Origin of the sequence: Corynebacterium sp. HMSC072A02 (assembly GCF_001810085.1) — a bacterium.
GTDB lineage: Bacteria > Actinomycetota > Actinomycetes > Mycobacteriales > Mycobacteriaceae > Corynebacterium > Corynebacterium hesseae.
Window position 1 is genome coordinate 1 of record NZ_KV799821.1, and the last position, 55527, is coordinate 55527.

56 protein-coding genes (1 of these 56 only partly in view) are annotated in these 55527 nt (G+C 61.4%); 25 read left to right on the forward strand and 31 right to left on the reverse strand.

Annotation, left to right across the window (positions count from 1 at the left end; translation table 11 throughout):
- Nucleotides 1–409: 409 nt before the first annotated feature.
- The 3 genes from HMPREF2698_RS02255 to HMPREF2698_RS02265 are packed head-to-tail and all read right to left on the reverse strand — an operon-like array spanning nt 410 to nt 2567.
- Complete coding sequence (locus HMPREF2698_RS02255; protein ID WP_070561786.1) at nt 410–1396, reverse strand: hypothetical protein; 987 nt, start codon at nt 1394–1396, stop codon at nt 410–412.
- Nucleotides 1396–2196, reverse strand: coding sequence for an ATP-binding cassette domain-containing protein (locus tag HMPREF2698_RS02260; protein WP_070561788.1), 801 nt, complete (start codon nt 2194–2196; stop codon nt 1396–1398). Before HMPREF2698_RS02260 ends, HMPREF2698_RS02255 begins: the two co-directional genes overlap by 1 nt.
- The gene (locus tag HMPREF2698_RS02265) at nt 2193–2567 is read right to left on the reverse strand and encodes a GntR family transcriptional regulator (RefSeq protein WP_010187877.1); all 375 of its coding nucleotides are present in this window, start codon (nt 2565–2567) and stop codon (nt 2193–2195) included. The genes HMPREF2698_RS02260 and HMPREF2698_RS02265 overlap by 4 nt, the downstream gene beginning before the upstream one ends.
- Before the next feature lie 226 nt (nt 2568–2793).
- Here HMPREF2698_RS02265 and HMPREF2698_RS02270 point away from each other — a divergent pair, with 226 nt between their 5' ends.
- Nucleotides 2794–4032 (forward strand): NYN domain-containing protein, encoded by a 1239-nt coding sequence (locus tag HMPREF2698_RS02270; RefSeq protein WP_070561790.1) that lies wholly within the window; start codon nt 2794–2796, stop codon nt 4030–4032.
- A gap of 113 nt (nt 4033–4145) precedes the next feature.
- Here HMPREF2698_RS02270 and HMPREF2698_RS02275 read toward each other — a convergent pair whose 3' ends face one another.
- Entirely contained in the window at nt 4146–4940 is a 795-nt protein-coding gene (locus HMPREF2698_RS02275; RefSeq protein ID WP_070561793.1) for a PspA/IM30 family protein, read from the reverse strand.
- Between the two features lie 156 nt (nt 4941–5096).
- On the reverse strand, nt 5097–5459 hold the full coding sequence (gene trxA / locus HMPREF2698_RS02280) for a thioredoxin (protein WP_070524226.1): 363 nt from the start codon (nt 5457–5459) through the stop codon (nt 5097–5099).
- A gap of 147 nt (nt 5460–5606) precedes the next feature.
- Here trxA and HMPREF2698_RS02285 point away from each other — a divergent pair, with 147 nt between their 5' ends.
- The 4 genes from HMPREF2698_RS02285 to HMPREF2698_RS02300 are packed head-to-tail and all read left to right on the forward strand — an operon-like array spanning nt 5607 to nt 9823.
- A complete protein-coding gene (locus tag HMPREF2698_RS02285; protein ID WP_070524224.1) occupies nt 5607–5807 on the forward strand; it encodes a heavy-metal-associated domain-containing protein in 201 nt (66 codons plus the stop codon).
- 5 nt (nt 5808–5812) lie between these two features.
- Entirely contained in the window at nt 5813–7990 is a 2178-nt protein-coding gene (locus HMPREF2698_RS02290; protein WP_070561795.1) for a heavy metal translocating P-type ATPase, read from the forward strand.
- Nucleotides 7991–7995: 5 nt separating this feature from the next.
- Nucleotides 7996–9330 (forward strand): MFS transporter, encoded by a 1335-nt coding sequence (locus tag HMPREF2698_RS02295; RefSeq protein ID WP_070524220.1) that lies wholly within the window; start codon nt 7996–7998, stop codon nt 9328–9330.
- 28 nt (nt 9331–9358) lie between these two features.
- Nucleotides 9359–9823, forward strand: a complete 465-nt coding sequence (locus HMPREF2698_RS02300; RefSeq protein ID WP_070561887.1) for a VanZ family protein — start codon at nt 9359–9361, stop codon at nt 9821–9823.
- 1 nt (nt 9824) lies between these two features.
- Here HMPREF2698_RS02300 and dnaB read toward each other — a convergent pair whose 3' ends face one another.
- From dnaB to HMPREF2698_RS12850, 8 genes are all read right to left on the reverse strand, one after another.
- Entirely contained in the window at nt 9825–11249 is a 1425-nt protein-coding gene (gene dnaB / locus HMPREF2698_RS02305; protein WP_070561797.1) for a replicative DNA helicase, read from the reverse strand.
- A 640-nt stretch (nt 11250–11889) separates the two neighbouring features.
- Nucleotides 11890–12342 (reverse strand): 50S ribosomal protein L9, encoded by a 453-nt coding sequence (rplI, locus tag HMPREF2698_RS02310; protein WP_070524218.1) that lies wholly within the window; start codon nt 12340–12342, stop codon nt 11890–11892.
- 46 nt (nt 12343–12388) lie between these two features.
- Nucleotides 12389–12979, reverse strand: a complete 591-nt coding sequence (locus HMPREF2698_RS02315) for a single-stranded DNA-binding protein (RefSeq protein WP_070561799.1) — start codon at nt 12977–12979, stop codon at nt 12389–12391.
- Nucleotides 12980–13030: 51 nt separating this feature from the next.
- On the reverse strand, nt 13031–13321 hold the full coding sequence (rpsF, locus tag HMPREF2698_RS02320) for a 30S ribosomal protein S6 (RefSeq protein WP_180952128.1): 291 nt from the start codon (nt 13319–13321) through the stop codon (nt 13031–13033).
- Between the two features lie 148 nt (nt 13322–13469).
- The gene (locus tag HMPREF2698_RS02325; RefSeq protein ID WP_070524214.1) at nt 13470–13652 is read right to left on the reverse strand and encodes a hypothetical protein; all 183 of its coding nucleotides are present in this window, start codon (nt 13650–13652) and stop codon (nt 13470–13472) included.
- Nucleotides 13649–15004, reverse strand: coding sequence for a glycosyltransferase family 87 protein (locus tag HMPREF2698_RS02330; RefSeq protein ID WP_070561801.1), 1356 nt, complete (start codon nt 15002–15004; stop codon nt 13649–13651). The genes HMPREF2698_RS02325 and HMPREF2698_RS02330 overlap by 4 nt, the downstream gene beginning before the upstream one ends.
- Nucleotides 15005–15066: 62 nt before the next feature.
- The gene (locus HMPREF2698_RS02335) at nt 15067–17292 is read right to left on the reverse strand and encodes a transglycosylase domain-containing protein (protein ID WP_070561803.1); all 2226 of its coding nucleotides are present in this window, start codon (nt 17290–17292) and stop codon (nt 15067–15069) included.
- Between the two features lie 76 nt (nt 17293–17368).
- Nucleotides 17369–17728, reverse strand: a complete 360-nt coding sequence (locus tag HMPREF2698_RS12850) for a DUF5318 family protein (protein WP_083303768.1) — start codon at nt 17726–17728, stop codon at nt 17369–17371.
- A gap of 170 nt (nt 17729–17898) precedes the next feature.
- Between HMPREF2698_RS12850 and HMPREF2698_RS02340 the strand changes: the two genes are divergently transcribed.
- The 3 genes from HMPREF2698_RS02340 (at nt 17899) to HMPREF2698_RS02350 (ending at nt 19940) form a co-directional block, all read left to right on the forward strand.
- Nucleotides 17899–18378, forward strand: coding sequence for a MarR family winged helix-turn-helix transcriptional regulator (locus tag HMPREF2698_RS02340; protein ID WP_070524207.1), 480 nt, complete (start codon nt 17899–17901; stop codon nt 18376–18378).
- Between the two features lie 84 nt (nt 18379–18462).
- On the forward strand, nt 18463–19446 hold the full coding sequence (locus HMPREF2698_RS02345; protein ID WP_070561805.1) for a universal stress protein: 984 nt from the start codon (nt 18463–18465) through the stop codon (nt 19444–19446).
- Between the two features lie 11 nt (nt 19447–19457).
- On the forward strand, nt 19458–19940 hold the full coding sequence (locus HMPREF2698_RS02350) for a hypothetical protein (protein ID WP_070561807.1): 483 nt from the start codon (nt 19458–19460) through the stop codon (nt 19938–19940).
- Here the strand turns inward: HMPREF2698_RS02350 and HMPREF2698_RS02355 are convergent.
- Nucleotides 19937–20866, reverse strand: a complete 930-nt coding sequence (locus HMPREF2698_RS02355; protein WP_070533722.1) for an oxygen-dependent tRNA uridine(34) hydroxylase TrhO — start codon at nt 20864–20866, stop codon at nt 19937–19939. The genes HMPREF2698_RS02350 and HMPREF2698_RS02355 overlap by 4 nt on opposite strands.
- Nucleotides 20867–20919: 53 nt before the next feature.
- Entirely contained in the window at nt 20920–22416 is a 1497-nt protein-coding gene (locus HMPREF2698_RS02360) for a DUF1846 domain-containing protein (protein WP_070524200.1), read from the reverse strand.
- A gap of 77 nt (nt 22417–22493) precedes the next feature.
- Here HMPREF2698_RS02360 and HMPREF2698_RS02365 point away from each other — a divergent pair, with 77 nt between their 5' ends.
- The gene (locus tag HMPREF2698_RS02365) at nt 22494–23309 is read left to right on the forward strand and encodes an Fpg/Nei family DNA glycosylase (RefSeq protein WP_070561809.1); all 816 of its coding nucleotides are present in this window, start codon (nt 22494–22496) and stop codon (nt 23307–23309) included.
- Between the two features lie 10 nt (nt 23310–23319).
- Nucleotides 23320–24933, forward strand: coding sequence for an NAD(P)H-hydrate epimerase (locus tag HMPREF2698_RS02370; protein ID WP_070561811.1), 1614 nt, complete (start codon nt 23320–23322; stop codon nt 24931–24933).
- Between the two features lie 161 nt (nt 24934–25094).
- Here the strand turns inward: HMPREF2698_RS02370 and HMPREF2698_RS02375 are convergent, their stop codons facing one another.
- The 3 genes from HMPREF2698_RS02375 to HMPREF2698_RS02385 are packed head-to-tail and all read right to left on the reverse strand — an operon-like array spanning nt 25095 to nt 27615.
- Nucleotides 25095–25919 carry a YwaF family protein gene (locus HMPREF2698_RS02375; RefSeq protein ID WP_070561813.1) on the reverse strand — a complete coding sequence of 275 codons (825 nt, stop codon included), beginning with the start codon at nt 25917–25919 and terminating at the stop codon, nt 25095–25097.
- 53 nt (nt 25920–25972) lie between these two features.
- Nucleotides 25973–26620 (reverse strand): ABC transporter ATP-binding protein, encoded by a 648-nt coding sequence (locus HMPREF2698_RS02380; protein ID WP_070561815.1) that lies wholly within the window; start codon nt 26618–26620, stop codon nt 25973–25975.
- The gene (locus HMPREF2698_RS02385) at nt 26620–27615 is read right to left on the reverse strand and encodes an ABC transporter permease (RefSeq protein WP_070561816.1); all 996 of its coding nucleotides are present in this window, start codon (nt 27613–27615) and stop codon (nt 26620–26622) included. The genes HMPREF2698_RS02380 and HMPREF2698_RS02385 overlap by 1 nt, the downstream gene beginning before the upstream one ends.
- A 115-nt stretch (nt 27616–27730) precedes the next feature.
- On the opposite strand from HMPREF2698_RS02385, the gene HMPREF2698_RS02390 reads away from it, so the two are divergent.
- The 3 genes from HMPREF2698_RS02390 to HMPREF2698_RS02400 are packed head-to-tail and all read left to right on the forward strand — an operon-like array spanning nt 27731 to nt 30503.
- On the forward strand, nt 27731–28897 hold the full coding sequence (locus HMPREF2698_RS02390) for a sensor histidine kinase (protein ID WP_070561818.1): 1167 nt from the start codon (nt 27731–27733) through the stop codon (nt 28895–28897).
- Nucleotides 28872–29492, forward strand: coding sequence for a response regulator (locus tag HMPREF2698_RS02395; protein ID WP_070561820.1), 621 nt, complete (start codon nt 28872–28874; stop codon nt 29490–29492). Before HMPREF2698_RS02390 ends, HMPREF2698_RS02395 begins: the two co-directional genes overlap by 26 nt.
- Complete coding sequence (locus tag HMPREF2698_RS02400; RefSeq protein WP_070561822.1) at nt 29493–30503, forward strand: NAD(P)-binding domain-containing protein; 1011 nt, start codon at nt 29493–29495, stop codon at nt 30501–30503. It abuts the gene before it with no gap.
- A 3-nt stretch (nt 30504–30506) separates the two neighbouring features.
- On the opposite strand, the gene HMPREF2698_RS02405 is transcribed toward HMPREF2698_RS02400, so the two are convergent.
- Nucleotides 30507–31079: a VanZ family protein gene (locus tag HMPREF2698_RS02405; RefSeq protein WP_168164015.1), complete on the reverse strand. Its 573-nt coding sequence runs from the start codon at nt 31077–31079 to the stop codon at nt 30507–30509.
- Between the two features lie 86 nt (nt 31080–31165).
- Here HMPREF2698_RS02405 and HMPREF2698_RS02410 point away from each other — a divergent pair, with 86 nt between their 5' ends.
- A complete protein-coding gene (locus HMPREF2698_RS02410) occupies nt 31166–32131 on the forward strand; it encodes an MDR family oxidoreductase (RefSeq protein WP_070561824.1) in 966 nt (321 codons plus the stop codon).
- A 47-nt stretch (nt 32132–32178) separates the two neighbouring features.
- On the opposite strand, the gene metS is transcribed toward HMPREF2698_RS02410, so the two are convergent.
- The 5 genes from metS to HMPREF2698_RS02435 form a co-directional block, all read right to left on the reverse strand.
- Nucleotides 32179–32343, reverse strand: a complete 165-nt coding sequence (metS, locus tag HMPREF2698_RS02415) for a methionine/alanine import NSS transporter subunit MetS (protein WP_070561826.1) — start codon at nt 32341–32343, stop codon at nt 32179–32181.
- Nucleotides 32344–32368: 25 nt separating this feature from the next.
- Entirely contained in the window at nt 32369–33988 is a 1620-nt protein-coding gene (locus HMPREF2698_RS02420; RefSeq protein ID WP_070561828.1) for a sodium-dependent transporter, read from the reverse strand.
- Between the two features lie 275 nt (nt 33989–34263).
- On the reverse strand, nt 34264–35589 hold the full coding sequence (locus HMPREF2698_RS02425; protein ID WP_070561830.1) for an MFS transporter: 1326 nt from the start codon (nt 35587–35589) through the stop codon (nt 34264–34266).
- Nucleotides 35590–35695: 106 nt separating this feature from the next.
- The gene (locus HMPREF2698_RS02430) at nt 35696–36961 is read right to left on the reverse strand and encodes an AMP-binding protein (RefSeq protein WP_154736235.1); all 1266 of its coding nucleotides are present in this window, start codon (nt 36959–36961) and stop codon (nt 35696–35698) included.
- Between the two features lie 336 nt (nt 36962–37297).
- Nucleotides 37298–37927 carry a TetR/AcrR family transcriptional regulator gene (locus HMPREF2698_RS02435; RefSeq protein WP_070561834.1) on the reverse strand — a complete coding sequence of 210 codons (630 nt, stop codon included), beginning with the start codon at nt 37925–37927 and terminating at the stop codon, nt 37298–37300.
- A 103-nt stretch (nt 37928–38030) separates the two neighbouring features.
- Here HMPREF2698_RS02435 and HMPREF2698_RS02440 point away from each other — a divergent pair, with 103 nt between their 5' ends.
- The 10 genes from HMPREF2698_RS02440 to HMPREF2698_RS02485 all read left to right on the forward strand — a co-directional run bounded on the left by HMPREF2698_RS02440 (nt 38031) and on the right by HMPREF2698_RS02485 (nt 46211).
- Nucleotides 38031–38489: a hotdog fold thioesterase gene (locus HMPREF2698_RS02440; protein ID WP_070561836.1), complete on the forward strand. Its 459-nt coding sequence runs from the start codon at nt 38031–38033 to the stop codon at nt 38487–38489.
- 151 nt (nt 38490–38640) lie between these two features.
- Entirely contained in the window at nt 38641–39627 is a 987-nt protein-coding gene (gene paaA, locus HMPREF2698_RS02445; protein WP_070561838.1) for a 1,2-phenylacetyl-CoA epoxidase subunit PaaA, read from the forward strand.
- A 47-nt stretch (nt 39628–39674) separates the two neighbouring features.
- Entirely contained in the window at nt 39675–39962 is a 288-nt protein-coding gene (gene paaB / locus HMPREF2698_RS02450; protein ID WP_039672784.1) for a 1,2-phenylacetyl-CoA epoxidase subunit PaaB, read from the forward strand.
- Complete coding sequence (gene paaC, locus HMPREF2698_RS02455; protein WP_070561840.1) at nt 39959–40795, forward strand: 1,2-phenylacetyl-CoA epoxidase subunit PaaC; 837 nt, start codon at nt 39959–39961, stop codon at nt 40793–40795. Before paaB ends, paaC begins: the two co-directional genes overlap by 4 nt.
- A 27-nt stretch (nt 40796–40822) precedes the next feature.
- Nucleotides 40823–41362, forward strand: coding sequence for a 1,2-phenylacetyl-CoA epoxidase subunit PaaD (gene paaD, locus HMPREF2698_RS02460; RefSeq protein WP_070561842.1), 540 nt, complete (start codon nt 40823–40825; stop codon nt 41360–41362).
- Entirely contained in the window at nt 41362–42522 is a 1161-nt protein-coding gene (gene paaE / locus HMPREF2698_RS02465) for a 1,2-phenylacetyl-CoA epoxidase subunit PaaE (protein ID WP_070561844.1), read from the forward strand. Before paaD ends, paaE begins: the two co-directional genes overlap by 1 nt.
- 11 nt (nt 42523–42533) lie before the next feature.
- Nucleotides 42534–43310 (forward strand): enoyl-CoA hydratase/isomerase family protein, encoded by a 777-nt coding sequence (locus HMPREF2698_RS02470; RefSeq protein ID WP_070561846.1) that lies wholly within the window; start codon nt 42534–42536, stop codon nt 43308–43310.
- Between the two features lie 56 nt (nt 43311–43366).
- Nucleotides 43367–44563 (forward strand): thiolase family protein, encoded by a 1197-nt coding sequence (locus HMPREF2698_RS02475; RefSeq protein WP_070561848.1) that lies wholly within the window; start codon nt 43367–43369, stop codon nt 44561–44563.
- A complete protein-coding gene (locus HMPREF2698_RS02480) occupies nt 44564–45331 on the forward strand; it encodes an enoyl-CoA hydratase/isomerase family protein (RefSeq protein ID WP_070561850.1) in 768 nt (255 codons plus the stop codon).
- Nucleotides 45332–45359: 28 nt separating this feature from the next.
- Nucleotides 45360–46211 carry a 3-hydroxyacyl-CoA dehydrogenase family protein gene (locus HMPREF2698_RS02485; RefSeq protein WP_070561852.1) on the forward strand — a complete coding sequence of 284 codons (852 nt, stop codon included), beginning with the start codon at nt 45360–45362 and terminating at the stop codon, nt 46209–46211.
- On the opposite strand, the gene HMPREF2698_RS02490 is transcribed toward HMPREF2698_RS02485, so the two are convergent.
- From HMPREF2698_RS02490 to HMPREF2698_RS02520, 7 genes are all read right to left on the reverse strand, one after another.
- Nucleotides 46199–46936 (reverse strand): response regulator, encoded by a 738-nt coding sequence (locus HMPREF2698_RS02490; RefSeq protein WP_070561854.1) that lies wholly within the window; start codon nt 46934–46936, stop codon nt 46199–46201. The two genes, HMPREF2698_RS02485 and HMPREF2698_RS02490, sit on opposite strands and share 13 nt — an antisense overlap.
- Nucleotides 46933–49530 (reverse strand): ATP-binding protein, encoded by a 2598-nt coding sequence (locus HMPREF2698_RS02495; RefSeq protein WP_070561855.1) that lies wholly within the window; start codon nt 49528–49530, stop codon nt 46933–46935. Before HMPREF2698_RS02495 ends, HMPREF2698_RS02490 begins: the two co-directional genes overlap by 4 nt.
- A gap of 23 nt (nt 49531–49553) precedes the next feature.
- A complete protein-coding gene (locus tag HMPREF2698_RS02500) occupies nt 49554–50105 on the reverse strand; it encodes a potassium-transporting ATPase subunit C (RefSeq protein ID WP_070561857.1) in 552 nt (183 codons plus the stop codon).
- A 29-nt stretch (nt 50106–50134) separates the two neighbouring features.
- On the reverse strand, nt 50135–52204 hold the full coding sequence (kdpB, locus tag HMPREF2698_RS02505) for a potassium-transporting ATPase subunit KdpB (protein ID WP_070561859.1): 2070 nt from the start codon (nt 52202–52204) through the stop codon (nt 50135–50137).
- Entirely contained in the window at nt 52201–53913 is a 1713-nt protein-coding gene (kdpA, locus tag HMPREF2698_RS02510) for a potassium-transporting ATPase subunit KdpA (protein WP_371325925.1), read from the reverse strand. The genes kdpB and kdpA overlap by 4 nt, the downstream gene beginning before the upstream one ends.
- On the reverse strand, nt 53913–54008 hold the full coding sequence (gene kdpF / locus HMPREF2698_RS02515; RefSeq protein ID WP_039672809.1) for a K(+)-transporting ATPase subunit F: 96 nt from the start codon (nt 54006–54008) through the stop codon (nt 53913–53915). The genes kdpA and kdpF overlap by 1 nt, the downstream gene beginning before the upstream one ends.
- A 276-nt stretch (nt 54009–54284) precedes the next feature.
- Complete coding sequence (locus HMPREF2698_RS02520) at nt 54285–54695, reverse strand: PaaI family thioesterase (protein WP_070510093.1); 411 nt, start codon at nt 54693–54695, stop codon at nt 54285–54287.
- Between the two features lie 102 nt (nt 54696–54797).
- On the opposite strand from HMPREF2698_RS02520, the gene paaZ reads away from it, so the two are divergent.
- Nucleotides 54798–55527: the beginning of a phenylacetic acid degradation bifunctional protein PaaZ gene (paaZ, locus tag HMPREF2698_RS02525; RefSeq protein WP_070561863.1), read on the forward strand. The gene runs 1331 nt beyond the window's last position; 730 of the gene's 2061 nt are visible here — the first part of the coding sequence; its start codon is at nt 54798–54800; the stop codon falls past the right edge of the window.

A 55527-nucleotide genomic window follows, 5' to 3' on the forward strand; every position in this document is an offset into this window, starting at 1 on the left:
CCAAACAACTTATGTTATTTACAATGACGCCGCTTGAAAGAAAAGCGCCATCCGGCATACACCAACCGTGCCATACATATGGCATAACACGGCCACAATGAATAAAATCAACCAACACAAAAAGTACATTGGCACACTATTGAGTTCTCAAACATCGTCACCACACAGCCATACGGAACGCCTTTGGCGGTACGCAGTACTGCGAGTAAAGAAAATATTTGTTGTCAGGGCCTGTTTTCCTACCGCCTCTCTCCAAGAATCTCAGTTCCTGTGGGGCGCTGTCGGTCGCGCTGACTCACATAAAGTTACACACGGCCTTGAAAAAACACAAATGTGCACTTCAATGAAGGTTTTTACCCCTTCTTGAAGTGCACAAAGACAACCTTTTAACGCAGACATTGGATGGCGCTCAGCGTGCCCCAAACCAGCCCATGAGGCCCGGGCTAAACACGTTGGTCTTTGTTGCCATCCGGGGATACGCGGCAACCCACACGACGTAGATGATTGCCATCCCTGTGAGCGTCCACCCCATCGCAACGCTGGGATTGATAAGCCACGCTATGAACAGTACGGCGATTGCTCCCGCTAGCGCAGTTGTGTAGAGCCACGTCAGTTTGTCGGTAATCGCGAAAGTTAAAAGTAGTGACGTCGTTGCAAGACACACGATGGTGAATCCGGCTGGATTGCCGGTCCACATCATGGATACAAGATCGGCCAAGACCGACAGGACCACGGGGATTGCCGTGCACAGCAAAGTGACCTTGGCCCACACACCGCGCGGCAGTCCAAAGGCCACTGCATCTTTGAGTGAGCTGCGGATTGAATCAGCCACTAGCGGTAGGACAATCAACGTAACAATGACACCCACGATGCCCACGCCAGTATCCCACAGCTTGATCAACACGAGATTCACCGCGATCGCGAGGGCGATGCCGATCGCCATCCACATCCAGGCGCGCACCTGGGGGCGCACCACAATTTGCGAAACCGGGGACGCTGAGAACCAGCCCGTCGAAGAATCACCATCGCTGCCTACGATGAGGGAGCTCGCGGTCATGCGCGATGGCTCGACGCGCTTGGCCATGCAGAATATCCACGCTGCCGTTGGCGCTATGAGGACCCACCACGGGAAAGCCCAGGGTGCGCTGACAAGCATGAGCAGCAGCGCCAGGGAGGCATTGATTCGCCGGTGCCCGTTCCAGACGCGCGTACTGAGACCAAAGGTGAGGTAGCGCGAGAAGTCAGGTTGGACCAGGTAGAGCTGGAGCGCCATAAGGAGTGAATACCCGATGGCCCACCCTTGCCCGCGGTCCATTCCCAGCACCGGAAGGATGACAATCCACAAGGCGTAGAAGAAGCTGTTCCAGCTCAGCGCCATATGCCTATAAAGCTTCATCACGCCTCCCCCAATGCCAGAACTGCCTGTTCGAGGGATACCTCGGTGGCGCGAAGCCCCATTTTCTGAGCCATGGCAAAGACGTTGGCGGTGTGGTTGGGGCGGGCGTCGACAAGCGCGCGGTCTGCTACGGCTGAGGTTTCGCGCTCAAGCACTGGGAGCTGCAGGCGCCCCAGCGCGCGATCGAGGGTTTCGGCAGAGCCAGTGAGCTGGACGACGCCCTCAATGAACTCATCGATGGGACCGGACAGCGGGTTCTCCCCCATCAGCGCCACGGTATCGAGCAAACCAGACAGCTCGTTAAGGTGATGGGTGGAGACGATAATGGTGCGGCCGTGCTCTTCACGCAAGACGTCGTAGAATACCTCCCGCTTGGCGGCGTCGAGGCCGAGATAGGGTTCGTCGAGAAGCATGTATGGCACCCCCGAGGCCACCGCAACAATGAAGCTCGCTGCGGACTTCTGCCCGCGGGAAAGGCCCGAGTAATTCTTCATTGGAAGCTCGAAGCGCTCGACCAGCTCCTCAGCGCGCGCTGTGCTCCACGTGGGCCAGCGCAGGCTTGCCACGGTGAAGATCTTCTTCACGTTCCAACCTTCAGGCAGTGGGTTATCTATGCCCATGAGGACAACCTTGTTGAGGACTTTTTCATTGTCGTAGGGCTTGTCGCCGTCGACTTTGATGCCGGAGCCGCCGAGCTGGCCAGCAATCTTGCGCAGCAAGGTGGTCTTGCCAATGCCGTTGGGGCCGACGAGGCCGTGCGTGAGGCCGTCGTCGAAGGTGAAGTGCGGGGTAGAAATCATGAGTAGAGTCCTCGACTTTCTGCGACAAGGTCGATGAGGTCATGGAGTTGCTGGCGGGTGTAGCCCAGGTGCACGGCTTCGTCGATGAGCGGTGCGGCGTATTCAGCCGCAAAGTCTTGGCGACGCCGCGCCCGGATAAGGTCTGCGGCACCAGAGGTGACGAACATGCCGATACCTCGGCGTTTTTCGAGGATTCCGAGATCCACGAGGAGGGTCAGGCCCTTGCGGGCAGTGGCGGGGTTGATGCTGTGGAAAGCGGCGAGCTCATTCGTGGACGGTGCCTGGGCGCCCTCGGCGAGAGTGCCCTCAATGATGGCGTCCTCGATGAGTACCGCTATCTGACGAAAGAGTGGCTGCGCGGAGTTATCCATGCAGTCTCCCTAGTTGGTTGGTTACTCATGTAACTAACCATATAACCTGCCCTGCAACCTCCGCAAGACTTGCGGCAAACACGTTTATTACCTGGGAATTTCCCCAAGGTTATCGACGTTTTGTGACTAATGGGGCACACTGGATGACACCAGCCTTAAGCTGGAGACCTCACGAAAGTGATCATAGAAAAATTAGTTAGAAACGATAGAACGGAATTTAGGAGCCATGCTTGAACGAACACTTGTCTTCGTTGACACGTCATACCTACTGGCCAGCTTTTATAACTCTTGGGAGACGGGGGCCCGCGCCCAGCTAGAGATTGATTTACCCGAAGTAGTCAGCTCCCTCGGTTCCATGATTGAGAACCAAGTAGGCAACCCCATCCACCGCCAATACTGGTACGACGGAATCCCCGATACCGGCCCCCACCGTTACCAGCGAGCACTGCGGGTCTGCGATGGCGTCCAATTGCGCACCGGTCAGCTCATCGAATGGGGCGAACGGCGAACCCAGAAAGCCGTGGACACCCGCCTCGTCGCCGATATGATCGTTTCCGCTATGAAGGGCCAAGTCACGGATTTCGTCTTGGTCTCCGGCGACGCAGACATGATTCCCGGGGTCCAGGAGGCCGTCAACAATGGTGTGCGCGTGCACCTTTATGGCTTCGGATGGGACTCCATGTCTTCAGCTCTGCGCCATGCCTGCGACTCCACCACGATCCTCGATCCGCGGGAGGACTTCGCCGATGCGATGGAGCTTGAGGTCCTTGAAGGCCCGCTGCCGCCGACCATCCGCGAGCCCCAGAGCACCGGAGAAGGAAGCGAAGACGCTAGCGATTCCGCCACCGAGGACGCCCCAGAGTGCGACGAACCTACCGAAGCACAAGCTGCCTTCCCCTCTGCGCCAAAGCCTGGGCCGGCAACACCTTCCGCCGCGGCGCAAGACGTGGCTGCCACCGCCTCGCACCCAGAGTCGGCAGCACCGAGCGCCCCCGCCGACGAAGAGGAGCCCGCCCCCTGCGGCGAACAAGCCACAAAGCCCAGCGCCGCGGATCAGAAGCCCGCGGACGCAGAAGAGGAAACGGGCTCCGAAGCCCCGAAGCCTGCCCCCAAACCGGCCGCGCCCAAGCCGTCGATGATGGCGCCGCGCCGCAAGCTGCGCTCGAAGTATGTTCCCCTCCCCGAGGAAGTGTGGAGCTCCGCCGGCTTCCAGTCCCCCTTTGACGTGGGGCAGCAATATGCCTCGTGGTGGTTCGACAACGCCGCGAGCGCCGATCAGCGCGACCAAGCCCATCTCCTTTCCGGCGGCGGTCTGCCGCCGGAGATCGACCGTCCGCTGCTACAGTTCGCCTGCGAGACTCTGCACGAGTACACGCTCACCGAAACCCAGCGCGTGAACCTCCGCGATGGCTTCCACTCCGGCATCCGCGGCGTGCTTATCAATATCCGCCGCCAGGGCAGCTAGACCGTCGAGGCGCACAGGGACCTTAATAAAGGGACCTTCTGGAGCGCGGGGTGGTGAAATCCCCTGGCCGCAGAATGCGGCCTGCTCCAGAAGGCCCCTTTTCGCGCTGGCTACTACTTATCCTCAGCGTCCTTGGCTTCGGCGCCGGCCTCGAGCTCCTCTATGGTCTTGGAGGATGAGCCTTCCAGCTCCTTGTTCTTGGCCATCTCAGCGCGGATCTCATCCAAGCGGGACATAGCGGCCATATCGTGTCCCGCCGCCGAAATCTCCTGAATCCGGCTACCACCAGCTGCCTGGTGCAGCTCCTGGGCGCCGAGCGCATCAGCGTAGCGCTTCTCAATCTTGGCGCGTACCGAATCCATCGTAGGCGTCGAGTCATCCGGCTTGAGCTCATTCATGGAGTCCAGAGCCTCAGCGTTCTTCTCCTGCATCGCCGCCTGATCGGCCTGGGACAGCAACTGGTCCACCTGCGCGAGCTGCTCCTTCAGTCGGGCCTCCGACTGCTGTTGCTGGGCCTTTGCCTGCTCCGCCGCTTGCGCGGCAGCCTCGTGCTGGGACTTCAGATTCGCCAGCTCATTTTCTACGGCAACCAGCTGGCTCGCCACAACCTCCGCTGCCTGGTTGTACTCGGCGGCCTTCTGCGGATCCTCGGAAGCGTCCGCCAACTCCAAGGCCCGGCGCGTCTGATCCTGGTAGTCCTTCTGAGTTGTCACTAGGCGGTTGAGCTGCATTTCCAGCTGGGTTTTGCGGCCAATAATCTCCGCTGCGTGCTCGGAAATCTGGCGGTGCTGTTCCTTTGCACCTTCCACGGCCTGCTGGATTTGAACCTTGGGATCAGCGTTCTCATCGATCTTCTGATCGAAAGAAGCCATCACATACTTCCAACCTTTGCTGAATGGGTTTGCCATTGCGCTCACTCCTTAGTGGTTCCTGCAGCAGTAATCAATGCAGCGCTCGTTAGTGCTTTATATGTAAAGACGCTTTCCTGCGAGTGTAGCGATACTCACAGGAAAGCGCGCAGCGGTCCATCTCGACCGCCTTTTCAGAAGAACTATCCGGAATTATTAGGCCTGCTGGCTCTCCACCTGGGCGCGGACCTCATCCATATCGAGAGCCTTGACCTGGCTAATGAGATCTTCCAGGGCTGCCGGCGGCAATGCACCCGACTCGCGGAAAACCAAGATGCCGTCACGGAAAACCATCAACGTCGGGATGGAGTTAATTTGCAGCTTCGCAGCCAGCTCCTCGTTTGCCTCGGTATCCAACTTGGCAAAGGTGGCATCAGGGTGCTCCTCGGATGCCTTCTCAAAGACCGGGCCGAAGCGCTTGCACGGACCGCACCATTCCGCCCAGGCATCCACGAGGGTGATGCCATCGCCGGAGATGGTCTCCTGGAACGTCTCTTCAGTGATGTCAATCGTTGCCATGTCTCTTCCTATCTGTTTCGGGGAACTTTGTAGGTTCTTTCAACTCTCAACGGTACACAAGGCTCAATTATTCCTTGCACCTATACCCCTAGGGGGTATACGCTCAACGGTGTATCTACCCACTACTTAAGGAGTCTGATCACGACCATGAGCACCACCACCTACACCGTTAACGGCATGACCTGCGGCCACTGCGAACTCTCCGTGAAGGAAGAGATCTCGGAGATCAAGGGCGTCACCGACGTCACCGCTGACCACACCACCGGCGCCGTCACCGTGACTGGTGAGGGCTTTAGCGATGACCAGGTCGCCGCCGCCATCACCGAAGCCGGCTACGAGTTGGCCTAAGCATCATGACCACCAGCCTCACTCTCGGTATCACCGGGATGACCTGCACCTCCTGCTCATCCCGGGTGGAACGCAAGCTCAACAAGCTCGACAACGTCGAAGCCACGGTCAACTTCGCCACGGAATCTGCCTCTGTAAGCTATGACCCAGCGACGACGACCCCCGCCGATCTCATCGACGTCGTCGAAGGCGCGGGCTACGGGGCTTTTGCGGTGGACGATGAGGGGGAGGCGTCGGCAAGCACGGCGGACACCGCCCGCGAGGGTGAGGCTTCCGACATCCTGCAGCGCACGCTCGTCTCTGCGACGCTCTCGCTGCCCGTGATGCTCCTCTCCATGGTCCCGGCCCTCCAATTCCAGAACTGGCAATGGGCCTGCCTGGTACTCACAACGCTCGTCTACGTCATCGGCGGCGCGCCCTTCCACCGCGCCACGTGGGCCAACCTGAAGCACGGCGCCGCCACGATGGACACGCTCATCACGCTGGGCACCACCGCCGCCTTTGGCTGGTCGCTCTACGCGCTCTTCTTCGGCAACGCCGGCATGCCCGGCATGACCATGCATATGACGCTGCGCTCCAATGACGCGCAGATGGACCACATTTACCTCGAATCAGTGGGAATGGTCATTACGTTCCTGCTGCTTGGGCGCTGGTTTGAGCTCAAGGCTAAAGGGCGCTCTTCCGAGGCTCTCACCACGCTGCTCACCATGGGCGCTAAAGAGGCCACGGTGCTGCGCGGCGATACTGAAACCCGCATACCCATCGGTGACCTTCACGAGGGCGATATTTTTGTGGTTCGCCCCGGCGAGAAGATCGCCACCGATGGTGTGGTCCTCAACGGCCATTCAGCCGTGGACGAATCCCTGCTCACCGGCGAATCGTTACCGGTTGAGGTTTCAGCCGGCAGCACGGTGACGGGCGCAACCATCAACGCCTCCGGGCGGCTTGAGGTGCGCGCCACCCGCGTCGGCTCCGACACCGTCCTTGCTCAGATGGGCGCGCTCGTCACCGCAGCCCAGACCTCGAAGGCCCCAGTGCAGCGTCTCGCCGACCGCATCGCCGCTGTCTTCGTTCCCATCGTCATCGGTATCTCTATCCTCGCGCTCGTGGCTCACCTGTGGGTCGGCGGAGTTGCCCCGGCCTTCGTGGCCGCCGTCTCCGTCCTCATCATTGCGTGCCCTTGCGCCATGGGCTTGGCGACGCCCACCGCAATCCTCGTGGGCACCGGGCGCGGCGCCGAACTGGGAATACTCATCAAGGGCCCGGAGATCCTCGAATCGACCCGCCAGATCGACACCATCGTTCTGGACAAGACGGGCACGATCACCGAAGGCCAAATGTCAGTAGCGGCGGTTCAGACCTCAGCAGGTCACTCAGAGCAAGAGGTTCTCCGTCTTGCTGCCGCCGCGGAGCAGGGCTCCGAGCACCCCATCGCGCGGGCCATCCGCGCAGCTTACGACGGCGACATCCCTGCAACCGAGGACTACCACGAGCTGCCGGGCCAAGGGATCGAAGCAACCGTCGATGGCGCACGCGTGCGGGTAGGACGCCCGCCTGCGGGCTACGACGGCACCGGGACGCAGGTCGGCGTCTACGTGGCGGATGACGTGGTGGGGACCATCGAGCTACAGGACCGCGTTAAGGAGTCCGCAGCCGCTGCTATCTCCGCACTCCAGGAACTAGGCCTTACACCCCATCTGCTCACAGGGGACAATGCCAGTGCAGCCCACGCGGTGGCGCGGGCGGTAGGCATTGATGAAGCCAACGTGACAGCAGAGGTGATGCCCTCTGACAAGGTGGACGCTGTAGCCCAGCTTCAGCAGCAAGGAAAGACCGTGGCCATGGTGGGCGATGGCGTGAACGACGCCGCGGCACTCGCGCAGGCGGACCTGGGAATCGCGATGGGTGCTGGGGCCGATGTCGCCATCGAGGCCTCCGATATCACGGTGATGAACAACGACCTGCGCTCCGTCGCCGATGCCGTACGCCTGGCGCGGGCCACCCTGCGCATTATCAAGGGCAACCTATTTTGGGCCTTCGCCTATAATATTATTCTTCTACCAGTCGCGGCCTTTGGCCTGCTCAACCCCCTTTTCGCGGGTATAGCCATGGCGTTGAGTTCGGTTTTTGTAGTCAGTAATTCTTTGCGCCTGAAAAGCTTTCACTCCGCAGAGTATGCTTAGCCTGCATGAATCGTCTTGATCATCGCTCTATCTCTCGCACGGAGAGGCTCGACCGCCTTCCCGTCACTGGAAAACACAAACGTCTCCTCTTCGGCTCCGGCATCGGCTGGGCGCTCGACGCCATGGACGTGGGCCTCATCTCCTTCATCATGGCCGCTTTGGCCGTGCACTGGGGAATCACGCCGACCCAATCCTCATGGCTGGCATCCGTGGGCTTCATCGGCATGGCCTTGGGTGCTACCTTCGGCGGCCTTTTGGCCGATAAGTTCGGCCGCCGCCACGTCTTTGCGCTGACGCTGCTGGTCTATGGCCTCGCCACGGGTGCCTCCGCCCTGGCGACGGGCCTTACGCTTCTCATCGTCCTGCGCTTCTTCATCGGACTCGGCCTGGGCGCCGAGCTGCCGGTGGCCTCCACGCTGATCTCCGAGTTCGCCCCGCTCAAGGTCCGCGGGCGCATGGTGGTCTTGCTGGAGGCCTTCTGGGCGGTGGGCTGGATCCTGGCAGCGGTAGTTGGAACGTTTGTTGTGGGGGCGTCGGAAAGCGGCTGGCGCTGGGCGCTCGCGCTCGGCATGGTCCCCGCCCTTTATGCACTTTTCGTACGGCTCCACCTGCCGGAATCGGTGCGCTTCCTAGAGTCGAAAGGCCGCCACGAGGAGGCAGAGGAGATCGTCGCCTCCTTTGAGGCCGAGGTGGACTCGACGGACATCGACCGCACGACCCCAGCACCGACCTACTCCGAGGAAGACGTCACCGCCGCCAGTATCTGGTCGCCGTCCCTGCGCGGGCGCACTCTCGCGTTGTGGACCATCTGGTTCTGCGTCAACCTGTCCTACTATGGCGCCTTCATCTGGATTCCTTCGCTGCTGGTCGCCGACGGATTCTCCCTGGTGAAGTCCTTCAGCTTCACGCTCATTATCACCCTGGCCCAGCTGCCCGGCTACGCCGCCGCGGCCTGGCTCATCGAAGTATGGGGGCGCCGCACCACGCTGGCTGCCTTCCTCGTGGGCTCCGCGCTTTCCGCAGGTCTCTATGGCTTTGCCAGCACTGAGGCCACGATCATCCTGGCCGGTTGTTTGCTGTCCTTCTTCAACTTGGGCGCGTGGGGTGCTTTGTACGCCATCGGTCCCGAGCTCTATCCCACCGCGCTGCGCGGGCGCGGTACGGGTGCTGCCGCCGGCTTCGGCAGGCTCGCATCCATCCTGGCGCCGCTCATCGTTCCGCCGCTCATCGCGGTGGCAGGAACGGGCTGGCTCTTCGTCCTCTTCGCGGCCGCCTTCGGCACCGCTGCTGTCGCGGCGCTGACCCTGCCAGAATTCAAGGGTAAGACCCTTGCTCAATAGGGTCGCCCTTGGCGCGTGGGTCGCGGTCATGGTTGCGCTGACTACGCTGAAGTCCTTCTTTCAGATTGGCTACCTCTGGAAGCCGGAGAACCAGCGTGTCCGCGATCTGCGCTTGGTGCCGCTCGATGAATTTTCCGGTGGCACGTGGTTTGGCCCGCTCTTTGAGTACGCGGGCAATACCGCTTTCTTCATTCCCTTCGGAATGCTCGTCTTCAGCATGTGCCGTTCACTCAAGGCCACGGCCGCGTGGGGCTTCGCGCTGAGCCTGGCGCTGGAGACAGCACAGTACGCCTTCGCCCTGGGACGCACCGATATCGATGACCTCATCTTCAATACGCTCGGCGCGCTGATCGGCGCGGCATTCGCCCGGCTGTGTGGCGAACGCTTCTTCCCCGTGTGGCGGTGGCTCGCACTCGCCGCAGCAGCCGTCTTCCTAGTCTTAGTCATTCTCGGCCCACGGTTGGGTGACCCCAACGTCGTGGTGGACCTGTGATTTAACCGTGCGCCATGTTGACGAACTTGGAGTAGTGCAGCTGGTGCGCCACCTTCACCGTGTCGATCGGGCCGCCACGGTGCTTGGCCAAGATGATGTCCGCCTCACCGGCGCGGGGATCATCGCGGTCCTGTGAGTCCGGGCGATACAGGAGCATAACCATGTCGGCGTCCTGCTCGAGCGAGCCGGATTCACGCAGATCCGCCAGCTGCGGCTTCTTGTCGGTACGGGACTCCGGGCCACGGTTCAGCTGGGAAATCGCGATGAGCGGGACCTCGAGCTCCTTGGCCAACAGCTTGAGCTGGCGGGAAAACTCCGAAACCTCTTGCTGGCGGGACTCCACCTTCTTGCCCGAGGACATCAGCTGCATATAGTCCAGCACGATGAGGTCGAGCCCGTGCTGCTGCTTGAGGCGGCGGGCTTTCGAGCGAATCTCCATCATGGTGAGGTTCGGGGAATCATCAATGAACAGGGGCGCATCCTGGATGCGGTTGAGGGTGTCATCGATCTTTGCCCAGTCCTCAGTCGATACGCGCCCACCGCGCATATCCGACAGCTTCACTTCCGCCTCCGCCGACAGCAAGCGCATGACGATCTCCGAGGCGGACATCTCCAAAGAGAACACCACGGAGGTCTTGTTGTACTGGAGAGATGCCGAGCGCATGAAGTCCATGGCCAGCGTTGACTTACCCACGCCGGGGCGGGCGGCGACGATAATCATCTGGCCAGCACGCAAGCCATTGGTTAGGTTGTCCAGGTCGATGAACCCTGTGGGTACGCCGGACTCCACGCCGTTTTGCTGCAGGGCGGCGAGTTCGTCGATAGTGGGATCGATAAGATCGCTCAATGCCCGGTAGTCCTCGGTGGTCTTCTTCTGTGCCACCGCGAAGACTTCCTGCTGGGCGCGGTCCAGAACCGATTCGATCTCCATGTCCTCGGAGCCTTGGAAGCCGAGCTGGACAACTCTGGTTCCGGCGTCGACCAGCTTGCGCAGCACCGCCTTTTCCGCCACGATCTCCGCATAGTAGCGAGCGTTAGCGGCAGTCGGCACCGTGGCCAGCAGGGTGTGCAGATAGGGCGCGCCGCCGACCCGCTCGAGGTTGTTGTAGCGATCGAGCCGGGCCGCCACGATCACCGCATCAATATCGGTGCCCGCGGCATAGAGGTCAATCATGGCCTGATAAATGAGCGTGTGCGCAGGATAGTAGAAGTCCTCCGGCTCCAGCTCTTCAATGACCTCCATCACCGTGTTCGGGCTCAAGAGCATAGCGCCAAGAACGCCCTGCTCTGCTTCCCGGTCCGCGGGTGGCTGGCGGAATTCGCCGTAACGCTTCGGCTCCTCCTGGCGGTAAGAGCGGCGGGGTTCCTCCTCTACCGGTTCAGGCGGCGGTGGAACCTGATCGTCGTCAAAACTGGCATTAGTCATTGTCCATCAATCCCACCGTTCATCGATCCCACCCTGACCGCCCCTGAAAATCTCAGCTTCTATCCGCGCCGGACGGCCAGGCTTTAAGGCAGTGCCAAGCGGCAACCGCGCGTAGTACACAACAGTGTAGCCGAGGCAATGGACACTGCCCCTTGGGTATAACTTCCGCAGTTATCCACAGATGCCTGTGGAATTACCAGCTCAGCGGACGAAGACTCCGCAAAGCACGAGGTCAGTCCTGTGGATAACTCTGCAAGCTTGTGACCAGCACAGATAATTACCGCAGGTCAGAGCCTGTTTTTCGAGGTGTGAATATACGCACAAAACCCGTGAAAAAGTAGGGTCTTCAACCCGAAATCGGCGCTACCTGCGGGTTAACAAAAGGCGGCGTGAGTAAACTCACTGTAAACTGCACGCAGGTTTATCCACAGGTTCCGCGAGTTATCCACATGCCGTGCTTGGCGACGATTCCCCACCCCGCATGCCTAAAACGGCTAAAGGCCGTACACCTTCCACCACCTCACATAGTGGGAGGAGCACGGCCTTAAACCTTGCTGTTGTCTGAGGGTCACTTACTGGCGTACCATCGCCGCGCCTCACACGCGGCTGGACGGAGGGTGACCGTCGTGCGCCTTAGTTCTTAGGCAGCGACGACCGAGAAGTTCACCTTGCCGATAACGTCAGCGTGCAGCTTCAGCTCGACTTGGTAGTTGCCGGTCTTCTTGACCAGGCCCTTGGGAAGCACAACGATGCGCTTGTCCAGCTTCGGGCCGCCAGCGGCGGCAACGGCCTTCACGATGTCCTCTGCGGACACGGAGCCGAAGAGCTTGCCGGACTCGGAGGTCTTCACGGGGACGTTGACGTCCTTGAGCTCCTCCAGCTGGGTACGGATCTCGCGTGCATGGTCCAGGTCGCGGATTGCGCGAGCTTCCTGGGCACGCTTGATGCCCTCGATCTGCTTCTCAGCACCGCGGGTGGCAACGATTGCCAGGCCGCGCGGAAGCAGGTAGTTACGTCCGTAGCCGTCCTTAACCTCTACAATTTCGCCGGGGGCGCCGAGGTTCTCAACGGCAGCGGTGAGGATCAGCTTCATGATCCCTGCCTTTCAATTGAGTTAAATGAATACTTGCGTGACAGTCTTAGAACGGGGGTTCTGCATCCGCACCACCGAAGCTTCCCGCTTGGGGTGCCGAATTCCACGGATCGTTGCTCGGAGCCGACTGCTGGGACTGCTGCGGGGCAGAAGACTGGGACTGGTTTCCAGAGAAACCACCCTGGTTTCCGGAGAAACCGCATTGGTTGCCGCCGCCGTAGTTAGCGCCACCCTGCTGCTGGCCGCCGCCATAGTTTCCGCCACCGTTACCGGACTTGCGGTTTACCTGAGCGGTTGCATAACGCAGGGACGGGCCGACCTCATCGACCTCGATCTCAAAGACAGTACGGTTCTCGCCCTCACGAGTCTGGTAAGAGCGCTGACGCAAACGGCCAGTAACAATAACGCGCATGCCCTTGGACAGGGTCTCCGCAACGTTTTCTGCGGCTTGGCGCCACACGTTGCAGGTGAGGAACATGGCCTCGCCATCCTCCCACTGGGAAGTCTGCTGATTATAGCGACGCGGGGTGGAGGCAACACGGAAATTTGCCACTGCGGCACCCGCCGGGGTGAAGCGCAGTTCCGGGTCGGCGACAATGTTGCCAACAACCGTGATATTGGTATCTCCCTGAGCCATGTCTTTACTCCTTAATATCGGTTACGTGGATTGCTCGAAACCCAGTATCCGCTATTTGCTGTCGGTGCGCAGAACCTTGGTACGCAGAATGGAGTCGTTCAGGTTCAGACGGCGATCGAGCTCGAGAACGGAGTGGGATTCGCACTCCAGATCCACGACTGCGTAGATGCCCTCTTCCTTCTTGTTGATCGGGTATGCAAGACGGCGCTTGCCCCACACGTCAACCTTTTCGACTTTGCCGCCATCCTTGCGGATTGCTTCGAGGAACTTGTCTAGGGACGGGGTTACGGTGCGCTCATCCTGATTGGGATCCAGAATGATCATGACTTCGTAGTGACGCACGGACCTCATCACCTCCTATGGTCTAGTAATTGGTATCGGCCATATCACCTTTGCGGATATGGCAGGAGGGTCTGTTGCGTCAAGCAACCCTCACACAGTACCGCACTGACCGGCGGAAAAGGAAATCCCTTGTCTCCTCGGCCGTCCCCTAGTGAGTCGCGGCGACGAAGATTGCCGAACTCGCCGGTATCACCGTAAGGAAAAGCAGAGCCAACAACCCCAGCATGATGGGCCAGGTTCGGTCTTCAGAACGCTGAAACAGGTAATAGGCACCCAATACGCACAAGAAACCTATCGTGATGGAGATGATGCCCACGATTGTTATGGTCATCGCGCAAAGTCCCCCGCCAGCGGATCCCTGCCACCGTGCGCGGCACGGACCTTGTCTTCCGACTTGCCCCACATCTGACGGATGATGAGCACGCCGATGGCGATGATGAAACCATCGCGCGTAATCACCGCGATGTCCAGCATCTCGTGCGGCAGGCCCTTGTTCTCCGACCCGAGCATGTGCCAGGTGAGGATGGGCCAGAGGAGGGCGTCGGCAAGCGCCCAGCTAAAAATCAGGCGCCACCGTGGCAGCGCCAAGAGCGCCGGGACAATGAGCCACAGCGAGTACTGCGGCGACCACACCTTGTTGAAGATTAGGAAGGCCATGATGATGAGGTAAATCATCTCAGCCACCCGCGGCGCACGCGGGGTTTTGAGCCCCATGATGGCGATTACCGCGCAGCACGCCAGGAAGGCCACGAGGGAGAAGGTATTAACGAATTCGTTTTCAAGGTCGACTCCCCCAATTCGGCTCAGGAGCGCATAGATCGTGGTCCAATCCAACCCACGCTCTTGGTTGAGCCGGAAGAATTCGCGCCAGGCTTCGGGGTAGGCCACCGCCACGGGAAGGTTCACCACGAGCCACGTCACAACAGTTGCCACGAACATCTTGATGAAAGGTGCCCAGCGCTTGTTGCGGATGGCCAGCACCAGAAAGGAACCCAGAATAAACAGGGGCCACAGCTTAAAGGCCGTGCCAAGCCCAATGAGAATGCCGGCGAGCCAGTTCTTGCCCTTGGTCACCGCAAGCAGAGCGCCGACCATGAACGCCACCGACGGGATGTCCCAATTGGTAAAGGCATGCATGACCACGAGGGGGCTAGCTGCCATGAGGACGGTGTCCCACGCCCGGTTACCCGTGAGCTGGAAAACCATAACCACGGTACCTACCCACACGAGAGACATGATGAGCGCGGTCAACCCGAAGTACCAACTGACATCGGCAATCCCAATCCACTCGACGGCCGGGTAGGTGGTGCGCGCCAGCCAAGCGACGGCGCCCTGGAACATGCCAGCCAACACGGGGTACTCCATGTAGCGCGTGATATCCCCTTCAACCCAGGAATAGGCGTAGGGGAAGCCCGGCTGGTCTAGTCCACGACCCCCATAGAGCGGGATGATGTCGTTGTAACAGAAGGACGCGTACTGGCGGTTGCCAGCCCAGTTCAGGCTGATGAGGCCATCCTCGCCCCGGGTGCTAGCCGCGCAGTTGGCCTTACTCAAGAACCCAAACGCCAGGAATGTCCACGCCAGCGTGATGATCACTCGCAGTGGAGTCCACCACCCGGAGTGGGCCGAGCGAGCAAAACGCCCCGTCGGCCCGCCCAGGGCGTCGACGGCGCCGCGGGCCATCGACTCAGAAGAGAGAGGGACTAGCTGAGAAGTCGTGTGTTGGCTCACCAGGGATCAGTCTCCTATTGGCCAAGTAGTTGGTCGAGGCCATCTCCATTGAGAATCTCATCCAGCGAGGGGACCTCAGGATCGGCGGGCTGAGCCGGTTGCTCAGGCTGGGCCGGCTGCGCCGGGGCATCACCATGCCCCTCGTCATGGTGTTGGCCTTCCTCTGGTTTTGCCTCGCCCTCGCCCTCAGCGGCTTCGCCCTCCGGGCTTGCCGGGGTCTGGTCCCACGTCGTGGTCTGGCTCGGGTCATAGACATAGCCCGAACCCCAACTGCCGACGCCGTAGTTGATCGGATAGGCCTGCGGGAAGGTCTGCTGCTCGACGTTAGCCAGAGAAGTGTCCAAGATGGACTTCCAGATCTTCGTCGGTGCGTCCGAGCCGTACATGATGCCGCCCCACTGATTGAAAATCGCGGAGGTGTTGTCGGCCGTGCCTACCCACACTGCTGTAGCCAGCTGGGGCGTGGAACCGACCATCCACGCATCTTTGTTCTGACCGGTGTCACCCAGCTGCGTGGTACCAGTCTTAGACGCAGACGGGCGCCCGCCAGCTAGCGCGCCATTCGACCATGCGGCAATTGGCTGCATCGCAGAAATAACGTTGTTAGCCACGTTGGCGGAGACACGGCGCTCACCGCCGTCGGTCGGGTTCTCATAAAGAACCTCGCCGTTGGCGTTTTCAACCTTCTGCACGAAGTGCGGTTGGTGCCACACACCCTGGTTGGTCAAGGTAGCCATTGCCGTCGCCATGTCGAGCGGGCGCGATTGATACTGGCCCAACACGATGCCTTCGTACGGCGTACCTCCCTTCTCCGTCAGGGTCTTTTCAATCCCCGGCAGGCTGCGCGCAACGCCCAATGCGTGTGCCATGTCCGCGGTGTCCTGCATCTTGTTTTCCAGGTCATCCTGGAGGCGCAAGAAGGAGGTGTTATAGGAATTCTTCAGCGCTTCGGCGATGCTGCAGCTGCCGCAACCGCCGCCCACGTTGGTCACGATCTGCGATCCTGGCAGCTGGTAGGGCGCCGAGGAGTAATAAGTATTGAGATCGATGCCCTGCTGGAGGGCCGCTGCCAACGCCATGATCTTGAAGACCGAACCGGTCTGCAGCGGGGAGTTGGCGTAATCCCAACCATTGGCATCATCCCCGCCGAAGTAACCGCGCACTGCACCCGTAGCTGGGTCGATGGTCACGGCTGCAGCACGGGCGTCCTCCTGCAGCACCGCAAGCTGCTCGTGGGCCGCGTCTGTCGACGCGTTTTGCACAGTCATGTCAATGGTGGTGGTCACCTTGAGGCCACCGGTGGCCAGCTGGTCCTCGGTAATTCCCACGCGTGCCAACTCGCCGGTGACTTGGTTCTTGATGTGCCCATAAGCACCGGGTGCCTCGGTGTAGGCGGAGTATTCGCTGGGATCACGGGTCTCCGGGAAAGCCATCTGGGACCGCTCAGCCGCATCCAGATCGCCCATCTCAACCAGGCCATCCATGACGTAGTTCCAGCGGTTCTGCGAGCGTTCCTCATCCACCCACGGATCCAAAACCGATGGGGACTGGATGAGGCCGGCGAGCATGGCGCCTTCCTCCACGGTGAGGTCCTTGGCGTCCTTGTTGAAGTAGGCATTGGAGGCAGCCTCGATGCCGTAGGCATTGCGGCCGAAGTACACGGTGTTGAGGTAGGCGTTCAGGATGTCCTCTTTGGCCCACTCATTGGTCATCTTCACCGAGTAGATGAGCTCACGGATCTTGCGGACGTAGGAGTATTCGTCACCCACCAGGGTGTTCTTCACGTATTGCTGGGTGATGGTGGAACCACCACCGGCGGTGCTATCACCCGTGAGCTTGCCCAAGACGGCGCGGCCCAGACCAGTGAAGGAAAAGCCCGAGTTGGTCCAAAACTCACGGTCCTCGGCGGCGAGGACCGAGTCCTCTACGTAATCCGGGATCTCATCCAACGTCACCTGACGGCGGTTACCTTCCGGCGGAACGAGCTTGGCCAACTGAGTTTCACCATCGCCGGCGACGATGGTGGAGATCTGGCTCGGCTGCAGCTCCTTGGGGCCGGGGACGTCGTATTGCGTATACGCGTAGCCGAAGAGCAGGGCGGGAATGCCCACTAGTACAAACAAAACAGCCAGCACGATCCACGGCCAGCGGCGCTTGCGGCCGGACGAACGCTGAGCGCTCTGTGAGGTGCTCTTCCTGCGATTACCTGACTTTCGCCCGGAGGTTTCCTTGTCGGTCACTGATCCGTGTCCTCATCAATCCTGTACAGAAACTGTAAATACATGCAGCTTACCGGCGTGAACTGGGAAGCCAAAACTACCCTAGAGCATAGACCGTGGCAGCTCGAAGCAGATGATTCCAGCGGCACGCCGGACACACTTCCACAAAATGCACGGTAAATTCCAGCCCTTCTGCGGCCATGTCCGCAATTTCCGCAGCGCTCCGCGCACTTCCCGCCCGGCGTTTTAAAGCATCTCCATAAACCCAACGGGTCAGCCGCATTTCTGAACCGCACACTGGGCACGGCTTGCGCATGTCGACGCCATGGTGTTCCGCCGCCGCGCGAAGGAGAAAGTCGGCATCACATAGCTCTTCCCGCGTCACCTTTCCCGCGCGAAGCTCGCGCAGATGCTGTGCACGCTCCCATTCATAAGAGACTTCGTTGCGGTAGGCCACTGCGGACCTTGTCTTTGCAGACTCTGCCTTTGACGGAGAATTCACGCCGGACAGTGTAGTGCCGGCGGCGTCAACAATCTAGGCCCTTTCATAGTGCTTCGCAGTGAGAAACCAAATTTTTTAATCGGCTAACTACCGCTCCGCGAAATTACTAGCTACACTTATTTTCCATGAGTGAAGAAACTATCGAATCCCCCATCCCTTACGAGGATGCCCTGGAAGTCGCCCGCCAGATCCAGCCCGCGCTCAACAAACTCATGCTCATTTTCCAGCGCACGACAGAGGGCACATCCCTCACCACGTCGCAGGTCTCCATCATGAACCAGCTGCGCATGCGCGGCCCTTCGCGCGTGAGCACCATCGCCCAGGCAGAGCTCATCCGGATGCCTACCGCCTCCAATGCGCTGTACCAATTGGAACGCCAAGGTTTCGTGGAACGCCACCGCGACGAGAAGGACCGCCGCGGTGTCCTCGTCGCCCTTACCCAGCTCGGTGAATCCGAGCTGACCATCGTCTCTCGCCAGCGTGCGGCGGCTTTGGCAGAGATCCTGCGTTGGCTCGATCCGGACGACATCAAGGATGCCAACTCCCTGGTTAACCTGATCTCCAAACTGGCCGATGTCTACCGGCCAATCATGGAAGGAAAATAGACCAAAAAGCGCCGGTAGAGCGGATTTTTATTTTAAGGCGTGAAGGGCCGATAATGAATAAAACGACCCCGAACCTTTTGATGAATGGCTAAGAATTCTTCACACCCCGCGGAAGGACAGTGCTCCCCAGACGCCACGGTCCCTCCGCTCCGCGTCCTTGTTTCGTGGAGCCCCAGCTCCACCGGCACGGAAGCTATCGAGTTTGCCGCGTGGATCGCGCGTTCCTCGCCCGTTCAGATCCGCGTGGTATCTACTATTTCGCAACCACTCACCGTGACGTCGCTCAGCAAGCTCACCGGTTCTTATAAAAAGTGGTTCAAGAAGGAGCGCGCCGCCTGCGAGCGGGCCGTCAAACAGGCGTTGAACGCGGCAGGGGTAGACAAGTCCCAGCTCGATAAGAACGTCTCCGTTCTCATCGCAGGGCCCTCGCGCCCGCAGCTCTTGGAGGAGGCGGCCAAGGAATTCAACGCAAGCGTCATCCTCCTCGGCGCAAACCAATCCGCACCCAAGGGCCGTTTCTTCTCCGGCTCTACCGCCGATGCGCTTTTGCACTATGCGCCGCTTCCGGTGGGCTTGACTCCGCGCGGCATCAAGCTGTCCAAGCACGGCATCACCCGCATTAACTTTGCTTTCACCGATCTCGGCAGCGCCGATGATCCCGCTCTCATGCACGCGGCCTGCATTGCGCAGCGCGGCGGTATCCCCCTGCGAATCCTGGCGTTTTCAGCCAAAGGGCTTGTCGACGTCCCCCTCGAATACTCCCCCACCTTTCCTTCCGATGCCCCCAATTGGCGCGAGCACTCGCTTTCGTTGTTGGACCGGGCCCACGATTTCATCGCGGATGCCTACCCCGAGCTTTCGGTCACGACGGCCATCGGCAGCGGCCATGGCTGGTCCGGCGCGGTGGACTCGCTGAAGTGGAAGAAGGGCGACCTCCTCTGCTTAGGCTCCGACCCCATGGGCCCCATCGAGCGCGTCTTCATCGGCAGCACCGCCACCGAGCTGCTCCCGCATCTGGGCGTGCCCGTGCTGGTCTGCCCCAGCACCTACACCGCCGAAGCGCGTTAGACTGGCAGACCATGGCAGCCGAGCACCCCGAAAACGATCTCACGTCCGACGCGGACTATACGAACCTGCCTCGCCCCGAGCCCCGCACATTTGACGAGCTTGCCGACGAACCCGATCCCCTCGCCGTCGCCGAAGCCAACCGCCGCTCCTCGCGCCAAGCTCTGTGGTTTATGATTGCCATCCTTATCGGCTCAGCGCTCTATGCGCTTCTCCTCGCGGGCATCTTTAAGGTCGCCGGAACCACGACCGACTGCCTCCGCGCCGAGTATGCCGCCTGGCTCTGCACGAGGACCCAGCGCACCGTGTTCGCCACGACGACGCTAATCATCCCTTTCATCGGCATGATCGGCTGCGCCGTCATCATGGTGCGCAAGCTCAAGGCCTATGTGCGCTGGCGCGGTTGGATGGCCATCTTCTGGGTCATGGCCGGCAACTTCATGATCTGGTGCATCAACGATATCCAGATCCTGCTCGCCCCGGTTATCGAAAACTAGCCCTGCGCCTGGGCAGCTGCCACCTCGGCGCAATCCGGCCGCCCACAGTGCTGTGTTTCCACATGCTGAATGCAGTCATCGCAGATGAGCACCTGCTTACGGCACGTGTCCTCGTTGATGCAGTTATGGAACGTGTTGGTTCCCGCCCCGCAATGCACACAGTGGCCGAGCTGAATGAAGCCCGGATCCTCTAGGCCCTGGCCAAACTCGTGGTGCATGCGCTTGTCAAAGACGTACATCGAGCCTTCCCACAGGCCATCGTTGCCGTACTTTTCGCCGTAGCGCACAATGCCGCCGTCGATTTGATAGACCTCGTTGAAGCCTCTGTTCTTCATCAGCGCTGAGAGGATTTCGCAACGGATGCCGCCCGTGCAGTAGGAGACCACGGGCTTGTCCTTCATCCAGTCATATTTTCCGGACTCGATTTCGGCGATGAAGTCATGCGTCGTGCGCACGTCCGGCACCACGGCATTCTTAAACTTGCCGATTTCCGCCTCCATGGCATTGCGTCCGTCGAAGAAGACGACCTCCTCGCCGCGCTCTTCTACTAGCTTGTTGACCTCTTCGGGTTTGAGGTGAACGCCGCCGCCGATGACGCCATTCTCATCCACCTTGAGCTCACCCGGCGCGCCGAAGGCCACGATCTCATCGCGCACCTTAACCGAGAGGCGCGGGAAATCCTCCGCACCGCCTTCGGACCACTTGAACTCCATCTTCTTGAAGCCCGGGTACTCGCGGGTTTCGCGCACGTAGCGCTTGCAGGCCTCCATGTCCCCGCCCACGGTGCCGTTGATGCCGTGCTCCGAAATGAGGATGCGGCCCTTCAGCCCGAGCTTCTCGCAGAGGTTACGCTGCCACAGCATGATCGCGGTGGGGTCCTCAATGGGAGTAAAGCAGTAGTAGAGGAGAATCTTGCCAATAGTCACGCCCGCAAGTCTAGGCCTGCTAATGGCAAGATCCCCAATTTTTCGGTGGAGTCTTAGCGCTTCTGGTACAGCGCGCTCTTGCGGGCAAAGACCGGATCGGAGGTCACCAGGACACCTAGGTTGCGGAAGATGCCCTCATCCACGGAACCCAAGATGGTGGTGGTGTGGACATCGCAGCCCTCGAGTTCCTTCAGTGCGTCGAGCGCGCGGCGGGCGTTCTCGTCCTTGGCCGCGGAGACAGAGAGTGCGATGAGCACCTCGTCGGTGTGCAGGCGCGGGTTCTGCGAACCCAGATGCTTGGTCTTCAGCGTCTGGATCGGCTCGATGGATTCCGGCGAGAGCAGGTGCAGGTCATCGTCGATGCCCGCCAGGTGCTTGAGCGCATTGAGCAAGGTGGCCGCCGAGCAGCCCAGAAGTGGGGAGGTGCGGCCGGTGATGATGGTGCCGTCGTGAAGCTGCAGCGCGGACGCCGGGCCGTCGGTCTCCTCCGCCTTCTGACGCGCCGGGAGCACCACCGGGCGGTCGGTGGACTTGATGCCGGCCTTCGCCATGACCACGGCGGCACGCTCGGACTGCGTGGAGTCGAGGCCGTTGCGGGCCTCCTCCACCAAAGTCTTGAAATAGCGGCGGATGATTTCCTGCCGGGAGGCCTCGCGGCAGACCTCGTCGTCGGTGATGCAGAAGCCCACCATGTTCACGCCCATGTCCGTCGGGGACTGGTAGGGAACGGTGCCGGTCAGGCGCTCAAGCAGGGACTTCAGCAGCGGGAAGGCCTCGACGTCGCGGTTGTAGTTCACCGTGGACTCGCCGTGCGCGGAGAGGTGGAAGTGGTCGATGACGTTGGCGTCGTTAAGGTCCACCGTGGCTGCCTCGTATGCCAGGTTCACCGGGTGGTCGAGCGGCAGGTTCCAGATGGGGAAGGTCTCAAACTTGGCGTAGCCCGCCTGCACGCCGCGCACGTTCTCGTGGTAGACCTGCGATAGTGCGGTAGCCAACTTACCGGAGCCCGGCCCCGGCGCGGTGACCACCACGAGGTCACGGGTGGTCTCCACGTAGTCGTTCTTGCCCAACCCCTCCTCGGAGACGATGAGGTCGATGTTGGCGGGGTAGCCCGGGATGACGCGGTGGCGCGCCACCGTCAGCCCCAGGCGCTCGAGGCGCTCGATGAAGGCCTCCGCCTGGCTGTTGCCGTCCTCGAGCTGCGTCATGACGATGTTATTGACAAGGAAGCCGCGGCCCCGGAAGACGTCGACAAGCCGCAGCACATCGTCTTCGTAGAGGATCCCCAGGTCACCGCGCATCTTTTGGCGCTCGATGTCCTTGGCGTTGATGCAGACGAGGATTTCTACGTCATCTTTGATGCGCTCGAGCATCGCAATCTTGTTATCCGGGGTGAAACCGGGCAGCACGCGGGAGGCATGCATGTCATCGAAAAGCTTGCCACCCATTTCCAGGTAAAGCTTCCCACCGATTTCTTTGCGTCGAGCGTTGATGTGCTCCGACTGCAGCTCAATGTATTTTTCACGGTCAAAACCGATTGCGCGCCCCATAGTATTTAGGCCCTTCCGTTCAACGGGTAGTACCCGGAAAGTCTACAGCAGCACTGCCCCCGCGTAGACTTCCTGACATGCCTGAGGGACACGTTATTCACCGCCTTGCTCGGACACTCAATGCGGACTTTCGCGGCGCGCCGCTGGCTGTGAGCAGCCCCCAGGGCAGGTTTGCTGCGGAGGCCGCGCTTGTCGACGCCTCACCCCTCTCCCTCGCCGAAGCCTTTGGCAAGCACCTCTTCCTCCACTTCGATGCGGATAACCCGCGCCACGTGATTTACATCCATTTGGGGCTCATTGGGTCCCTGCGCTTTGAGCCTTCCGCTGATGTGTGGGGGCAAATCCGGCTGCGCATCGATAACGGAACGATGGCCGCGAACCTGCGCGGCCCGCAGTTCTGCACGCTCATTACGGAGGAGGAATACCAGGCCAAGGTGGCGAAGGTGGGCCAGGATCCGCTCCGCACAGATGCCGACTCTGATGCGCTGTGGGCCCGCGTGCATGCCTCGCGGCGCAGCATCGGCGCGATGCTCATGGACCAAGGCCTCTTTGCTGGTGTGGGCAATATCTACCGCGCGGAGGTGCTGTTCCGCCAAGGGCTCTCCCCCTTCATCCCGGGCACGCAGCTCGACCACGCGGAGTTCGATGCCATCTGGTCGGACCTGGTGGAGCTCATGGACTATGGCGTCGAGCACGGCCGCATCGACACGGTCCGTCCCGCGCACACACCGGAGGCCATGGGCCGCGAGCCGCGCAAGGATGACCACGGCGGCGAGGTCTACGTCTACCGCCGCGCCGGGCTGCCGTGCCATGTGTGCGGCACCGAGATCCGGGAGCAGGTCATGCAGGGCCGCAACCTCTTTTGGTGCCCTACCTGCCAACCCGCGCGCTAGGGTGTGGGTTATGCGCCCCGCTTATACCGTTGCCACTGTCCGTGCCGCTGAAAAGCACCTGCTGGAACAGCAATCTCATGAGGATCAGCTCATGAAGCTGGCCGCCGCGGCGGTGGCAGACGCTGCTTCAGTGATGCTGGAGGCTCGCCCCGGCGCGGTGCTCATACTCGCTGGTTCCGGCGGCAACGGCGGGGACGGGCTTTTTGCCGGGGCGGAGCTGGCCTCACGCGGGGTTACGGTCCACGCTCTGGTGCCGGACCGCTGCCACGAGGAGGCCCTCGCCGCGTTCCGTGCCGCCGGTGGCACGGTCCTTCCTTCCGACGCGCTGCCTAACGGCAGCGCGCCCTTAGGAAGCGCGCTGCTTATCGACGCAATCGCCGGCCTCGGATCCGCACGGGGTTTAACCGGCACCGCGCTTTCGCTCTACCGCGAAGCCACCGCTGCCGGGGCTGCTGTCTTAGCCGTCGATATTCCTACCGGCGTCGATCCCGACACGGGAGTGTGCGCCGCGGATGCCGTCCACGCCGACGTCACCGTCACCTTTGGCTCGCCACGCCTCGGCCACGCGCTGGCCGCCGAATGCGGGCAGGTTGTGGTCTCCGATCTCTTCTTGCCCGGCGCACCTTCTTTCGCTGAGACCCTCGCCGAACTCGATGAACCAGCGGCATTCATCGCCCACGAGCCCTCCGTGCCGACGCCCTTTGCGTGGCAATCGGGCGAACTCGATCTGCCGGGCGGGCGCGCTTCCCGCCCCTGGCCAGTTGGCTGCACTGGCCCCATCGTTGATCCCACACCGAGCGCGCGCTCCGATAAGTACTCCGGCGGCGTCGTTGCCCTGGCCGCCGGCAGCAACACGTACCCGGGCGCGGGAATCCTCTGCGCCACCGCGGCGGTGCGCGCCACGCCCTCGATGGTGCGCTTCATCGGCGATAACTCGATTACCTCCCTGCTTCCGGAGCTGGTCTGCCATCCCGATGCGTCCTCCGCCGGTCAGGCCCAGGCCTGGGTCGTGGGCCCCGGCCGCGGTACCGATGCAGCGGCGGCCACCGAACTGCGAAAGGTGCTAGCGCAGGGCCTGCCCACCATTCTCGATGCCGACGCCCTGACACTTTTGGCGCGCAACACCTCCCTGCGCCAGAAAGTTACCGAGCACCCGATGAGCATCCTCACCCCGCATGAAGGCGAGTTCATCCGCCTCTATGAGGCCACCTTCGGCTCTGCTCCCGATGCGTCTGCTGGGTGGGGCGCTGCCCTCCACGAGCTAGCCGAGGAGCTGGACAGCATCATCCTGCTCAAAGGCCGCTTGACCCGCGTTACCGCTCCGGGCCAGCCGATCTATTCCTTCAACGCCGGTCACTCTTTTGCCGCGACCCCGGGCTCCGGGGACGTGCTTTCCGGCATCCTCGGCGCGGTGATGGCCCAGCACTTCGCCAACGCTCCCGCCGCTTCCTCTACCGAGTCCTCGAGCAAGATCATCACCGAGGTCCTCCACGCCGGCGCCATCCACGCGCATGCGGCGGCCATCGCGGCCGAGACCCCCGAGGGCTTCGCGCCCTGTTCGGCCTCCCAGATCGCGGCAGCCATCCCGCGGGCCATTGCCCGGCTCCTCAATGCCGAGCGCTAGCTCCGTGGCCCGGCATTAGCTCCGCCGCTAAGTACGTTTCGATCAAATAGCACCCCAGAAATTCGAAGATCTGGGGCCTTATTTGATCGATCCGTACCTAGCCACCACCGTGTGGGTACGTTTTCGCAACCAAGCCCTAAAATTCCGCGGTTCGCGGGCCACTATTTACGAAAACGTACCGTGGCGCGGCGCAGGATCCCGGACGCGGTACCGACGGACTTGCGCATGAGCCCGCGTGGCCCCACCACCACCGTGCCGCGGCGCAGCGAGGTGTTCTCCCACGGCCACGTCATCCCGGCCCATGCTGCTGCGACGGCAAGAGTCTCTGCCGCGATGTAGCCGGGCCAGGCTCCCAGCAGGTTGATGATGGAGGGACTTCCCGGCGCGTGGTTGAGGAAGCCGTAGTTGCCGTCGGTCTTCGCATTGACCGCCATGGCGGTAGCCATCCACACAGGTGTGACCTTCACGGCGAAGCGATAACCCTTCCACGTCGGCCGGTAACCCAAGCCAAAGGTCAGCGCTAGCGGCACAGCGAGGGCCACGATGTGGAAGAACCAATATGTACCGAACCGCAGCCAGCGCGGGGAGAAGTAGTAGATGACATCCGGGGTGATGATGGCCTGCGGGTTGAGGATGATGCCCCAGAAGTAGGTCAAGGTCAGGGCATGTTCGTTGCCGGTAATGAGCCCCAGCGCCAAGATGGGGCGCAGCACATCGCACAGGTGCAAAGGCAAAGACTCGCGGATATCGAATTGCTTCGGGTCCAGGGAGATAACCGTCCACGCAGTGCCCGCCACCAGCAAGGCCCAGCCCACCATCCGGCGGATGAAGGTCTCGCGGGAGGTTCCCTTGATTCTGCGGGCGGCGACGATAAAGACCCCGCAGGCCACCACGGTGATGCTCAACATGAGCGCATGCAGCGCGGTCCACTGCTGCATGCGCGGGTAGTCAGTCGGGCTTACTCGGGGTTTGCGGGGTCGAATCATAACGGGGTATTAATTTACCCCTTTGTATGAACATGTGAGAGATGAGCGGGTTCCTACGCGGCTAGCTCGGAATATTCGGAGAGCTTTCCATCCTTGACCTCGACCACGGTATCGGCATAGTCCAGCAGGCTGCGGTCGTGTGTGATGAACAGTGTGGCGGTGTCGAAGTCATCGGTGACACCGCGCAGGAGCTTGGCAATCTCGCGGGAGAGCTTGGAGTCGAGGGCAGAGGTGGGTTCGTCGGCAAGCAGCACGGAAGGCTGGCCCATGAGCGCGCGGGCAATGTTGACGCGCTGGCGCTGGCCACCGGAGAGCTGGTTCATGCGGCGGTTGCCAAAGCCTTCCAAGCCCACGAAGCTGAGCAGCTCGTCAGCGCGGTCACCGCGGGGCTTGCGGCCTTCCATGTGGTCAATGATGAGCAGCTGTTCGCGCGCAGTCAGGGCTGCCAACAGGTTGGCCTGCTGGAAGATGAGCCCGCGGGTGCCGTGCATCTCAACGGATCCGGAGTCCGGCTCGATAAGTCCAGCGGCCACGGAGAGCAGGGTGGATTTACCGGAACCGGATTCGCCGATCACGGCGGTGAGCCCGCCGGGCTTAACGTCTAGGCTCACGCCGTCGAGTGCAGTTGTGCGGGACTGGCCGTCGGGGTAGGTCACCACGATGTCGCGCAGTGACAGGGCGGGAGTAACGGTGGTAGTCATTAGGCGTTGCCTCCTAGGGCGTCGAGCGGGTTGATCTTGGAAACGCGGCGGGTGGCCAGGAAGGCACCGGCGATGCCGAGCAGCCAGATGCCGAGCGCGGGGACGATGACGGTCATGGCGGAGACCTCGAAGGGCACAGCACCTTGGGCGGCAAGGCCCAGCAGCCAGCCGACGAGCGCGCCCACCCCAACGCCAATCGCCAAGATGATGGCTGCCTGAGCGATAGCATCCTTGAGCAGGTACTTCACGCTGGCGCCAAGGGCACGCAGGATGGACAGGTCACGGGTGCGCTGAATGGTCCAGATGCTCAGGAAGGCGATGGTGACCAGCGCGGAGATACCGTAGAGGAAGGCTTGCATGGTCAGCAGGGAACCGCGCTCCGAGCTATAAGCCGGCAGGCCGGACAGGGCCTTGCCCATGGACACGGAGGTGTCGGTCGGCTCCTGGGAAAGCACGGCCACGCCCACCATGTCCTCGGGGGAATGGGAGACCTTCTGCCAAGTTTCGGTGGAGACCCACACCACCGGGGAGTGCGAGTAGTACTCATCCTCAACCACTGCATTCACGCCCAAGTCCACGCCGCCGAGAGTGCCCCGGGAGGGCGCATTCATGTCTTCATCGATGGATCGGCTCAAGACCATGCCTTCTTCCGGAATCACGGTGCTGGAGCCGGGGATCTGGGTGCCGGCGGGCAGGCCGATAACCGCCACGCCGCCGTGGCCTTCCAGCTTGGTTTGGGAGGTGCCCAGCGGAATACCAGAAGCGGGGACATCCTCGGCGAATATCTCCGACTCGGTGAAGGAGGGATCTTCCGTCGAGAAGGTCACATAAGGATTCTGCTCCCCGAGTGCCTCAAGTGCGGAGGTATTTTGCTTGGACAGGCCTTGGGTCAGGCCGGACAACATAACGAGCAACAACGTAATTAGAGCCACGACGCCGCCGATCAGGAAGAACCGACCGCGGGCGGTGACTATCTCTCTCAATGCCAGGAACATACTATTTATCCTGCGTGTGCGGGCGCTGAAAGTAATCGGGTAGCCAGTTGAACCTCTACTCAACCGGTTGGTTGATTCGCGCTCCCCCACCTAGGCGATAGGCTGGTGCCTCGTGATGATGAGCAACAAACTGTGGACCGTAGGCCTGCATGCCATGTTCGGCTTCCTCCTCGTGTTCGGAGTGCTCCGCGCCTGGGCAGATGAGCGCCTCGATGCCCGCGTCCTCGGCCTCTCCATCGCACTCGCAGTGGTCTACACGTGTTTCGTCATCTTCGGTTCCCGCACCATTACCCGCCCCGTCCCCACCACGCTGTGGCTCGCCGCTTTGTGCTTGTTGTGGATCGGCCTCATGGTGCACGCCCAAGACTTCATGTGGCTCGAGTTCCCGCTGGTCTTCGTCTTCATCCATGCACTGCCCTTCTGGCCGGGCATTCTCGCCAGCGTGGTCCTGTGGGCCGTGGCCGCCTTCGTCCCCGCGTGGATCCACCCGCAATTCTGGACCGCGGCCGCGGCCATCGGGCCCTTCATTGGCACCTGTTTCGCCGTGGCCGTCTACCACGCCGCCCGCCGGGTTCAGGCGGAGGCGGCGCACCACGAGGCCGTCGCCAAGCAGCTGCGTGAGACCCAAGAAGAGCTCGCCGCCAGCGAGCACCAAGCCGGACGCCTCGAGGAGCGGGAGCGGCTCTCCCGCGAGATCCACGACACCGTGGCGCAGGGGCTGTCCTCCATCGTCCTGCTCAGCCGCGCCGCCAAGAACACCTCCACGCAGCAGGACGTCACCGAACAGCTCGCACTCATTGAGAAGGTAGCCCAGGACAACCTTGCTGAGGCCCGGCGCTTCGTCAAGGAGCTCGCGGCCCCTGCCTCCTCCATCGATAAGGAACTGCGCACACTCGTGGATGAGCTCCAAGCCCAGGCCAAAGGGCTCGGGCTGCGTACTCGCTTCGGGCTCAAACTCACCGGAAGCGCCGAGGTTCCCACCGAGTTTTCCCACGTCATCCTGCGCGCCGCGCGCGAAGGGCTGACCAATGTCATGAAACACGCCGACGCCGACCAAGCCGTGGTCACCCTCGGCTCTTTCGAGGATGGAATCATCCTCGATGTCGTCGATAACGGCCGCGGCATCGACAGTCCGCGCGGCTTCGGGCTCACCGGCCTGGAGCAGCGTGTTCGCAGCGTTGGCGGCACCGTCCAGGTAGAATCTTCACCCGCCGGCACCGCGCTCGCGGTGCGAATCCCAACAGGAGGCAGCAGCAATGGTCAACGTGATGCTCATCGATGATCACCCCGTGGTCCGCGCCGGGCTGCGCGCGATTCTAAACGCTTTCCCCGATATCGAGGTGGTGTTGGAAGGCTCCGATGGCTCGGCCGTCGAAAAGCTGGCGGATGCTGATGCTCCCCACATTGACGTGGTCGTCTGCGATATTCAGATGCCGGATGTTGACGGCATCGCCGCCACCCGGCGCGTGCGCGAGCTCGATGGACCTCCGGTACTCATCCTGACCACCTATGACACGCAGGCGGATATCCTGGCCGCCGTGGAGGCGGGCGCGTTGGGCTACCTGCTCAAGGACGCCCCCGAGGACACCCTGCACACCGCGGTGCTCGACACCGCCGCGGGCAAGCGGACCTTGGCGCCTGAAGTCACGAACCTCCTGGCGGAGCGCTTGGCGCAGCCGGAAACCGCGCTGTCTCCCCGCGAGCTGGAGATCCTGCAAGCGCTGGCCACGGGAGCCTCCAACAAGCAGATTGCCCAGCGGCTTTTCATCTCCGAGGCCACGGTCAAGACCCACCTCATCCACGTCTATCAGAAGCTCGGCGTGGAAACCCGCACCGCAGCCGTCTCCGCCGCCCGCGAGCGAAAGCTCATCCAATAGATGCATACCTACGATTGCATCGTGGTGGGTGGCGGCCAATCCGGCCTGGCTACCGGCTATTACCTGCGCCGCCAGAAGCTCGACTTCCTCATCCTCGACGCCAACTCCTCCCCCGGCGGAGCTTGGCAGCACGTGTGGGATTCACTCACTCTTTTTAGCGATGCCCAGTCCTCCACCCTGCCCGGCTGGCCCATGCCCGCCTACCCGGGTTTCCCGCCGGCATCCCACGTGGTGGATTACCTCACCCGTTATGAGCAGCGCTATGACCTGCCGGTCCGGCACGGGGTGGCGGTGGAGCGCGTGCTTGATGACGCCTCCCGCTTCCGCCTCCTCACCACCCACGGTGAGTTCCGTGCCCGCACCGTCGTGGCCGCGACGGGCACCTGGTCCGCGCCGTTCATCCCCTTCTACCCCGGTGAATTCCAGGGGCGCCAATGGCACACGGCGAGCTACCCGGGGTGCGGTCCTTTCTTAGAGCGCGGCCACAACAATCCTGTGGCCGTTGTCGGTGCTGGTAATTCCGGCGCGCAGATTGCCGCCGAGCTCGCCCTCGCCGGCGTGGACACCACGTGGTTTACCGCGCACCCTCCGCGCTGGATGCCGGATGATGTGGACGGGCGCGTGCTCTTTAGCCGCAACCGCCAGCGCATGCTGGCCAAGCTACGCGGCGAGCCGGACCCGGGCTCCGAAACAGAGCTGGGGGATATCGTCATGGTCCCGCCTGTGCTCAAAGCCCGCGATAGTGGGATTCTGAACGCCACCGGCATGTTCTCCTCACTCGAGGAGCTCAACCGCGAGGGCTTTAGCGATCTCATCTGGGCCACCGGCTTCCGCCCAGCACTGCGCCCCTTCCCCGGGCTTTTGGCAGAAGGAAAGCCCACGGTGGAAGGTTTCTTCCCCGTGGGCTATGGCTCGTGGACGGGCCCGGGCTCGGCCACGATTACTGGTGTCTCACCCTATGCGCGGCGGGTGACGGGGGACGTCGCCAAGCTCGTTCGCTCTACCCACTAGGCGCTACAACGCCACCATGGCGAGGAGCACCACCGCTGCCAGCGCAAGGAGGAATCCCAGGCGCCGCAGAATCTTTGTCTGCCCTTCGCGCCCCAAGCGCGCCATGAGTACGGCGCCGAGAACAGAACCCACGGTGTTGTATAGAAGGTCATCGACATCGCTAAAGCCCAGGGCAAAGATATACTGGGCGCTTTCTATGCACAGGCTGACCATCAGGCCGATGAGCATCGCCCCGCCCAGGCCCCATTTAATACCCGACAGGTTGCGTCCCGCTACGTAGAGCGCCGCGCCCAGCGGCATGAAGAGAGCGATATTTCCCACGAGGTCGGTCCACCCGCCGTACCACACGGAAGAGTTCTCAAAACCGCCTAAGAGCTGGGTGTTCACCTGGCGCACGGCATGCGCGGAGCCGTCAACCACGCCTGGGATGTCCATGAATGGCTTGCCCACCGTCGCCAGCATCACGACCACCAAGGACAGGGCCGCGACTAGGAAGGAATCACGAAGCAGGTGCCGATACGGATCCGGCGCGGGCCGCAGCCTATTGCGCGGGTGTTGAGCTTTAATCCCAGTCATGCGCTTCACCCTAACGATGTTCTCTGGACGCTGGCTGAAGCATTGGCCAGAAAACGCTGCTTCACATCCTCTGTACGATAGTGCCCATGAGCACACTCATTGTCACTCGCACGGAGTCCGGAGTAGCCCATTCCTTCCAGGAGCAGCCCCTGCTCGGGGAAGGTGACACGGTTGTAGATGTGCAATTTTCTTCCCTCAATTACAAGGACGCTATGGCCCTGGAGGGCAATAAGGGCGTCATGCGCATCGATCCCCTCGTTCCCGGTATCGATGTGGTGGGCACTGTGGCGGAGACTTCCGATTCTCGCTTGAGCCCCGGCCAGCTGGTCGTCGCCTGCGGCGATGGCTTGGGCGAATTCCGCCACGGCGGCTACACCACACGCCAGCGCGTCAATGCAGAGGCCACCATCCCCGTGCCCCAGCGCTTCAGCGCGCACGATGCCGCCGCGATCGGCACGGCCGGCTACACCGCCGCTATCTGCGTGAACCAGCTGCGCGCGCACGGCACCACGCAGGGCCATATCTTGGTTACCGGCGCCACTGGCGGCGTGGGCTCAGTCGCGGTCCAGCTGCTCAAGTCCGCTGGCTACGAGGTCACCGCCGTGACCGGCCGCGTGGATTCCCAGTCTGAATATCTCACCGCACTCGGCGCGGATCACGTTCTGGATCGCGCGGCGTTGTCGGAGACCGGCCGCCCGCTGCAGAAGGCGCTGTACGACGGCGCCATTGACACCGCCGGCTCCACCGTCCTGGCCAACGTGCTGGCACAGGTGCGCTGGGGTGGTGTGGTTGCGGCCACCGGTATGGCGGCCGGCCCGGATCTTCCCGCTTCGGTGCTGCCGTTCATCTTGCGCGGCATCGTCCTGGCCGGCGGCAATTCGGTCGACGCGCCCCGCGCGGTGCGCGAGGCTGCTTGGCAGCTTCTCGACGAACACCTCGACCTCAACATGCTGAACTCGATCACGGAAACGGTGCCGCTTTCCGACGTCGCCACCGCAGCCACCGAGCTGCGCGCCGGCTCGCGGCACGGGCGCACGGTGGTTGAGATTTAGGCCGGCGCAGAGCGCACCGCGTCCCGCTGTTTAGTGCACGCGGTTGTTTAATGCACGCGGTGGGAGAGGGATTCGTCGTCTGTGCCGGGGGCATTGCCCAGCTCGCCCGTGGTGTCATCGTCGCTGCGGGCCAGCCAAACAGAGGAGATCACCAGTCCGCCCCAGATGACGACGACGAAGAGGATGAAGAGCAGGATTGCGCTTGTAATCATTGTCGTTGACCTTTCCTAATACTCGTTACTTGTCATCCGCGGTTTGTGTAGCGGTGTTAGCCGTGGCAAGCGGGTTCGGGGTGCCGGCTGGGCGCCCACCTACGGGGACGCCGTAGTCCGAGGTCTCCATGCCATCCAGGTACTTGTTCCCGCGGAAGGCCACCAGCGGCATGAGGAAACTGGCGAGCAAGATGATGCCCAACACCGCCCAGCCAAAGAGGCCAATCTGGGTGGAGGAGTAGCCTTCATAGCCCTCGCGGGCAATGGTGAGGATTTCGTTGACCAGGAAGTAGACCAGCAGCAGCGGGGTGGCGATGAAGGTCAGGAACTGCCAGAAGCCACCGACCTTGAACTGCGATACAGCATTGAGGTGCTGCTGAATCTCGCGGCGGCGGCCGGTGACCCAGCCGACGACCACCAGGGCACAAATAGAGCCGAAGACGATGCCCAGGTTGTTGGTGAACTTATCCATGATGTCCAGCGTGACCAGGCCCGAGGACGTGGAGAAAAGAACACACGACACCACAGCCATGGTGCCGCCTACGGTGATGGCGGAAACGCGGCGAGAGATGTTGAACTTATCTGCCACGGCGGAGACGACGACTTCCATGATGGAAATCAGCGAGGTCACGCCGGCCAGGAAGAGAGAGCCGAAGAAGAGGACCCCGAACAGTCCGCCGAGCGGCATGAGGTTGATGATCGTCGGGAAAGCGATGAAGGCCAGGCCGATGCCGGAGGATGCCACCTCATCCACCGCCACGCCCTGCTGGGCGGCCATGTAGCCCAGGGTGGCGAAGACGCCGATGCCGGCCAGCACCTCGAAGGAAGAGTTAGCAAAGGCCGTAACCAGGCCGGTGTTGGTGAGGTTGGTGCGCGGCTTGAGGTAGGAGGCGTAGGTAATCATGATGCCGAAGCCAATGGACAGGGAGAAGAAGATCTGACCGTAGGCGGCGATCCACACCGACGGGTTGCTCAGCACGGACCAATCTGGGGTGAAGAAGGCGTTGAGGCCCTCGGCGGCGCCGTCGAGGAAGAAGGCACGGATGACCAGGATGATGAACATGACGGCCAGGACAGGCAGGAAGATGGACGTCAGCTTGCCGATACCCTCATTGATGCTCGTGGCCAGCGTGGCGATGCAGACGATCCACACGAGGATCATGACGCCAAGGATGGACGGGACGATGTGCCCTGAGTAGGTCGCCTCCGGCTCTGCTTGGAGGAAGTCACCCATGAAGTACTCCGCAGGATCATCGCCCCATGCCTGGGTCACGGACTTAACGGTGTAGAGCGCCGCCCAGGCAATGATGGCGGCGTAGTAGATGGCGATGAAGAAGTTCACGCCGACCTTGAACCAGCCGATTCCCTCCCAGCGGCTGCTGATGCGACGGAAGGCCAGCGGCGCAGAACCACGGAAACGGTGACCAATAGCCAGGTCGAACCACAGGATGGGAATACCGGCGGTGAGCAGGGCAACCATGTACGGGATGAGGAAGGCACCGCCACCGTTGTCATAGGCAACATACGGGAAGCGCCAGATGTTACCCAGGCCGACGGCTGAGCCGATAGCAGCCATAAGGAAGACGAAGCGCGTATTGAAGGTATCGCGCGTTGAGCGAGTCTTGTGCGGGGTTGATGTGGTCATGAGAGAACTTTCTTCTTGAGCAAATATCGCGCACGAGCAAGACCGCAGGAATTGTTTATACGGGCCGCGTACGACGAGTATTAGCGAGAATCTTAGCCTACCTGCCAACCTATAGGTACCGTTTTGAGTTTTTATTTCTTGGCATCTAGCCCACCCCAACCCCATGGTCAGGAGCCCAAAACCGACAAACCCCTCAACGCCTATCCCCTGCCCGAAACGATGGGGTCCGGGAGGAAGCTAAGCGATGAAGGGTAACGGGGGAAGAAGCCGCGCGACTATACGTGCAGATCGCGGTCTTGAATCCCCTTGGGAACGGCGAGCACACCGATGAGGGAGACAATCGAAATCGCGACGCCATAAGCCGCGATAGCCATGGAGGTCTCAAACTTCGTGTAAAGCATCTCCGCGATCATCGGGGCGAAAGCACCACCGATAATGGAGCCGAAGGCATAGCCGATGGACACGCCTGACAGGCGCACCTTCACCGGGAACATCTCCGCGTACATCGCCGATTGCGGGCCATAGCTCGCGCCCAAGATGACGCCAAGGAGGAACACGGCCGCGCCGAAAAGCATGACATTGCCGGAATCGACCGCAAGGAATACCGGGGTGATGTAGAGCGCCAAGACGATGTAACCACCAATGAATGTCGTACGGCGCCCAATCTTGTCAGACAGGTGGCCAAAGTACAGCGTTCCGAAGAACCAACCGACAGACGCGATAAGGGCAACGGCTAGGGCTTGCGGGCGCGTATAGCCCACGACCTTCGTGCCATAAGCAGTGAAGTAGGCGATGACGAAGTAGCCGATAGCGTTGTTAGCGGCAAAGATGAGCGCGCACTTGATCACGGTTCCCAAGTGCCCCTTGAACAGGACTGCCAGCGGTGCGGAGGACTTTTCCTTCAGCTCTTCCATTTCCGCGAAAGCCGGGGACTCTTCTACTGCTCGGCGAATGAGGTAGCCGAGGACAATGAGCACCACAGAAGACAGAAATGGAATGCGCCAACCCCATGCAACGAACTGCTCTGGGGTCAGGACAGTGGAGAGGACCAGCATGAAAATGGTGGCAAGGAACATACCAAGAGGCACGCCCACCTGCGGGAAAGCGCCAAACAGTCCTCGCTTTCCTTGCGGTGCGTGTTCCACCGACAGCATCGCTGCGCCGCCCCATTCACCGCCTGCAGAAAGGCCTTGAAGGATGCGCAGGACCACCAACAAAATGGGCGCCGCCATGCCGATGGATGCATAGGTCGGCAGCACACCCATCAACATCGTGGCCAGACCCATGCCAACCAACGTGACCACAAGCACCGGCTTGCGGCCAAGCCTGTCACCCAAGTGGCCGGCCAGAATTGCACCGAGTGGGCGGAAGAGGAAGGAGATGCCCAGCGACGCCCAGGAGATGATCTGCGCGAGCGAGGCGCTTTCATTGGAGACCGGATCGAAGTACTGGGTGGCAAAGATCAGGCCGGCGGCCTGGGCGTAAATGAAGAAGTCGAACCACTCAATGGTGGTGCCGACCATCGAGCCGGCGAGCACACGCTTGTGCTCTGTTGTGATTCCCGGCCCTTGGGCAGGCTGTTGGGTGACTGGTGCAGACATAGTGGGATTCTTTTCTCTATGGGTGCAGAAGCACGGTGGATACAGTTAAGCCAGTGAAAAAGGGACAAATACTGAGCTAAGACGCGCCGGAAGGGCCGAGAACGGACTACTTATCGCGGTTGTCGACGATCCTCTTTGCCTTGCCCTCACCGCAATCGACATGGTCAGTGATTTCCACACCTACGGTGATGCCGATGCGCTCCTTGATCTGTTTCTTCAGCCACTGGGCAGAAGCGTCGACCTGATCAGGGGTTGCCTCCGAGGAGTGCTCAACCACTAGGGTGAGGTGGTCCATGCGGCCACGCTTGCTCAGCACACACTGGTAGCGCGGGCGCAGCACGCGGTCCTCGGTGATAATCTCTTCGAACTGTGACGGGAAGCAGTTCACGCCGCGCAGGATGATCATGTCATCGTTACGAGCGGAAATGCGGTCGATTCGACGCATCGAACGCGCAGTGCCCGGGAGCAAGCGGGTGATGTCGTGGGTGCGGTAGCGGATGATCGGGAAGGCCTCCTTCGTCAGGGAGGAGATGACCAACTCGCCGTACTCGCCGTCCGGCACCGGCTGAAGGGTGTCAGGATCGATAATCTCTGGATAGAAGTGGTCTTCCCAAACGGTCAGTCCGTCCTTGGTCTCAACACACTCCTGAGCCACGCCAGGGCCCATCACCTCGGAGAGGCCGTAGATATCGGTGGCCGTGATACCGAAGCCTTCCTCGAGCTCGCGACGCATTCCCTCGCTCCAGGGCTCAGCGCCAAAGACGCCGGCGCGCAGGGAGGATTCGCGCGGGTCCAGGCCTTCCTTACGCATGCGGTCAAGGAGGTTGAGCACGTAGGACGGGGTGCCCAGAATCGCGTCCGGCTGGAAGTCCTGCATGATCTGAATCTGACGCTCCGTCTGGCCACCGGAGGTAGGAATTGCCGTAGCACCCAAGGCTTCAACGCCATAGTGGGCACCCAGGCCGCCAGTAAAAAGACCATAGCCGAACGTAATCTGCACCTTATCGCTCTTTCGCAGGCCACCTGCGCGCAGCGAACGAGCTACGAGCTCCGCCCAAATGCGCACGTCGTTTTCGGTATAGCCCACGACAGTCGGGCGTCCGGTGGTACCGGAAGAAGCGTGAATGCGCGAAATCTGGTTCTGGCCTACGGCAAACATTCCGAAGGGGTATTCCGCACGGAGAGTTTCTTTATCCGTGAACGGGAACTGCGCAAAGTCCGACAGCTCCTTGAAGTCATCCGGGTGAACACCCTTCTCATCAAACGCGCGGCGGTAGTGCGGGACGTTGTAGTACGCGTGGCGCAGCTCATTCTTCGCGCGTGCGGTCTGCAGCGCGATGATTTCATCTCGGGAAGCGTACTCAATACCCATCTGGGGGCCGTGGTGGTCGGAGAAAATGTCAAACGTTGCGGTCACGTCATTTGCCTTTCATTTCGAGGAGAGGGGAACCACACCCTTTAAGCTCCCTCGAAAGTGCTGCAAGAAGTTGGTTAGCTGGGACAACGCACAACACGTGCGATACTTACTTACCGTTCGGTTAGGTAAGTCTTGTGACGTACACTACAGACCACAGCGGTGATAGACAACACATTTACACCAAGTTTTTGAACCACGGCACATCTATGCAGGCCACGGCGGTTTCACACGCAAAAGAAGCCCCCACCCCCGAATTGAGCGACAACGCCGGGGCGAAACGCAGGTTCGGAGCTACTTCATTGCGTGCGGCGCTAGGCCGCTGAAAACAACACTTTCAAACGTGTTGGCCAGCTCCTCGGCATCGATTCGCCCTTCCGGCTCGTACCAATCGGACGTCGAGTTGATCATTCCAAAAATCATGCGCGTCAACAGCGGGGCTTCAATGTCGGAGCGGATAGCACCCTCCTCCTGGGCTTCCTCCACCAGCGGAATCACAGAACGCGTCAACACCCGACGGCGCTCAAGCGCGGAGCGCTCCACCTCGGAGTTACCCCGCAACCGGAGCAAGAGCGCAACGGACTTCGGGTCAGAGCACAGCACCTCAATCGAGCCACGCAGCAGCCCACGTACCTTCTCCCCCGCCGAGAGATCGGCCGCCGCCATCTCCTCCGCAACCGCTTCCAACCGTTTCAGCGCCTGGACCACCGTGAGCTCCAGGATCTCTTCCTTCGAAGAAATGTGGTGATAGAGCGCGGACTTGGAGATCCCCAATTCACTCGCCACGTTATCCATCGACGTGGCGTCGTAACCGCGGGCAGTAAAGGCGCGGACAGCTGCACGAATGACATCTTCACGGGAGTAGCCGGGGCGGCCACGGACCGCGCCCTGAGCGATGGACTTCTCTTTATTCACGCAGTCCATTCAAGCAGAGAGCCCCGCGCGCCGTTAGACTAGTGAGCCACCACACCCCTTTACCTGCTCCCTCGGTAGCACTGCGGAAGACCCTTCCCAAGGAGAAATTCCCATGAGCACCGAACACCCCATCCTCGCCCCCGGCGTCGCCGAAGGCCCCGAGTTTACCCACGTGCGCGCCATGTTCGATGACGACCGAGCCACTGCGGAAATTGGCGCGAGAATCACCACGTTGGACCCCGGCAAATGCGAAGGCCACTTCACCATCCGCCCAGAGATGTGCAATGGGCATGGCACAGCGCAAGGTGGCTATCTGTACATGTTCGCCGATTCCATCTTCGCCGGCGCCTGCAACTCCGGTGGCGAGTTGGCCGTCGCCGCGCACAACTCAATCCACTACATCGCCCCCGCCTTCGAAGGGGACGTCGTTGATGGCGTCGGGATAACCCGCCAAGCCTGGGGACGCAATGGCGTCGTCGACGTCACCCTCAGCATCAAGGGAAAGCCCATCGCCGAATTCCGCGGCACATTTCGCGTTCTTCCCGCTAAGCCGCAGAACCGTAACTCCTAAAGCCCAGCTACAGACCTAGCAGCGATTCATTCGAAAATAGGGCACAGCTCACAAACATGGTTGACATAGCTCACACCTGCCCCATATACTGACCAACCAGTCAGTAAGTATCACCGAGCCGACACTGAGCAGAGAGGGAACGATTCCTCCCATGACCCCATCAGAAAAGACACTCGCCGCCGTCCCGGCCGCGGATGACGCACAAGCACAGCAGCACTTCGACGAGCTCATCGCCGAAGATTCGCGCATCGAGCCCACCGACTGGATGCCGGCTGCCTACCGCAAAACCTTGACGCGCCAGATTTCCCAGCACGCCCACTCCGAAATCATCGGCATGCAGCCGGAGGCCAACTGGATTACCCGCGCGCCGTCACTTAAGCGCAAGGCCATCCTCATGGCGAAGGTGCAAGACGAGGCCGGCCACGGCCTCTACCTCTACTCCGCCGCGGAGACCTTGGGCACGCCGCGCGACGAGCTGGTGCAGCAGCTGCTCGACGGCACCGCCAAGTACTCCTCCATCTTCAACTACCCGGCGCGCACGTGGGCCGACATCGGAGCCATCGGCTGGCTGGTGGATGGCGCCGCCATCTGCAACCAGGTTCCGCTCTGCCGTGCTTCCTACGCACCCTATGGCCGCGCCATGGTTCGCATCTGTAAGGAAGAGTCCTTCCACCAGCGCCAGGGCTGGGAGATCCTCTACGAGCTTTCCCACGGAACGCCCGAGCAGAAGCAGATGGCGCAGGAAGCCATCAACCGCTTCTACGGGCCGGCACTGCAGATGTTCGGCCCACCGGACGATGACTCCCCCAACTCCAAGCAGTCCATGGCATGGAACATCAAGCGCTTTTCCAACGACGAGCTGCGCCAGCGCTTCGTGGACATGATCGTTCCGCAGGCCGAGGCCCTTGGCCTGCACTTCGAAGACCCAGACCTGAAGTGGAACGAGGAGCGCGGCCACTATGACTTCGGCGAGCTCGACTGGTCCGAATTCAAGGCCGTCATCAAGGGCGAGGGTCCCTGCAATGTGCAGAGGATGCAGCGGCGTCGCCAAGCACATGCCGACGGCGCCTGGGTCCGCGAAGCCGCCGCGGCCTACGCGGAGAAGCACCACTCGGCTGATACCTCGCTTATCGCCTAAGCCCAAGCACACCGCCCAACCAGCCTCGACACTTTAAGGAAAATTCCATGTCTAGCTCTAACTGGCCCATGTGGGAGGTCTTCGTACGTTCCTCCCGCGGCCTCTCCCACGTCCACGCCGGCTCGCTGCATGCACCGGATGCCACGATGGCCCTGCGCAATGCCCGCGATCTCTACACCCGGCGCAACGAAGGTACCTCCGTCTGGGTCGTGCCCAGCGAAGCCATCGCCTCCTCCGACCCCGACTCCAAGGGCGGATTCTTCGAATCCCCGCAGGGTAAGAGCTACCGCCACGCCACCTACTACGACAAGTCGGAAGGAGTGCCGCACCTGTGACCGGATTTGCAGCCGCCGATTCTGCGACGAAGCAATCGCAGGGCAACGGCATCACCGCAGAAGACATCGCCGCTTCCGGCGCAGTCGCCCCCGAGGACACCGCACGCTATGCCCTCATGTTGGGCGATGACGCCCTCATCTTGGCCCAGCGCCTGGGCTGGTGGATTTCGCGAGCACCAGAGATGGAAGAGGACATCGCACTGGGCAACATCGCCCTCGATCTCATCGGGCATGCCCGCTTCCTGCTAACCTACGCCGGTACCGCATGGGGCAAGACCGAGGATGACTTGGCCTACTTCCGTAACGAGGAGGAGTTCCGCTCCGCGCGCCTCGTCGAACAGGAGAACGGGGACTTCGGCTACACCATCGCCCGCCAGCTGCTCTTTTCCTATTACCAATACGGGCTCTACACCGCCCTGCTGGAGTCGAAGGATGAGACGCTGGCAGCTATCGCGGCCAAGGCTATCAAGGAAGTTGAGTACCACATCGACCACGCCAACCAGTGGATTCTGCGTCTTGGTCTCGGTACCGAGGAATCCCACCGCCGGATCACGGAGGGCCTGATGTACATGTGGCCCTACCTCGACGAGCTTTTCGAGGACCTCCCGCTCCACGAGAAACTCGCGGCAGAAGGCATCGCTGTTCTTCCTTCCAGCCTGCGCGCGCAGTTCGATGAGCGCATCGCCTATGTCCTGGACAAGGCTGGCCTAGCCATCCCGGACGTCAAGCAGGCGCGCTCCGGGCAACGCACTGGACGCTTCTCCGAGCACCGCGGCTACATCCTCGCAGAGATGCAGTCCTTGGCGCGCCAGCACCCCGGCGCGACCTGGTAAAGAAAAGGAAAGGACCAAGGTTTCATCGTGTCCATCACAGACAAATCCCACCCGCTGCGCCCCACGCAGCCTGACGACGCCCACGTGTGGGACGTCGCCGCCGAGGTGCCCGATCCGGAAATCCCTGTCATTTCCATCGCTGACCTTGGGATCCTGAGAGGTGCTCGCCTCGAAGGCGACACCGCGGTGGCCACGATTACCCCGACCTATTCCGGATGCCCCGCCATGGAGCACATCACGACGGACATCACCAAAGCATTGACGGATGCCGGCTACGCCAAGGTACGCGTTGACCTCGTGCTCCAGCCCGCGTGGTCTACCGACTGGATGACGGAGACCGGCCGGCAAAACCTCAAGGACTATGGCATTGCCCCTCCCTCCGGGAAAACCCGGGCCACGCCAGAAGGTCCCATCCCGCTAACGCTTGGACCGCCGCCGACCATCGAATGCCCCCACTGTGGCTCCCGCCGCACTCGTAAGCTTGCCCAATTCGGTTCCACGTCCTGCAAGGCCCTCTACAACTGCCAGGACTGCTTGGAACCCTTCGACTACTTCAAGGTGCACTAATGACCACGACCCCGTCTGCCCCCGCAAAGAAGAAGGCCACGTTCAACACCCTGACCGTGTCCGACGTGCGCGCATTGACTAAGGACTCCGTGGAGGTTTCCTTTGCCATCCCTCCGGAGCTGCAAGACGACTATGACTACATCCCCGGCCAGTACGTTGCCCTGCGGGCGACTATCGACGGTCAGGAAGTCCGCCGCTCCTATTCCATCTGCGATGTGCCGCGCGACGGTATCCTGCGCGTCGCCATCAAGCGTGACCGCGGTGGCGTCTTCTCCACGTGGGCCAACGACACCCTGAAGCCCGGCGACACCATGGACGTGATGAACCCGCAGGGCGCGTTCACCTCGAAGACCCACCTGACCGGTCTCAACAACCCCGAGGCCGTGCGCGAAGAGCTGGAGAAGCTAGAGAACCCGCACCTCGTGGCCATTGCAGCGGGCTCCGGCATCACGCCGATCATGGCCATCGCACAGACCGTGCTCCATACCTCCCCCGACACCACATTCGAGCTCATTTTTGCCAACAAGGGCGGCGGCGACGTCATGTTCGCCGAGGAGATCGGTGACCTCAAGGATAAGTTCCCTACGCGCTTCGCCGTACACCACGTCCTCTCCCGCGAGCAGCGCGTCAATCCGCTGTTTTCTGGGCGCATCGATGCTGAAAAACTCCAGACTCTACTGGATAACGTCGTGCGCACGGACACTGTCGACGAATGGTTCCTCTGCGGCCCCTTCGAGCTGGTGCAGTTGGTCCGCGACGAGCTGGCCAGCCGTGACGTAGGTGAGAAGGACGTGCGCTACGAGCTGTTTACCACCGGCAAGCCCTCCGGAGACCAGAACCAGGCTGGCCGCCACGTGGAGGTCGATCCGGAAGGCGATAACATCACCATCAACTTCCAGCTCGATGGTCTCTCCGGCTCCGTTGAATCCCCGGTCTCTGCCAACGAGTCCCTGCTCAACGCCGCCTTGCGCGTGCGTTCCGACGTCCCCTTCGCCTGCGCCGGCGGCGTGTGCGGCACCTGCCGCGCCAAGCTGGTCGAGGGTGAGGTCGACATGGCGGAGAACTACGCGCTGGAGGCCGATGAGGTCAAGGCCGGTTACATCCTGACCTGCCAGTCGCGCCCCACCACGCCGAACATCGTCCTCGACTTTGACGCCTAGGAGTAACACACATGATCGACCTGCACCACGACGCCGAAGCCGGAGTCGTTGAGCTCGTACTCAACAACCCGAAAGCCGTCAATTCTCTCGCGGAAGAAGACCTCGCCGAGCTCTCCCGCGCGCTCGATGAGGCCGCACAGCTTAGCCCCCGCGCGCTCATCCTGCGCGGCGAAGGCAAGGGCTTTTGCGCCGGCCGCAACATCAAGGGACTCAACCCGCGCGAAGACGACGCCACCGCATACCTCGCAGGCGTGGTTACCCCGGTGCTCAAGAAGATCGATAACTTCCCCGCGCCCACCTTCGCCTCCGTGCACGGGCCCTGCCTCGGCGTGGGCCTTGGCCTCGCCCTGGCCTGTGACGTCGTCTACGTCGCCGAAGACGCCAAGTTCGGCTCCCCGTTTGCCAACCTGGGCGCCACTCTCGATTCGGGCGGGCACTCCCTCTTCGTCGAGCGCCTAGGAACGCACCGCGCGATGGACCTCATCATCACCGGCGATCTCATCTCCGGCGCGGAGGCAGTGCGCGCGGGGCTCTTCTCCCGCGCAGTCCCGGCAGAGGAGCTGCTGGGATTCACTCGGGACGTCGCCAAGCGCGCAGCCCAAGGCGCCACCCAAGCTTTCCTCACCAGCCGCACCCTGGTCCAGGACATCCGCGATAACGGCACTGGGCTGTGGGCCAGCGTCGATGCCGAAAACGTTGCCCAAGGAAAACTCTGCGATACCGAGGACTATTACGAGGGCTTCGCTGCTTTCAACGAGAAGCGCCCGCCGGTCTTCCACGGACGCTAAAACCTCCAGACCTCCTAGAACACACAACAGCTAACTCACGACAGCTAAGGAATCACATGACTGCATACCTGGTATCCGGCTTCCGCACCCCCGTGGGCCGCTACGGCGGCGCACTGTCCTCGGTTCGCCCAGATGACCTCATGGCCACCGCCATCAAGAAGACGGTGGAGGAGGCTGGCCTAGACCCCTCCGCAGTGGATGAAGTCATCATCGGCAACGCCAACGGCGCCGGTGAGGAGAACCGCAACGTCGCCCGCATGTCCTGGCTGCTCGCTGGGTTCCCGGCCACCGTTCCGGGCATTACGGTCAACCGCCTGTGCGCGTCAGGTATGTCCTCGATTGCCCTGGCCACTGCCCTCGTGGAATCCGGCCAAGCAGATATCGTCATCGCCGGTGGCGTCGAATCCATGTCCCGCGCTCCCTGGGTCATGGAGAAGCCAAGCAAGCCTTTTGCCAAGCCAGGCCAGGTTTTTGATACCTCCATTGGCTGGCGCTTTGCCAACCCGAAGTTCGCGGAGCAGGAGAAAATGACCTACTCCATGCCGGAGACCGCCGAGGAAGTAGCCAACGTCTTCGGCATTAGCCGCGAGGAGGCCGATGCCTTCGCTGTGCGTTCCCAGGAGCGCGCGCTCGCCGCTATCGAAGCCGGCAAATTCGCCCGGGAGATCGTGCCCGTCGAGGTCACTGACCGCAAGGGCAACGTCACCGTGGTCGATACCGATGAAGGCCCCCGTCCAGGAACCACGATGGAGGTTCTGGCAAAGCTGCGCCCGGTGACCTCCCTGGGAGATGTCACCACGGCGGGCAACGCCTCCTCGCTCAACGACGGCGCCTCCTGCGTCATTGTCGCTTCCGAAGAAGCCCTCAAGAAGCACAACCTGACCGCCCGCGCCCGCGTGGTGGCCAACTCCGCGCGCGGTGTGCGCCCAGAGATCATGGGCACGGGCCCCATCCCGGCGACCCGCGACGTGCTGGAGCGCGCCGGCTGGGAGCTCGACAGCGTGGACGCCGTCGAGCTCAACGAAGCTTTTGCCACTCAGTCACTGGCCTGCATCCGCGAGCTGGGCTTGGACGAGGACAAGGTCAACGCCTGGGGAGGCGCCATCGCGCTGGGCCACCCGCTGGGGTCCTCCGGTTCCCGCATCACGTTGACCCTGCTCAACCGCCTGGAAACGGACGGACTGCGCCGCGGCATCGCCACCATGTGCGTGGGCGTGGGCCAGGGCACCGCGATTGCGATTGAGAGGGTGTAGATGACTACTGCCATTGAGATTTCGACGCGTGGCGAGAACGACGAGATTGTCATCGCCAAGCTCAACCGCCCCGAGGTACGCAACGCCATCGATGAGCAGATGGTGACGGAGTTCCACGAGCTCTGCGCGCAACTCGAATCCGATCCGCGCATCCTCATCATCACCGGCTGCACCGTGGACACCCCGAAGGGCCCTCGCGGCATCTTCGCCTCCGGGGCGGACATCGCGCAGCTTCGTGAGCGCCGTCGCGAGGACGCCCTCCGCGGCATCAACTCCGGCATCTTCCACCGCATCGCCTCACTGCCTGCCCCCGTCATCGCGGCGGTAGATGGCTACGCTCTCGGTGGCGGTCTCGAGCTGGCCTTGGCGGCCGACTTCCGCGTGTCCACGCCCTTTGCCAAGTTTGGGCAGCCCGAGGCCGGATTGGGCATCGCTGCCGCCGCGGGTGCTACCTGGCGCCTCAAGGAGTGCGTGGGCACCCCGCTGGCGAAGGAGATTCTGCTGGCTGGACGCATCCTCAACGGCGAGGAGGCGCTGGCCAACCACCTGGTCAGCGAGCTGCACGAGCCGGATGCGCTTGTCGACGGCGCCCTGGAACTAGCCGGGCGCATTGCCAAGCAAGACCCGCTCGCCGTACGCCTGACCAAGCAGCTCATCGCCATGCCAGATGCTGCGCACCCAGCGGTGGATAACATCGCCCAGGCTGTGCTCTTTGAGTCCCCCGCCAAGTTTGAGCGGATGCAGGCCTTCCTGGACCGCAAGAAATAAACCTTCCACTCACAAGGAGATTCAACTCATGTCCTCAGTACTGCAGGTTCCTGCCAAGGTCGGCGTGCTCGGCGGCGGCCGTATGGGCGCAGGCATCGCTCACGCCTTCCTGGCCGCCGGCGCGTCCGTGACCGTGGTGGATATCAACGATGACGCCGTGGCCGCCGCCCGCGAGCGCGTGCACAAGGCCATCCGCGGCTCCCTCGACCGCGGCGCGGAAGGAACCTTCGAATCCTGGGATGAGCGTCTCAGCTTGTCCACCACTGCCTCCGCCTTTGCTGGCTTCGACCTCGTGATTGAAGCAGTTCCGGAGTCGATGGATCTCAAGGTGGCCGCCTTTAGGGATATTGCTGAGGCGGCCCCGCAGGCCGTCGTCGCCACCAATACCTCCTCGCTGTCGGTATCCCAGTTGGCGGAAAGCATCCCCAACGACGTCATCGGCCTGCACTTCTTCAACCCGGTCCCGGCCTCCAAGCTGGTGGAAGTGGTTATTGCCGAGTCCACCCCGGAAGCGCTCGTGGACACCGCCAAGGGCTGGGTCGAGGGCCTGGGTAAGACCGCCGTAGTGGTCAAGGATGCCCCTGGCTTCGCTTCCTCTCGTCTCGGCGTGGCCATCGCGCTTGAGGCTATCCGCATGGTGGAGGAAGGCGTGGCCTCACCGCGCGATATCGACAACGCCATGGTGCTGGGCTACAAGTTCCCCATCGGCCCGCTGGAGCTGACCGATATCGTAGGCCTGGATGTGCGCCTCGGCATCGCCGAATACCTTGAATCCCAGCTGGGTGAGCGCTTTAGCCCGCCGCAGCTCATGCGCGACATGGTCGCGCGCGGCGAGCTGGGCCGCAAGTCCGGCAAGGGCTTCTACAACTACTCCGAGTAGCCACTCCCTCCCGCGCCCGGCTCTGGCACCACGAAGCGGTACCCCAAGCCGGGCTCCGTGAGGAGGAAGGCGGGATTAGCTGGGTCATCCTCTAGCTTGCGGCGCAACTGGGAGGTGTAAATACGCAGGTAGTGCCCCTGCCCCTCAAAGCCTGGACCCCAGATTTCAGAAAGCAGATCCTCTTTGCGTACCAAGCCGCCGTGGGCGCGAAGCAACGTGGTGAGCACGCCCCACTCGGTGGGGGTCAGGTGCAGCGGCTCACCGTCTTTAGTGATGGAATGGCGCGGAACGTCGATCAGAACGTCCCCGGCGCGTACCACAGCGGTCTCAGTGCGTCTCACTGGACTCTGCGGGCTACCATGTCTTAGCGCCACGCGCACGCGGGCCAGAAGCTCCTCCATAGAGAAGGGCTTGGTGACGTAGTCGTCCGCGCCGCGGTCGAGAGCTGCGGCGCTGAACAGCGGATCAGAACGTGCCGTCAAGATGATCACCGGTACTGCAGACCATCCGCGGATTCCTTCCAACACGACGGTTCCGTCCATATCCGGCAACCCCATGTCCAAGATGACTACGTCTGGCTGCTGCTGTGACACCACCTGCAGTCCCTCAGCACCTGTACGTGCTGGGTGAACCTCGTAGCCCCGAGCCTTGAAATTAATGCTCAGTGTGTTGAGCAGACGCGGGTCATCGTCCACGATGGCGATGCTAGTTTTCTTCGTCGTCATTTTTGTTCTCCTCCCGCGACGGGAAACCGCAAAATAAAGGTTGCGCCCGGGGTGGCAGCTACCTCGATGCTACCGCCCATGGCCTCCACAAAGCCTTGAACAACAGAAAGGCCAAGGCCCACTCCGTTGTCGTTGCTGGTATCACCCAAACGCTGAAACGCCTGGAACAGTTCCTTCTGTTTCTCCGGCGGGATACCCGGTCCTTCATCGCCGACAATCAGTTCCACCTGTTCGGCGATAGTCTGAGCACTCATCGTCACCTGGCCAGTCGGCGCATAACGCAGGGCGTTATCAAAGAGATTGGCCAAGACACGCTCCATGAGGGCTGCATCCGCGCAGCACGTAACTCCACGCACACTAGGGTCCAGATGGATGCGCCCAATTTGCTCCGGGGAATGCCCAAAGGCGCAGGAAGCGATGGCACGATGAGCCACCTCTGCCACCTCGACGACGTCGTGGCGAGCGGTGATTGCTCCAGCGGTAAGCCGGGAGTAATCCAACAAATTGGTGACCAACCCGGTGAGTTCCTCGATGCTCGCCGCAGTTTCTGCCAAAAGCATATCTTGGTCCTCGGGAGTGAATTCAATGTCGGCATTACGCAATGACGACACCGCCAACTTGGCCGTTGCCAACGGAGTACGCAAATCGTGGCTCACACTCGACAGCAGTGCTCGTCGCAGCTCGTCTGCAGCGGCTATCGCATCAGCGCGCGCGGCCTCAGCAGAAAGCTTTTCGCGGCGAACAATACCCGCGAGGTAGCCCGCGACCACGGTGACAAGGCCACGATCCCGGGCAGACAGAGTCGGGCCCGCAAGACGAAGCTGAACCGTCCCATCTTCGCTCGCCACAACGGTGTCCACTGTCTGTTCATGGCGCACTTTCTCGGGAATATGAAGGTGCTTCGAAGTGCGCTCGGGGCTAACTGCGCGCCAGGTGGCAAGGACGTCACCGTTGTCATCCAACAGCTCCGCTCGACGACAATTGAATGCCTCCCCCACCTTGCGCATCACGGCATCTTTCGGGGAAGAATCTGCACGGCGATTCAACGCGGCACGGGAAAACACCGTAAGCAGCTCAGCATCACGCGCAGCCACAGCTGCATTCGCCCGCTCAATCTTGGCGCGGCGCACAAGAATGCCAACTGCCAGAGCGATAGCCACCATGACCACGGCGATGACAGCGTTAGCGGGATCGGCGATGTCGAAGGTATGGATTGGCTCGGTGAAAAACCAATTGACCGCCAAACCGGAAGCCACCGCCACCACCACGGCCGGCCACAGGCCACCCACCAAACTGACAAGCAGAATGAGTGCAAAGTAGAACGCAGAACAGGTACCTGTTCCCAAGTCCTGGCCGTCAGCCTGCACTAACAACGCAGTGAGTCCGACGAAGGCCAACGCTGAACTAAGCCACGCGATTGCACGCTGCGGGAAGGGCCGGAAAGGATGCAGCATACGTGTGAGCGGAAGCGGCTTTTCCGGGGGAAGATTGACAAGGTGGCAGTCAATCGAGCCGGATTCGCGCAGTACTGTCTCTGCTACCGTGCTGTGCCAGTGCACGCCGAAACGCCGCCGCGGCGACACCCCGACAACAAGCTGGGTAGCGTTGACGCTTCGCGCAAAGTTGAGCAGAGCTTCCGGCACGGAGTCCCCAGTAACCTGGTGCAGCCGCGCACCCACATCGTGGGCCAGGGTCTGCAGCCGGGCAAGTTGTTGCGCCGATCCCGCCACCGAAAAGGAACGCGACGTGAAGGAATCACCAAAAACGACGTGGACCACATGCAGTTCCGCCGAAGATTTCGTCGCGATGCGCCGCCCGCGCCGGATCAGGGTCTCAGCATGGGCAACGTTTTGGATGGCCACAACTACCCGCTCACGTGCTTCCCACGTATCGGTGATTTTTTGATCCGAGCGATACGTAATGAGTGCTTCATCAACCTGATCTGCCAGCCAGAGCAGTGCCAACTCGCGCAACGCGGTGAGGTTTCCCACGCGGAAGTAGTTGTTGAGTGCAGGTTCGATGCGTGCTTCGCGGTACACGTGTCCGTCGCTAAGCCGGGTGCGCAGAAGCTGCGGGGAGACGTCGACCAACTCGATTTCATTCGCAGCACGCACTACCTCATCCGGCACGGTTTCCTGCGGTGCGATGCCAGTAATCTGCTTAACAACATCGTTGAGGCTCTCCAGATGCTGGATATTGAGAGTCGAGATGACGTCGATTCCGGCATCCAGAATCTCTTCGATGTCTTCCCAGCGCTTCTCGTGCTCTTCGTCGCGAGGATTGGAGTGGGCAAACTCATCGACAAGGACAATGTCAGGTTTCCGCGTGATGACCGCAAAGGTATCCAACTCCCCGGCGGACAGACCGTCAACGGTGCGTCGCGGAATGATCTCCAAACCCTCGCACAAGGCTTTCGTATATGCGCGACCGTGGTCTTCCACAATGCCGACGACAACGTCACGGCCTTGGTTAATCAGCGTGTGCGCCTCACTAAGCATGGCGCAGGTTTTGCCCGCGCCAGGAGCGGCGCCCAACAAAATCTTCAAGGTGCCGCGTTTGGTGCGCGAGGACGGCGCAGTTGCTTCGGTCAACATTGCTTCATCTTATGAGCTGATCTTTATGAACAGGGAGTAGGCGTGGGCAACGACATATTGAGAGTTGTCACATTGACCGTGTCTTCGCCTAGAAACCCGAGGCTGGCATGCTCCGTGTTCTCGGCGATGAGCTTTTCCATCTCTTCCACGCTGATGCCCTGCTCCCGAGCCACACGCGGAGCTTGCAGCTCGGCGTACACGGGGCTGATACCGGAATCCACTCCGGAACCGGAGCCCGTGACGGCGTCGGCAGGCACACGGTCTTCGCTTACGCCTTCCCGCTGGGCAATAGCGGCGCGGCGTTCCTGGATGTTCTTCTCCAGCTCCGTGCTGCTCGTACCGTAGTTACTCATTCCCTCGGCGCGAGGGAAGAAGTAGGGGCCCTCGCTCACCCCGTCTTGGATTTGGGTAGAGCCCACGAGGCACTCTCCTTGGTAGATGAGATTGCCGTCGGCGGACTGCGGTGTGATGCGGGAAATGGCCCACACAGCCGCCGGATAGACCATGCCGAGTGCTACGACGCAGAGCAGCACGGCGACAAAACCGGCAATGAGGTTACGCAGATAAACACGCATTGTTCTTCCTTTTTCTTTGCAGGTTCTCTTTAGAGGCCTGGGAGGAGGGAGACGACCTGGTCAATGAGCCAGATGCCAATGAACGGGGTAATCACGCCGCCTAGTCCCCAAATACCGAGGTTGCGGCGCAGAAGGGAGGACGCGGAGGCTGGCTTATACGACACGCCCTTGAGCGCCAAGGGGATGAGCGCGACGATGATGAGCGCGTTAAAGATCACCGCAGACACGATGGCGGACTCAGGCGAATGCAGGTGCATGATGTTGAGGCGTTCCAAGTGCGGCAACTGCGCGGAGAAGAGCGCCGGCAGGATGGCGAAGTACTTTGCCAAATCGTTGGCCAAGGAGAAGGTGGTCAACGCACCACGGGTGATCAGCAGCTGCTTACCAATGCGAACGACGTCGATAAGCTTCGTCGGATCAGAGTCCAGGTCCACCATGTTGGCGGCTTCCTTCGCCGCGGAGGTACCAGTGTTCATGGCTACTCCCACATCCGCCTGCGCCAGGGCCGGGGCGTCGTTGGTGCCGTCACCGGTCATGGCCACCATGCGGCCTTGCGCCTGCTCTTCGCGGATGCGGGCGAGCTTATCTTCCGGGGTGGCCTCGGCGATGTAGTCATCGACACCGGCTTCCTTAGCAATGGCCGCGGCGGTCAGCGGGTTGTCGCCGGTGACCATGATGGTTTTGATACCCATCTGGCGCAGCTCGGCGAAACGCTCGGCCATGCCGGGCTTGACGACGTCACTCAGCTGCACCACCGCGATCACCTTGCGGCTGCCATCGGATTCTTCCACGGCAACTGGCAGCGGGGTACCGCCGTCTTGCGCAATCTGGGTTACTGAATCCTCGATCTCTTGCGGCCACGCGCCGCCTGCCTCAGTTACCCACTTTCGCACGGCGTCGCCCGCGCCCTTGCGCAGCTTTCTGTTAGCCAGGTCGAGACCAGACATCCTGGTAGAAGCGCTGAACGGGATGACTTCAGCCTTCCGAGCTTCCGCGTCGCCCTCGCTAGACAGAGAGTAGTTCTCCGTCAACCAGGAGACGATGGAGCGGCCCTCCGGGGTTTCATCCGCCAGGGAAGAAATGCGTGCAAACTCTGCAGCTTCACGTTCGTTCACACCCGAAGCCACGATCAGGCCCGTGGCCTGGCGGTTGCCGTACGTGATGGTGCCGGTCTTATCCATAAGAAGCGTGGCGACGTCACCGGCTGCTTCCACCGCACGGCCGGAAGTGGCCAGAACGTTGTGGCGAACGAGGCGGTTCATGCCGGCGATACCCACGGCGGATAACAGTGCGGCGATGGTCGTCGGGATGAGGCATACCAGCAGCGCGACGAGGGACAGCGGGGACAACTCAGCGCCGGTGAACAAACCCATGGGAGCCAAAGCCGTCACGGCGATGAGGAAGAGGATAGTCAGCGTGGAAAGAAGGATGCTCAGCGCAATCTCATTCGGAGTCTTGCGGCGCTCGGCTCCTTCCACCAGAGCAATCATCGTGTCCACAAAAGTGGAACCCGGTTCAGAGGTGATCTTGACCTTGATGGAGTCAGAGAGCACCACGGTGCCGCCAGTCACGGCGCAGCGGTCACCGCCGGCCTCGCGGACGACGGGAGCCGATTCACCCGTGATAGCAGACTCGTCGACGGTAGCGGCACCTTCGATGACGTCACCGTCACCCGGGATGGTCTCCCCGGCTTCCACTCGCACGATAGAGCCTCTCGTGAGCTCAGACGCAGGGACCACCTCAATGCCGGAGTCCGTTATTAGGTTGGCAGTGGCATCATCACGCACAGAGCGCAGGCTGTCGGCCTGGGCCTTTCCGCGGCCTTCGGCATAAGCCTCCGCAAAGGCCGCGAAGGCGATAGTGAACCACAGCCATATAGTCACGACCCATCCATAGAAGCTGGGGTTGATGATGGACCACACCGTAGTCAGTGCGGCGCCGACCCACACGACGAACATCACGGGGTTGCGTGCTTGGGCAAGCGGGGACATTTTGCTCGGCAGCGCCTTCAGCGCCGCAGCGGCAAGACCGCTGTTTTTGTCCGCAGTCTTTGTGCGAGGAGCCTTGACCTGCTCAGCGGTCATGGTAGGGGTTGTCATGATAGTGCCTCCGAAATGGGACCCAGGGTGAGGACGGGGAAGAAGGTGAGTGCTGCGACCAGCAGGATGACGCCGATGGTCAACAGGGAGAAGGTGACGCCGGACGTGGGCAAGCTGCCGGCAGTGGTGGCCTGGCGCTTCTGCCCTGCCAGGCTTCCGGCTAGGTATAGGGCGAAGACGATGGGCAAGAAGCGGCCCAACAGCATGGCCAAGCCCAACGTGATCTGCCACCAGGGCTCAGTCACCGTGAGACCTGCAAAAGCCGAGCCATTGTTGTTGGCCGCGGAGGTAAACGCGTAAAGCACTTCAGAGAGGCCGTGCGCATTGTCCGCTGTGCCCGGCGCGCCGAAGTTGGTTGCAGATAGCTCGACAAGCTTGCGCTGCGCCACGGAGGCTCCGACGCCCACGAGGACTAGAACCGGCATGGTGAGGATGTAGAGGCTGACTGCCGAAATTTCCTTGCGTCCAATCTTGTTGCCCATAAACTCCGGTGTGCGGCCTACCAGGAGACCACCGATGAACACTGCTAGGATGGCCACAATCAAGAGGCCATAGAGGCCAGTGCCCACACCGCCTGGAGCGATCTCACCCAGCAGCATGTTGAGGATGAGCAAGCCGCCGCCCAGCGGGGAATAGCTATCGTGCATGGAGTCCACCGCACCCGTCGAGGTACCCGTGGTGGACACGGCGAACAATGCCGAAGCGTCAATGCCAAGGCGCTGTTCGATACCTTCCATGTTGGCGCCTGCCAACTGGGAAGCACCGCCGACGAGGGTGTGCTGTGCCCAGGTCACTAGGACAACCATCACGGTCCACAGACCACCGGCAACGCCGAGCAGCGTCCACGCGTGCTTCTGCGATTTAAGCATCACGCCGTACGTGCGAATCATGCAGAAAGAGATGACGAGCAGGGAGAAGATCTCCACCAGGTTGGTAAAGCCCGTTGGATTCTCAAACGGGTGCGCCGAGTTAGCTCCGAAGATGCCACCACCGTTGGTGCCCAGCAGCTTAATAGCTTCTTGGCTGGCCACAGGAGCACGGGAGATATCCACGCCAGAGTCAGTGACCAGGTTGGATCCAAAGGTTTGCATGGTTCCGCCAAGGATGAGCACGGTGGAGATAATGAGTGACAGGGGAAGCAGGATGCGAACCAGACCACGGGTGAGGTCCACCCAGAAGTTACCTATGAGCTTCTGGCCATCCTGCGTTGCCGCCACGTCGCGCTGGTAACCCAGGTGGCCGATGCCACGGATCAACGCAACAGCCACGCACATGCCCACAGCAGCCGAGGCAAAGTTTTGTACGGTCAGGCCCAGCATCTGCGAAGCATTGGTCAGGGTGTCTTCGCCGGAATAGGACTGCCAGTTGGTGTTGGAAGTAAAGGAGGCCGCAGTGTTGAAGGCCATCCACGGCTCCACTGCGTCTTCGCGGGCGTTGCCAAAGCTTGGCAGCACTGCTTGGAGCCGCTGCACTGCGTAAAGAACCAAGACGGAGGCCAGGCTGAAGCCCAGCAGCGCACGAGTGTAGTTCTTGGCGTTATGGCCCCGGTTGGGGTCAACCCGCAAAATTCTGTATATGAGGCGCTCGACAGCCCAGTCTTTTTCAGAGGTATAGGTACGAGCCATCCAGTTACCAAGCGGCACATAAGCCGCCGCTAGAAGGGCAAAGAGGGCGAGGTACTGCGGTGCTACCGCCACAATGCTGGCGATCATGCGAAACGCTCCGGGTCAATAAGAGAAATGATGAGATAGGCCACGAGCGCGACAACAATAATGAGCCCGATAACCGCTGTGATGGTGTTCATGATTTACGCGTCTCCGTCCATAAACTCGTTGATGGCGGAGGGAGCGCTAAATGTAAGGACCACGATCACGATGACCAGAATGTCCAACATGTGGGAGAGACCCCCTTGGGTGAAAGCAATACAAGGTGTGCCCGGTGCCCCAGAGCATCGAGCGCCGGTGCTGGTGAGCACCTGCCGAGCATTGACGTTAGGCCCGCTCCCCCCTAGACCTACGGGTTATTTGCGGCATCTTTACACCCCTTGACCCCGATTTTTACGCTTTATTTACGGACTCCCTTACTTCCCTTCCGCTTTAGGGGAAATCAACGCATTCGTGATGCGCGCCGTGCACAGTCTCCTCCCCTCGTCATCTGTAATGACGATCTCGTGGGAGCACAGCGTCTTGCCCAGCTTGATAGCGGTGGCCGTCGCCGTGACCTGACCCGAACGCCCGGAGGCGTGGTGCGTCGCGTTGATGTCCACGCCGACAGCGACCTTGCCCAGCGTCGAGGCGTGAATCACCGCCGCCCAGCTGCCGACGGCCTCAGCGATACAGGCCATCGCGCCGCCGTGAAGCAGCCCGAAGGATTGGGTATTGCCCTCAACCGGCATGGTGGCCACCACCCGCTCGGCCGACTCTTCCAGGATTTCTACCCCCATCTTCTTGTCCAGCTCACCCAACTGAATCTTCCATACCTCTGCGGCCATGCCGTGCTCCTTACTTAATCCTAGAAATGTGACGCAGACTATACTAGCCTGTATTTACTGACCAACCGTTCGGAAACTAATGGAAAGGCCAAACTTTTCGCTATGACTGAAGCCCTCGTCCCCAGCTATCTCTCCGGCCAGTGGCTCACCCCGGACAACCCTTCGCGCGTTGCGGACGTGCACGACGCCTCCACCGGGGATGTCGTCGCCCTAGTTAGCGCCGAAGGCCTCGACATCGCCGGCGCCATCGATTACGCCCGCAGCACCGGGCGCGAAGGGCTACAGAAGCTCACCTTCCACGAGCGCGCCCTCAAGCTCAAGGAGCTGGCGATCTATCTCCAAGATCATCGCGAAGAGCTCTACGAACTGGCCAACAAGGCCGGCGCTAACAAGCGCGATAATTTCGTCGATATCGACGGCGGCATTTCCACCATGTTCACCTTCTCCTCGAAGGGCCGCCGCGAGATGCCCAACTGCACCGTCATGCCGGATGGTGAGGCGGAGGTCTTTTCCAAGGACGGCTCCTTCATTGGCCGCCACATCTACACCTCCATCCCCGGCGTCGCGGTGCAGATCAACGCCTTCAACTTCCCCGTCTGGGGCATGCTGGAAAAGTTCGCCCCGGCTTTCATCGCGGGCGTGCCTTCCATTGTTAAGCCCGCTACGCCCACCGGCTACATCACCGCAGCCTGCGTGCGCCTCATGATCGATTCCGGAATTCTTCCGGAGGGCAGCCTGCAGCTCATCTCCGGCTCCGCCCGCGACCTGCTAGATCACCTGGATTACCGCGATCACGTGGCCTTCACCGGCTCCGCCGACACCGCGAATACCC

What these genes read in the sequence shown, in the direction of transcription:
- HMPREF2698_RS02340 (WP_070524207.1), top strand. Translation starts at nt 17,899, where the DNA reads ATGAGTGAAGAAACTATCGAATCCCCCATCCCTTACGAGGATGCCCTG.
- HMPREF2698_RS02500 (WP_070561857.1), bottom strand. Translation starts at nt 50,105, where the DNA reads ATGCGTGTTTATCTGCGTAACCTCATTGCCGGTTTTGTCGCCGTGCTG.
- HMPREF2698_RS02360 (WP_070524200.1), bottom strand. Translation starts at nt 22,416, where the DNA reads ATGGGGCGCGCAATCGGTTTTGACCGTGAAAAATACATTGAGCTGCAG.
- HMPREF2698_RS02270 (WP_070561790.1), top strand. Translation starts at nt 2,794, where the DNA reads ATGCTTGAACGAACACTTGTCTTCGTTGACACGTCATACCTACTGGCC.
- rplI (WP_070524218.1), bottom strand. Translation starts at nt 12,342, where the DNA reads ATGAAGCTGATCCTCACCGCTGCCGTTGAGAACCTCGGCGCCCCCGGC.
- HMPREF2698_RS02495 (WP_070561855.1), bottom strand. Translation starts at nt 49,530, where the DNA reads ATGTTGACCGAAGCAACTGCGCCGTCCTCGCGCACCAAACGCGGCACC.
- paaB (WP_039672784.1), top strand. Translation starts at nt 39,675, where the DNA reads ATGTCTAGCTCTAACTGGCCCATGTGGGAGGTCTTCGTACGTTCCTCC.
- paaE (WP_070561844.1), top strand. Translation starts at nt 41,362, where the DNA reads ATGACCACGACCCCGTCTGCCCCCGCAAAGAAGAAGGCCACGTTCAAC.
- HMPREF2698_RS02315 (WP_070561799.1), bottom strand. Translation starts at nt 12,979, where the DNA reads ATGGCTCAGGGAGATACCAATATCACGGTTGTTGGCAACATTGTCGCC.
- HMPREF2698_RS02275 (WP_070561793.1), bottom strand. Translation starts at nt 4,940, where the DNA reads ATGGCAAACCCATTCAGCAAAGGTTGGAAGTATGTGATGGCTTCTTTC.
- HMPREF2698_RS02380 (WP_070561815.1), bottom strand. Translation starts at nt 26,620, where the DNA reads ATGACTACCACCGTTACTCCCGCCCTGTCACTGCGCGACATCGTGGTG.
- HMPREF2698_RS02260 (WP_070561788.1), bottom strand. Translation starts at nt 2,196, where the DNA reads ATGATTTCTACCCCGCACTTCACCTTCGACGACGGCCTCACGCACGGC.
- dnaB (WP_070561797.1), bottom strand. Translation starts at nt 11,249, where the DNA reads ATGACTAATGCCAGTTTTGACGACGATCAGGTTCCACCGCCGCCTGAA.
- HMPREF2698_RS02390 (WP_070561818.1), top strand. Translation starts at nt 27,731, where the DNA reads ATGATGAGCAACAAACTGTGGACCGTAGGCCTGCATGCCATGTTCGGC.
- HMPREF2698_RS02520 (WP_070510093.1), bottom strand. Translation starts at nt 54,695, where the DNA reads ATGGCCGCAGAGGTATGGAAGATTCAGTTGGGTGAGCTGGACAAGAAG.
- HMPREF2698_RS02470 (WP_070561846.1), top strand. Translation starts at nt 42,534, where the DNA reads ATGATCGACCTGCACCACGACGCCGAAGCCGGAGTCGTTGAGCTCGTA.
- HMPREF2698_RS02255 (WP_070561786.1), bottom strand. Translation starts at nt 1,396, where the DNA reads ATGAAGCTTTATAGGCATATGGCGCTGAGCTGGAACAGCTTCTTCTAC.
- HMPREF2698_RS02385 (WP_070561816.1), bottom strand. Translation starts at nt 27,615, where the DNA reads ATGTTCCTGGCATTGAGAGAGATAGTCACCGCCCGCGGTCGGTTCTTC.
- HMPREF2698_RS02395 (WP_070561820.1), top strand. Translation starts at nt 28,872, where the DNA reads ATGGTCAACGTGATGCTCATCGATGATCACCCCGTGGTCCGCGCCGGG.
- metS (WP_070561826.1), bottom strand. Translation starts at nt 32,343, where the DNA reads ATGATTACAAGCGCAATCCTGCTCTTCATCCTCTTCGTCGTCGTCATC.
- kdpB (WP_070561859.1), bottom strand. Translation starts at nt 52,204, where the DNA reads ATGACAACCCCTACCATGACCGCTGAGCAGGTCAAGGCTCCTCGCACA.
- HMPREF2698_RS02410 (WP_070561824.1), top strand. Translation starts at nt 31,166, where the DNA reads ATGAGCACACTCATTGTCACTCGCACGGAGTCCGGAGTAGCCCATTCC.
- HMPREF2698_RS02365 (WP_070561809.1), top strand. Translation starts at nt 22,494, where the DNA reads ATGCCTGAGGGACACGTTATTCACCGCCTTGCTCGGACACTCAATGCG.
- HMPREF2698_RS02330 (WP_070561801.1), bottom strand. Translation starts at nt 15,004, where the DNA reads ATGGCCCGCGGCGCCGTCGACGCCCTGGGCGGGCCGACGGGGCGTTTT.
- HMPREF2698_RS02405 (WP_168164015.1), bottom strand. Translation starts at nt 31,079, where the DNA reads ATGACTGGGATTAAAGCTCAACACCCGCGCAATAGGCTGCGGCCCGCG.
- HMPREF2698_RS02370 (WP_070561811.1), top strand. Translation starts at nt 23,320, where the DNA reads ATGCGCCCCGCTTATACCGTTGCCACTGTCCGTGCCGCTGAAAAGCAC.
- HMPREF2698_RS02265 (WP_010187877.1), bottom strand. Translation starts at nt 2,567, where the DNA reads ATGGATAACTCCGCGCAGCCACTCTTTCGTCAGATAGCGGTACTCATC.
- trxA (WP_070524226.1), bottom strand. Translation starts at nt 5,459, where the DNA reads ATGGCAACGATTGACATCACTGAAGAGACGTTCCAGGAGACCATCTCC.
- HMPREF2698_RS02475 (WP_070561848.1), top strand. Translation starts at nt 43,367, where the DNA reads ATGACTGCATACCTGGTATCCGGCTTCCGCACCCCCGTGGGCCGCTAC.
- HMPREF2698_RS02300 (WP_070561887.1), top strand. Translation starts at nt 9,359, where the DNA reads ATGGTTGCGCTGACTACGCTGAAGTCCTTCTTTCAGATTGGCTACCTC.
- HMPREF2698_RS02430 (WP_154736235.1), bottom strand. Translation starts at nt 36,961, where the DNA reads ATGGGTATTGAGTACGCTTCCCGAGATGAAATCATCGCGCTGCAGACC.
- HMPREF2698_RS02295 (WP_070524220.1), top strand. Translation starts at nt 7,996, where the DNA reads ATGAATCGTCTTGATCATCGCTCTATCTCTCGCACGGAGAGGCTCGAC.
- HMPREF2698_RS02425 (WP_070561830.1), bottom strand. Translation starts at nt 35,589, where the DNA reads ATGTCTGCACCAGTCACCCAACAGCCTGCCCAAGGGCCGGGAATCACA.
- HMPREF2698_RS02435 (WP_070561834.1), bottom strand. Translation starts at nt 37,927, where the DNA reads ATGGACTGCGTGAATAAAGAGAAGTCCATCGCTCAGGGCGCGGTCCGT.
- HMPREF2698_RS02345 (WP_070561805.1), top strand. Translation starts at nt 18,463, where the DNA reads ATGGCTAAGAATTCTTCACACCCCGCGGAAGGACAGTGCTCCCCAGAC.
- HMPREF2698_RS02285 (WP_070524224.1), top strand. Translation starts at nt 5,607, where the DNA reads ATGAGCACCACCACCTACACCGTTAACGGCATGACCTGCGGCCACTGC.
- HMPREF2698_RS02420 (WP_070561828.1), bottom strand. Translation starts at nt 33,988, where the DNA reads ATGACCACATCAACCCCGCACAAGACTCGCTCAACGCGCGATACCTTC.
- HMPREF2698_RS02480 (WP_070561850.1), top strand. Translation starts at nt 44,564, where the DNA reads ATGACTACTGCCATTGAGATTTCGACGCGTGGCGAGAACGACGAGATT.
- HMPREF2698_RS02375 (WP_070561813.1), bottom strand. Translation starts at nt 25,919, where the DNA reads ATGATTCGACCCCGCAAACCCCGAGTAAGCCCGACTGACTACCCGCGC.
- HMPREF2698_RS02350 (WP_070561807.1), top strand. Translation starts at nt 19,458, where the DNA reads ATGGCAGCCGAGCACCCCGAAAACGATCTCACGTCCGACGCGGACTAT.
- HMPREF2698_RS02440 (WP_070561836.1), top strand. Translation starts at nt 38,031, where the DNA reads ATGAGCACCGAACACCCCATCCTCGCCCCCGGCGTCGCCGAAGGCCCC.
- kdpF (WP_039672809.1), bottom strand. Translation starts at nt 54,008, where the DNA reads ATGAACACCATCACAGCGGTTATCGGGCTCATTATTGTTGTCGCGCTC.
- HMPREF2698_RS02325 (WP_070524214.1), bottom strand. Translation starts at nt 13,652, where the DNA reads ATGACCATAACAATCGTGGGCATCATCTCCATCACGATAGGTTTCTTG.
- HMPREF2698_RS02490 (WP_070561854.1), bottom strand. Translation starts at nt 46,936, where the DNA reads ATGACGACGAAGAAAACTAGCATCGCCATCGTGGACGATGACCCGCGT.
- HMPREF2698_RS02485 (WP_070561852.1), top strand. Translation starts at nt 45,360, where the DNA reads ATGTCCTCAGTACTGCAGGTTCCTGCCAAGGTCGGCGTGCTCGGCGGC.
- HMPREF2698_RS02400 (WP_070561822.1), top strand. Translation starts at nt 29,493, where the DNA reads ATGCATACCTACGATTGCATCGTGGTGGGTGGCGGCCAATCCGGCCTG.
- paaA (WP_070561838.1), top strand. Translation starts at nt 38,641, where the DNA reads ATGACCCCATCAGAAAAGACACTCGCCGCCGTCCCGGCCGCGGATGAC.
- HMPREF2698_RS02290 (WP_070561795.1), top strand. Translation starts at nt 5,813, where the DNA reads ATGACCACCAGCCTCACTCTCGGTATCACCGGGATGACCTGCACCTCC.